This is a genomic window from Amycolatopsis sp. NPDC058340, assembly GCF_042723975.1.
GTDB lineage: Bacteria > Actinomycetota > Actinomycetes > Mycobacteriales > Pseudonocardiaceae > Amycolatopsis.
Window position 1 is genome coordinate 1 of sequence record NZ_JBHXIB010000046.1, and the last position, 55629, is coordinate 55629.

Annotated in this window: 55 protein-coding genes and 1 pseudogene (1 of these 56 only partly in view); 34 read left to right on the plus strand and 22 right to left on the minus strand. The window is 69.3% G+C overall.

Annotated elements, in window-relative coordinates; all coding sequences use genetic code 11:
• Positions 1-169: 169 nt before the first annotated feature.
• The gene (locus ACFWIW_RS33280; RefSeq protein ID WP_378372111.1) at positions 170-1423 is read right to left on the minus strand and encodes a glycosyltransferase family 4 protein; all 1254 of its coding nucleotides are present in this window, start codon (positions 1421-1423) and stop codon (positions 170-172) included.
• Positions 1424-1531: 108 nt separating this feature from the next.
• On the opposite strand from ACFWIW_RS33280, the gene ACFWIW_RS33285 reads away from it, so the two are divergent.
• Complete coding sequence (locus tag ACFWIW_RS33285) at positions 1532-3352, plus strand: glycoside hydrolase family 2 protein (RefSeq protein ID WP_378372112.1); 1821 nt, start codon at positions 1532-1534, stop codon at positions 3350-3352.
• On the opposite strand, the gene ACFWIW_RS33290 is transcribed toward ACFWIW_RS33285, so the two are convergent.
• The 5 genes from ACFWIW_RS33290 to ACFWIW_RS33310 all read right to left on the minus strand — a co-directional run bounded on the left by ACFWIW_RS33290 (position 3286) and on the right by ACFWIW_RS33310 (position 7585).
• Positions 3286-3513: a hypothetical protein gene (locus ACFWIW_RS33290; RefSeq protein WP_378372113.1), complete on the minus strand. Its 228-nt coding sequence runs from the start codon at positions 3511-3513 to the stop codon at positions 3286-3288. The genes ACFWIW_RS33285 and ACFWIW_RS33290 overlap by 67 nt on opposite strands.
• Positions 3513-4574 carry a serine protease gene (locus tag ACFWIW_RS33295; protein ID WP_378372114.1) on the minus strand — a complete coding sequence of 354 codons (1062 nt, stop codon included), beginning with the start codon at positions 4572-4574 and terminating at the stop codon, positions 3513-3515. Before ACFWIW_RS33295 ends, ACFWIW_RS33290 begins: the two co-directional genes overlap by 1 nt.
• Positions 4575-4801: 227 nt before the next feature.
• On the minus strand, positions 4802-5287 hold the full coding sequence (locus ACFWIW_RS33300; protein ID WP_378372115.1) for a glutathione peroxidase: 486 nt from the start codon (positions 5285-5287) through the stop codon (positions 4802-4804).
• Positions 5288-5303: 16 nt separating this feature from the next.
• Positions 5304-6815 (minus strand): 1,4-alpha-glucan branching protein domain-containing protein, encoded by a 1512-nt coding sequence (locus ACFWIW_RS33305; RefSeq protein WP_378372116.1) that lies wholly within the window; start codon positions 6813-6815, stop codon positions 5304-5306.
• Positions 6812-7585, minus strand: a complete 774-nt coding sequence (locus tag ACFWIW_RS33310; protein ID WP_378372117.1) for a class I SAM-dependent methyltransferase — start codon at positions 7583-7585, stop codon at positions 6812-6814. The genes ACFWIW_RS33305 and ACFWIW_RS33310 overlap by 4 nt, the downstream gene beginning before the upstream one ends.
• Before the next feature lie 70 nt (positions 7586-7655).
• On the opposite strand from ACFWIW_RS33310, the gene ACFWIW_RS33315 reads away from it, so the two are divergent.
• Positions 7656-8096 carry a hypothetical protein gene (locus ACFWIW_RS33315; protein ID WP_378372118.1) on the plus strand — a complete coding sequence of 147 codons (441 nt, stop codon included), beginning with the start codon at positions 7656-7658 and terminating at the stop codon, positions 8094-8096.
• On the opposite strand, the gene ACFWIW_RS33320 is transcribed toward ACFWIW_RS33315, so the two are convergent.
• Positions 8077-8928 carry a DegV family protein gene (locus ACFWIW_RS33320; RefSeq protein WP_378372119.1) on the minus strand — a complete coding sequence of 284 codons (852 nt, stop codon included), beginning with the start codon at positions 8926-8928 and terminating at the stop codon, positions 8077-8079. The two genes, ACFWIW_RS33315 and ACFWIW_RS33320, sit on opposite strands and share 20 nt — an antisense overlap.
• Positions 8929-9171: 243 nt before the next feature.
• Here ACFWIW_RS33320 and ACFWIW_RS33325 point away from each other — a divergent pair, with 243 nt between their 5' ends.
• The 4 genes from ACFWIW_RS33325 to ACFWIW_RS33340 all read left to right on the plus strand — a co-directional run bounded on the left by ACFWIW_RS33325 (position 9172) and on the right by ACFWIW_RS33340 (position 12802).
• Complete coding sequence (locus ACFWIW_RS33325; protein ID WP_378372120.1) at positions 9172-9957, plus strand: electron transfer flavoprotein subunit beta/FixA family protein; 786 nt, start codon at positions 9172-9174, stop codon at positions 9955-9957.
• 26 nt (positions 9958-9983) lie between these two features.
• On the plus strand, positions 9984-10943 hold the full coding sequence (locus ACFWIW_RS33330; protein ID WP_378372121.1) for an electron transfer flavoprotein subunit alpha/FixB family protein: 960 nt from the start codon (positions 9984-9986) through the stop codon (positions 10941-10943).
• Between the two features lie 177 nt (positions 10944-11120).
• The gene (locus ACFWIW_RS33335; RefSeq protein ID WP_378372122.1) at positions 11121-11903 is read left to right on the plus strand and encodes a GNAT family N-acetyltransferase; all 783 of its coding nucleotides are present in this window, start codon (positions 11121-11123) and stop codon (positions 11901-11903) included.
• On the plus strand, positions 11900-12802 hold the full coding sequence (locus ACFWIW_RS33340) for a lysophospholipid acyltransferase family protein (protein WP_378372123.1): 903 nt from the start codon (positions 11900-11902) through the stop codon (positions 12800-12802). The genes ACFWIW_RS33335 and ACFWIW_RS33340 overlap by 4 nt, the downstream gene beginning before the upstream one ends.
• A 45-nt stretch (positions 12803-12847) precedes the next feature.
• On the opposite strand, the gene ACFWIW_RS33345 is transcribed toward ACFWIW_RS33340, so the two are convergent.
• Positions 12848-13738: an NADP-dependent oxidoreductase gene (locus ACFWIW_RS33345; protein WP_378372124.1), complete on the minus strand. Its 891-nt coding sequence runs from the start codon at positions 13736-13738 to the stop codon at positions 12848-12850.
• Positions 13739-13871: 133 nt separating this feature from the next.
• Between ACFWIW_RS33345 and ACFWIW_RS33350 the strand changes: the two genes are divergently transcribed.
• The 4 genes from ACFWIW_RS33350 to mnmA are packed head-to-tail and all read left to right on the plus strand — an operon-like array spanning position 13872 to position 18884.
• Positions 13872-15128 carry a LuxR C-terminal-related transcriptional regulator gene (locus tag ACFWIW_RS33350; protein ID WP_378372125.1) on the plus strand — a complete coding sequence of 419 codons (1257 nt, stop codon included), beginning with the start codon at positions 13872-13874 and terminating at the stop codon, positions 15126-15128.
• Positions 15129-15146: 18 nt separating this feature from the next.
• Positions 15147-16541 carry an MFS transporter gene (locus ACFWIW_RS33355; protein ID WP_378372126.1) on the plus strand — a complete coding sequence of 465 codons (1395 nt, stop codon included), beginning with the start codon at positions 15147-15149 and terminating at the stop codon, positions 16539-16541.
• 49 nt (positions 16542-16590) lie between these two features.
• Entirely contained in the window at positions 16591-17787 is a 1197-nt protein-coding gene (locus ACFWIW_RS33360; protein ID WP_378372127.1) for a cysteine desulfurase family protein, read from the plus strand.
• A 5-nt stretch (positions 17788-17792) separates the two neighbouring features.
• Positions 17793-18884 (plus strand): tRNA 2-thiouridine(34) synthase MnmA, encoded by a 1092-nt coding sequence (gene mnmA, locus ACFWIW_RS33365; protein ID WP_378372128.1) that lies wholly within the window; start codon positions 17793-17795, stop codon positions 18882-18884.
• A 60-nt stretch (positions 18885-18944) separates the two neighbouring features.
• On the opposite strand, the gene ACFWIW_RS33370 is transcribed toward mnmA, so the two are convergent.
• The 6 genes from ACFWIW_RS33370 to ACFWIW_RS33395 all read right to left on the minus strand — a co-directional run bounded on the left by ACFWIW_RS33370 (position 18945) and on the right by ACFWIW_RS33395 (position 23027).
• Complete coding sequence (locus ACFWIW_RS33370; protein ID WP_378372129.1) at positions 18945-19379, minus strand: hypothetical protein; 435 nt, start codon at positions 19377-19379, stop codon at positions 18945-18947.
• Positions 19376-19585, minus strand: coding sequence for a hypothetical protein (locus ACFWIW_RS33375; RefSeq protein ID WP_378372130.1), 210 nt, complete (start codon positions 19583-19585; stop codon positions 19376-19378). Before ACFWIW_RS33375 ends, ACFWIW_RS33370 begins: the two co-directional genes overlap by 4 nt.
• 6 nt (positions 19586-19591) lie before the next feature.
• Complete coding sequence (locus tag ACFWIW_RS33380; protein WP_378372131.1) at positions 19592-20269, minus strand: Crp/Fnr family transcriptional regulator; 678 nt, start codon at positions 20267-20269, stop codon at positions 19592-19594.
• Between the two features lie 123 nt (positions 20270-20392).
• Positions 20393-20836: a GNAT family N-acetyltransferase gene (locus ACFWIW_RS33385; RefSeq protein ID WP_378372132.1), complete on the minus strand. Its 444-nt coding sequence runs from the start codon at positions 20834-20836 to the stop codon at positions 20393-20395.
• The gene (locus tag ACFWIW_RS33390; protein ID WP_378372133.1) at positions 20833-21870 is read right to left on the minus strand and encodes an MBL fold metallo-hydrolase; all 1038 of its coding nucleotides are present in this window, start codon (positions 21868-21870) and stop codon (positions 20833-20835) included. The genes ACFWIW_RS33385 and ACFWIW_RS33390 overlap by 4 nt, the downstream gene beginning before the upstream one ends.
• Positions 21871-22217: 347 nt before the next feature.
• A complete protein-coding gene (locus tag ACFWIW_RS33395; RefSeq protein ID WP_378372134.1) occupies positions 22218-23027 on the minus strand; it encodes a phospholipid scramblase-related protein in 810 nt (269 codons plus the stop codon).
• A 121-nt stretch (positions 23028-23148) separates the two neighbouring features.
• Between ACFWIW_RS33395 and ACFWIW_RS33400 the strand changes: the two genes are divergently transcribed.
• Genes ACFWIW_RS33400 through ACFWIW_RS33425 form a run of 6 tightly spaced genes read left to right on the plus strand, consistent with a single transcriptional unit; the run spans position 23149 to position 28200 of the window.
• Positions 23149-24186 (plus strand): methionine synthase, encoded by a 1038-nt coding sequence (locus ACFWIW_RS33400; RefSeq protein WP_378372135.1) that lies wholly within the window; start codon positions 23149-23151, stop codon positions 24184-24186.
• A 22-nt stretch (positions 24187-24208) separates the two neighbouring features.
• The gene (locus ACFWIW_RS33405; RefSeq protein ID WP_378372136.1) at positions 24209-24901 is read left to right on the plus strand and encodes a hypothetical protein; all 693 of its coding nucleotides are present in this window, start codon (positions 24209-24211) and stop codon (positions 24899-24901) included.
• Positions 24902-24911: 10 nt separating this feature from the next.
• Complete coding sequence (gene ligA / locus ACFWIW_RS33410) at positions 24912-27047, plus strand: NAD-dependent DNA ligase LigA (RefSeq protein WP_378372137.1); 2136 nt, start codon at positions 24912-24914, stop codon at positions 27045-27047.
• Positions 27040-27534: a GNAT family N-acetyltransferase gene (locus ACFWIW_RS33415; protein WP_378372138.1), complete on the plus strand. Its 495-nt coding sequence runs from the start codon at positions 27040-27042 to the stop codon at positions 27532-27534. The genes ligA and ACFWIW_RS33415 overlap by 8 nt, the downstream gene beginning before the upstream one ends.
• A gap of 32 nt (positions 27535-27566) precedes the next feature.
• Entirely contained in the window at positions 27567-27788 is a 222-nt protein-coding gene (locus ACFWIW_RS33420; protein ID WP_240600537.1) for a type II toxin-antitoxin system VapB family antitoxin, read from the plus strand.
• Positions 27778-28200, plus strand: a complete 423-nt coding sequence (locus ACFWIW_RS33425; RefSeq protein ID WP_378372139.1) for a PIN domain nuclease — start codon at positions 27778-27780, stop codon at positions 28198-28200. Before ACFWIW_RS33420 ends, ACFWIW_RS33425 begins: the two co-directional genes overlap by 11 nt.
• A 72-nt stretch (positions 28201-28272) precedes the next feature.
• Here ACFWIW_RS33425 and ACFWIW_RS33430 read toward each other — a convergent pair whose 3' ends face one another.
• A complete protein-coding gene (locus ACFWIW_RS33430) occupies positions 28273-28926 on the minus strand; it encodes an amino acid-binding protein (protein ID WP_037341914.1) in 654 nt (217 codons plus the stop codon).
• A gap of 244 nt (positions 28927-29170) precedes the next feature.
• Here ACFWIW_RS33430 and gatC point away from each other — a divergent pair, with 244 nt between their 5' ends.
• From gatC to ACFWIW_RS33460, 6 genes are all read left to right on the plus strand, one after another.
• Entirely contained in the window at positions 29171-29470 is a 300-nt protein-coding gene (gatC, locus tag ACFWIW_RS33435) for an Asp-tRNA(Asn)/Glu-tRNA(Gln) amidotransferase subunit GatC (RefSeq protein WP_005162012.1), read from the plus strand.
• The gene (gene gatA, locus ACFWIW_RS33440; protein ID WP_378372140.1) at positions 29467-30984 is read left to right on the plus strand and encodes an Asp-tRNA(Asn)/Glu-tRNA(Gln) amidotransferase subunit GatA; all 1518 of its coding nucleotides are present in this window, start codon (positions 29467-29469) and stop codon (positions 30982-30984) included. The genes gatC and gatA overlap by 4 nt, the downstream gene beginning before the upstream one ends.
• The gene (gene gatB / locus ACFWIW_RS33445; protein WP_240600545.1) at positions 30981-32486 is read left to right on the plus strand and encodes an Asp-tRNA(Asn)/Glu-tRNA(Gln) amidotransferase subunit GatB; all 1506 of its coding nucleotides are present in this window, start codon (positions 30981-30983) and stop codon (positions 32484-32486) included. The genes gatA and gatB overlap by 4 nt, the downstream gene beginning before the upstream one ends.
• Positions 32479-32997, plus strand: coding sequence for a hypothetical protein (locus tag ACFWIW_RS33450; protein ID WP_378372141.1), 519 nt, complete (start codon positions 32479-32481; stop codon positions 32995-32997). Before gatB ends, ACFWIW_RS33450 begins: the two co-directional genes overlap by 8 nt.
• A gap of 70 nt (positions 32998-33067) precedes the next feature.
• Positions 33068-33763, plus strand: a complete 696-nt coding sequence (locus ACFWIW_RS33455) for a cupin domain-containing protein (protein WP_378372142.1) — start codon at positions 33068-33070, stop codon at positions 33761-33763.
• 26 nt (positions 33764-33789) lie between these two features.
• Complete coding sequence (locus ACFWIW_RS33460) at positions 33790-35187, plus strand: DUF6351 family protein (protein WP_378372143.1); 1398 nt, start codon at positions 33790-33792, stop codon at positions 35185-35187.
• Positions 35188-35194: 7 nt separating this feature from the next.
• Here ACFWIW_RS33460 and ACFWIW_RS33465 read toward each other — a convergent pair whose 3' ends face one another.
• Positions 35195-36418 carry a PQQ-dependent sugar dehydrogenase gene (locus tag ACFWIW_RS33465; protein ID WP_378372144.1) on the minus strand — a complete coding sequence of 408 codons (1224 nt, stop codon included), beginning with the start codon at positions 36416-36418 and terminating at the stop codon, positions 35195-35197.
• 62 nt (positions 36419-36480) lie between these two features.
• On the opposite strand from ACFWIW_RS33465, the gene ACFWIW_RS33470 reads away from it, so the two are divergent.
• The 5 genes and pseudogenes from ACFWIW_RS33470 to ACFWIW_RS33490 all read left to right on the plus strand — a co-directional run bounded on the left by ACFWIW_RS33470 (position 36481) and on the right by ACFWIW_RS33490 (position 40133).
• On the plus strand, positions 36481-37386 hold the full coding sequence (locus ACFWIW_RS33470) for a 2-hydroxyacid dehydrogenase (protein WP_378372145.1): 906 nt from the start codon (positions 36481-36483) through the stop codon (positions 37384-37386).
• Positions 37387-37418: 32 nt separating this feature from the next.
• Entirely contained in the window at positions 37419-38237 is an 819-nt protein-coding gene (locus tag ACFWIW_RS33475; RefSeq protein WP_378372158.1) for a DUF72 domain-containing protein, read from the plus strand.
• A 243-nt stretch (positions 38238-38480) separates the two neighbouring features.
• Positions 38481-39023: a DoxX family protein gene (locus ACFWIW_RS33480; RefSeq protein WP_378372159.1), complete on the plus strand. Its 543-nt coding sequence runs from the start codon at positions 38481-38483 to the stop codon at positions 39021-39023.
• 162 nt (positions 39024-39185) lie between these two features.
• Positions 39186-39383: pseudogene (locus ACFWIW_RS33485) on the plus strand (cold-shock protein); the annotation flags it as partial.
• A gap of 30 nt (positions 39384-39413) precedes the next feature.
• Entirely contained in the window at positions 39414-40133 is a 720-nt protein-coding gene (locus ACFWIW_RS33490; RefSeq protein ID WP_378372160.1) for a cold-shock protein, read from the plus strand.
• Between the two features lie 288 nt (positions 40134-40421).
• Here the strand turns inward: ACFWIW_RS33490 and ilvD are convergent, their stop codons facing one another.
• Entirely contained in the window at positions 40422-42266 is a 1845-nt protein-coding gene (gene ilvD, locus ACFWIW_RS33495; RefSeq protein ID WP_378372146.1) for a dihydroxy-acid dehydratase, read from the minus strand.
• A 63-nt stretch (positions 42267-42329) separates the two neighbouring features.
• The gene (locus tag ACFWIW_RS33500; RefSeq protein WP_378372147.1) at positions 42330-42788 is read right to left on the minus strand and encodes a PH domain-containing protein; all 459 of its coding nucleotides are present in this window, start codon (positions 42786-42788) and stop codon (positions 42330-42332) included.
• Between the two features lie 320 nt (positions 42789-43108).
• On the opposite strand from ACFWIW_RS33500, the gene ACFWIW_RS33505 reads away from it, so the two are divergent.
• The 4 genes from ACFWIW_RS33505 to ACFWIW_RS33520 all read left to right on the plus strand — a co-directional run bounded on the left by ACFWIW_RS33505 (position 43109) and on the right by ACFWIW_RS33520 (position 46876).
• Positions 43109-44977, plus strand: coding sequence for an acetolactate synthase large subunit (locus tag ACFWIW_RS33505; protein WP_378372148.1), 1869 nt, complete (start codon positions 43109-43111; stop codon positions 44975-44977).
• On the plus strand, positions 44974-45480 hold the full coding sequence (gene ilvN / locus ACFWIW_RS33510; protein WP_240600556.1) for an acetolactate synthase small subunit: 507 nt from the start codon (positions 44974-44976) through the stop codon (positions 45478-45480). Before ACFWIW_RS33505 ends, ilvN begins: the two co-directional genes overlap by 4 nt.
• A 43-nt stretch (positions 45481-45523) precedes the next feature.
• The gene (ilvC, locus tag ACFWIW_RS33515) at positions 45524-46537 is read left to right on the plus strand and encodes a ketol-acid reductoisomerase (protein ID WP_016336537.1); all 1014 of its coding nucleotides are present in this window, start codon (positions 45524-45526) and stop codon (positions 46535-46537) included.
• A 75-nt stretch (positions 46538-46612) separates the two neighbouring features.
• Complete coding sequence (locus tag ACFWIW_RS33520) at positions 46613-46876, plus strand: DUF397 domain-containing protein (protein WP_378372149.1); 264 nt, start codon at positions 46613-46615, stop codon at positions 46874-46876.
• A 2-nt stretch (positions 46877-46878) separates the two neighbouring features.
• On the opposite strand, the gene ACFWIW_RS33525 is transcribed toward ACFWIW_RS33520, so the two are convergent.
• From ACFWIW_RS33525 to ACFWIW_RS33540, 4 genes are all read right to left on the minus strand, one after another.
• Complete coding sequence (locus tag ACFWIW_RS33525; protein WP_378372150.1) at positions 46879-47823, minus strand: NADP-dependent oxidoreductase; 945 nt, start codon at positions 47821-47823, stop codon at positions 46879-46881.
• Between the two features lie 104 nt (positions 47824-47927).
• On the minus strand, positions 47928-48890 hold the full coding sequence (locus ACFWIW_RS33530) for an ankyrin repeat domain-containing protein (RefSeq protein ID WP_378372151.1): 963 nt from the start codon (positions 48888-48890) through the stop codon (positions 47928-47930).
• Positions 48874-49710 (minus strand): TIGR03620 family F420-dependent LLM class oxidoreductase, encoded by an 837-nt coding sequence (locus ACFWIW_RS33535; protein ID WP_378372152.1) that lies wholly within the window; start codon positions 49708-49710, stop codon positions 48874-48876. The genes ACFWIW_RS33530 and ACFWIW_RS33535 overlap by 17 nt, the downstream gene beginning before the upstream one ends.
• Positions 49707-50615: a TIGR03620 family F420-dependent LLM class oxidoreductase gene (locus ACFWIW_RS33540; RefSeq protein ID WP_378372153.1), complete on the minus strand. Its 909-nt coding sequence runs from the start codon at positions 50613-50615 to the stop codon at positions 49707-49709. Before ACFWIW_RS33540 ends, ACFWIW_RS33535 begins: the two co-directional genes overlap by 4 nt.
• Before the next feature lie 96 nt (positions 50616-50711).
• Between ACFWIW_RS33540 and ACFWIW_RS33545 the strand changes: the two genes are divergently transcribed.
• From ACFWIW_RS33545 to ACFWIW_RS33555, 3 genes are all read left to right on the plus strand, one after another.
• Positions 50712-51278, plus strand: a complete 567-nt coding sequence (locus tag ACFWIW_RS33545) for a TetR/AcrR family transcriptional regulator (protein WP_378372154.1) — start codon at positions 50712-50714, stop codon at positions 51276-51278.
• A gap of 140 nt (positions 51279-51418) precedes the next feature.
• A complete protein-coding gene (serA, locus tag ACFWIW_RS33550; RefSeq protein ID WP_378372155.1) occupies positions 51419-53017 on the plus strand; it encodes a phosphoglycerate dehydrogenase in 1599 nt (532 codons plus the stop codon).
• 305 nt (positions 53018-53322) lie between these two features.
• Positions 53323-55629, plus strand: partial view of a S8 family serine peptidase gene (locus ACFWIW_RS33555; RefSeq protein WP_378372156.1) — the 5' portion only. It continues 1098 nt past the right edge of the window; the window shows 2307 of its 3405 coding nt (coding positions 1-2307); it begins with the start codon at positions 53323-53325; its stop codon lies beyond the right edge, outside the window.

The following is a 55629-nucleotide window of genomic DNA, read 5'->3' on the forward strand; positions in this document are numbered from 1 at the left end:
TTTCGGGACATCAGACGTCGCGAAAGTGGCTTTCGCGACATGCCCTCGGCGACGGCCCCTGCCGACGTTGCGAAAGCCACTTTCGCAACCTTCAACGTTGCGAACGTGGCTTTCGCAACACGAAAGCCAGCACCCGACCCGCCGCATTCAGAGGACTGAATACGAGCGATCAGGGCTCGAAGGCGTTCCCGGTCGCGATCTTCGGCCGCCCCAGTTCCACCGGTTCCCCGACGCGAGCCCGCCGGTAGACCGCGACGGTCGCTTCGGCGATCCGCCCCCAGTCGAAATCCGCGGCCAGCCGCGATTGCGCGGTCAGCGCCCGCCGGGCGGCGGCGACCTCGTCGTCCAGCACCGCCTCGACGGCGTCCCCGAGCGCCTCGACGTCGCCGGGGCTGAACGCCAGGCCGGTCTCTCCGTCGACGACGACCTCGCCGAGCCCGCCCGCGGTCGAAGCCACCAGCGGCGCCTTCGCGGCGGCGGCCTCCAGCGCGACGATCCCGAACGGTTCGTACCGGCTGGGCAGCACGACGGCGTCGGCCGCGGCCAGCACGGCGCGCAGTTCGCGGTCGGACAGATGCCCGACGAAGTCCACCGCGCGCCGGACCCGCAGCTTGCGGGCCTGGTCGACCAGTTCCTCCAGATGCCTGCCCTTGCCGGCGACGACCAGCCGCGTCCCCGGTTTGGCGCGCCGGATCCGGGGGAGCGCGGCGAGCAGGTCCTGCACGCCCTTCTCCCATTCCAGCCGTCCGAAGTAGAGCAGCAGCGGCGCGCCGGAGGGGCTGTAGACCTCGCGCGCGTGCGCCACCTCCTCCTCGGGCACCTGCCAGGTGCGTTCCTCGATGCCGTTGTGGATCACGGTGACGGCGTCGCCGTCGACCTCGAACAGATGCGCCACCTCGCGGCGCATGGCCTGCGAACAGGTGATCAGCGCGTCCGAGCGGTTCGCGAGCCACCACTCGACCGAGTGCACCTGCTGGTTCAGCGGATGCGAGAGCCAGCCGGAGTGCCGTCCGGCCTCGGTGGCGTGGATCGTGCCGACCAGCGGCACCCGCGCGGCCTCCGCGATCGCGATCGCGGGGTGGGTGACCAACCAGTCGTGCGCGTGGACCACGTCCGGCTGCCAGGTGCGCAGCAGGTCGGTGGCCGCGCGGACCATCGCGTGCCCCATGGCCAGCGTCCACGCGACGAGGTCCCGTTCGAAGGTCACGTGCATCGGGTCTTCGGCGACCCGGATGATCCGGACGCCTTCGACCACTCGATCGGTCCTCGGATGGGTCTCGGCGTCGGTGCCCGCCGTGTGACGGCACAGGACGACCACGTCGTGCCCCTGCCGGGCGAGATGCCGGGCGAGGGCATGGACGTGCCGTGCGAGTCCGCCGACGACCACGGGTGGGTACTCCCACGACAACATCAGCACGCGCATGGGTGGAGGTTACTCGTGAGTCGGTCGGCACCGGGACGGGGCGATCACCCCCGCAGGTGAAGCCGATCGAGGGCGACAGGGGCGGCGATCTTTGCCACCATCGGGTCGATGACCTCCTCGGTGAACGTGGCCGGACCGGCCCTCAAGACCGTCGAACCGGTGCTCTCGACGCCGTGGTCCGCGCAGGTCGGACCGGGCAACGCGCTGCCGGAGTACCCACGTCCCCGGCTGGTCCGCGAGCGCTGGCTGAACCTCAACGGTGTCTGGGAGTACGCGGGCAGCGGCGCGCCACGCCGCGACGGGTACGGCGAGCGGATCCTGGTGCCGTTCCCGCCGGAGTCGGCGCTCTCCGGTATCGGACGGCGGGACGAAACGCTCTGGTACCGCAAGGTTTTCCACGTCCCGTCCGAATGGGACGGTCAGCGGGTGCTGCTCCATTTCGGCGCCGTCGACCAGTCCGCCGAGGTCTGGGTGAACAACCAGAAGGTCGTCGTCCACGAAGGCGGATACACGGCCTTCAGCGCCGACATCACCGACGTCCTGCGCCCGTCGGGCTCGCAGGAACTCACCGTCCGCGCGACGGACCGGACCGACGCCGCGACGCATCCCGTCGGCAAGCAGCGGAACGACCCGGAAGGGATCTTCTACACCGCCGCGTCGGGTATCTGGCAGACCGTCTGGCTGGAGCCGGTGCCGTCCGCGTACATCCGGGAGCTGCCGCTGACCCCGGATCTCGAAGGGGTGACGGTTGTGCCCAAGGTCACAGGCGGAGCCCGGGTGGAGGTGATCGTCAGCGAACCCGATGGCCAGGAAGTGGCACGCGTCTCCGGAGACATCGGACAGCGTTTACGCGCGGAGGTGCCTTCGCCGCGCCTGTGGACGCCGCACGATCCGCATCTCTACGACCTCCAGGTCCGCCTGCTCGACGAGAGCGGCAACGTGCTCGACGTCGTCGAGTCCTACACCGGGCTCCGCACGATCGGGACGGTGGCCGACGCCGAGGGCAGGCCCCGGATCGCGCTCAACGGCCGGATCACCTTCCTCCACGGCCCGCTCGACCAGGGTTACTGGCCGGACGGGATCCACACCGCCCCCACCGACGAAGCGCTGCGGTTCGATCTGGAGAAGACCAAGGAACTCGGCTTCAACTTCGTCCGCAAACACGTCAAGGTCGAGCCGGAACGCTGGTATCACTGGGCGGACCGGCTTGGCCTGCTCGTCTGGCAGGACATGCCGTCGCTCACCGTCTCCTTCGACGGCCCGCCCGGGACCGCGCCCGACCCGGTTCCCGAGGCGCAGGAGCGGTTCGAAGCCGAGCTGACCGAGATGATCGAGCAGCTGCGCGGGGTGACCTCGATCGTCGGCTGGGTGCCGTTCAACGAGGGCTGGGGAGAATTCGACACCGCGCGGATCGCGAAGCTGGTGAAGGACCTCGACCCGACCAGGCTCGTCGTCGCGAACAGCGGGGTGAACTGCTGCTTCTCGCGGCCGGACGAGGGCGCGGGCGACGTCTACGACGACCACACCTACGTCGGGCCGGGGAAACCCGCGGTGAAGGACGGCAGGGTGATCGTCGACGGTGAGTACGGCGGTCTCGGCCTGGTCGTCGACGAGCACCGCTGGCCCGGGGAACCGCAGGCCTATGAGATGACGCTGACCTCGGCAGAGCTGACGAAACGCTATGCCGAGGTCAGCGAGAACCTCGAACGGATCGTCGCCGGAACCGGCCTTTCCAGCGCGATCTACACCCAGACCACCGACGTCGAGAACGAGGTCAACGGCCTGCTCACCTACGACCGGCGGGTGATGAAGGCGGACCCGGCGACCGTCGCCGCCCGCAATCGCGCGGTCATCGAGGCGGGTCAGTCCGGCCGAGCCTCCACCGGACCGCCGGAATCACGGATCCGGACGGGCACTCCGAGCAGCTGAGAAGGCAGCCGCCCGGAGTCGTGACCGGGGGTCATCCACACGTCGATCGTGGGTGCCCCCTCGGCCTCGCCCTGTCCGACCCCGACCACTCCGGGGACGTCGTCGAGCCACCGGGACGCCGCCACGAGGGCGGCGTCGACATCCGGCACGTCTTCGGCCACTACGGGTGCACCTTGATCCCGAGCGCGGCCTCGACCAGCGTGATCCGGTTGATCACGGTGACCACCGGCGAACCGGCGAACAGCAGGCCGACGGCGTTCTCGCTCAGATCCGCCACGATGCTGCCCGAGTCGCCGCCCGCCGACATGTCGGTGGTGAGCAGCTGCTGCGCGAACCGGGCCACCCGGCCGCCGCCGTAGTTCACGTCGACGGTGGCGTTGATGTTCGTGATCCGCCCCGTGGTCCAGTTCGTGGTCCGGCCGGTCTTCTGCACCACCGTGCCGACCGCGGGGGCCACGTTGGTGCCCTTGAGGTCGCCGACCCAGAAGATCCGCCGGTCGAGGTCGTGGAACTGGCCCTCGGCGATGGCGGCGTCGACGAAGTTCAGCGGCACCGGCTGGCCCGCGGCGATGAACTTGATCGGCACGAACCGGCTCAGCCTGGCGATGACGTCGGTGGGGACGACACCGCCGTCGAACGGGCCGGGCTGCAGGATGGGATCGCCGATGGCGGCGGCGTTGGAGTTCGCCAGCACGTGGTTGTTGCTCAGGATGTAATACCTCGGCGGTTTGCCGGGCAGCGCCGTCGCGTCGTAGACGGCGGTGCCGTAGGTGCCGGCGGTGATCTTGAAGTGGCCGACGCTCAGGCCGCCGAACGCCGGGCGGAACCGCTTGGCGAGGGTGAACGGGCCGACCTGCTCACGGGCGAGTTCGTCGGGCCGGGCGAGTGTCGGAGCCTGGGGCTCGTCGAGCATCGTGGCGGCGCCGTTCACCTTCGGCGCGGCGATGCTGCGACCGGCCTGGAGCACGCCGACCTCTTGGACGTCGGTGGGCACCCCGGACAGTGCCGCCGGGACGAGGTCGTCCTCACGCAGCATCTCGTGCGGCATCTTCGTGTCGACGAGGACGGTGATCGCCTTCTCGCCGGTGTCCTGGCCCCCGGACCATTTGGTGCCGAGCGCGACACCCACCACGTTCTGCCGGTTCAGCAACGACTCCTCTTCGGCCGCCTGCACGCTCGCGAGGGAGAGGAAATCGTCCGGGATCATATTGTTCTCGATCATGTCGGCCACACTTTTCCTGTTGTCGGCGTTGACGAAGTGCGGGACTCCCGACGAAAGAGTGTTCCCCTGTCCGCGGGGTGGCGCCATAGTGCAATCGGGTACGGCGCTTCACCCGCGAATGTCAGTATTTTCCTTGTGTGGCAAGGGTTTGTGATCGAGCAACCGGACATCGCGCGAGCTGCCGGGATATTCGGGGACTTTGGTCCCCGAATACCCGGAAAAAGGTGTCAGCCGATCGTGGCGTCGATCGCCTTGGTGATCGCTTCGTCCTCGGGTTCGGTGCGCGGGCGGAACCGTCCCACCACTTCACCGGACGGGGCGACGAGGAACTTCTCGAAATTCCACTGGACGTCGCCGGCGGCGCCCTCCGCGTCGGCCGCCTTGGTCAGTTCGGTGTAGAGCGGGTGACGGCTTTCCCCGTTCACGTCCAGCTTTTCGAACAGCGGGAACGAAACGCCGTACGTCGTCGAGCAGAAGGTCTGGATCTCCTCCGCGGTGCCCGGCTCCTGGCCCGCGAACTGGTTGCACGGGAACCCGACGACGGAGAAACCCTTGTCCGCGTAGCGTTCCTGCAGCTTCTCCAGCCCGGTGTACTGCGGCGTCAGGCCGCATTTCGACGCCACGTTCACCACCAGCAGCGTCTTGCCTTCGAGCGCGCCGAGCGTCGTGTCCTCGCCGGCGAGCGTCTTCAGCGGAATGTCGTGGATCCCCATGGTGGTGCCCCTTTCGTCATTTCCTCAGCAGATCACGCGCGTCGACATGGCCGAACGGCCCGTCGTCGCGCCGGAACGCGGCCGCGGTCTCCCGCGCGCGGTCGAGCGCACCGTTGCGGAGCAGCCCCGCGAGGGTGTCGAACCGTTCGGTGTGCACTTTCGCCCTCCGCCGCGCGTAGTCGGCGGCGGAATCCTTGGTGACCATGAACGCCCAGTCGCTCGAAAGCGCCAGCATCGCTTCGGCGACGGCCTGGTCGCGGACGGCGTCGCGCGTCGTCGTGTCCATTCCGGCGACGAGGTCGAGCATGCGGTCCTGCAACGCGGTGTTGTCCCGCACCATGTCGGCGACCTGCTCGCCGTCCCAGACCCGCCAGTCCTTGCCCGAACCCCACGACGACGCCGGGAGGTCGACCTTCCCGCCGAGGTGGCCGGCTTCGAGCGCGCCCTTGAGCGTCGTCACGCGGACGCCTGCTTCGGGCAGCGCCCGCAGGACGCCTTCGAGCCAGGCCGGGCCCTCGTGCCACCAGTGTCCGAAGAGTTCCGTGTCGTACGCGGCGACGACGAGCGATTCGCGGCCGTGCTCGGCCTTGAGCGAACGCAGCCGGGCGACGACGGTGTCGACGAAGTCCTGGACGTGACCGCCGAGGGTGGCCGTCGCCATCGCCGGGTCGTACGGCGCCTTGTCCGGCGGCTCGACGGTCTTGCCGGTCACCCGCGACGGTTTGAGGCCGACCTCGTGCGCCCAGGTGTGGAAGTCGCGATAGGCGGCATGGCCGGGATATCCGGCCTTCGGCGACCAGACTCGGTACGTGACTTCGAGGTCGCGGCCGAAGCAGACGACGTCGGAGTCGCCGACGGTCCGCGCCGCCGAAGTGTCGCCGTGCAGGGAGGGGCCGTCGACCATGAACCGCTGGACACCCGCGGCGGCGTACCCGGCCTCCATACCGGGCGCGTAACCGCACTCAGGCGCCCAAATGCCTTCGGGACGCCGCCCGATCCGCAGCGCGGTGTCGGCCAGGCCTCCCCGCAGCATGAAGTCGCGGACCGCCGGGTCGAGCAACGGCTGGAACGGATGGGCCAGCGGACCGCCGAGCAGTTCGATCGTCCCGCTGTCCACAAAGGACCGGAGGATCGGCGAGAAGCCGTGGCGCCAGCTGGTTTCGAGCTCTTCCGAGGCCTTGAGCGCCGTCCGGTACTCGCTCGCCGCGAGGTCGCGCAGCAGCGGGTCGCCGCGCCACAGCGTGGAGGCGTGCCAGGAGCGCAGCTGCCAGTGGCCGAGCCAGTCGTGGAAGGCGTCGATGCAGTACGGGTCGTCGAGCTGGGCGGCGAGGATCGGCGTCATCCCGAGGGTGAGGACGTCTTCGCGGCCCTCGTCGGCGAAGCGGCGCAGGAGATCGACCATCGGCAGATAGGAGTGCGCCCACGCCTGGTAGAGCCATTCCTCGCCGACCGGCCAGGATCCGTGATGCGGCAGCCACGGCAGGTGGCTGTGCACGACGAGGCAGAACGTGCCCTCGTACTCACTCATCGGCGCACCGCCACGGCGACCAGGTCGAGGCTGGCGTCGAGGTCTTCACCGTGGATCGCGAAGTCCGCGGCCTGGATGCCTTCGACGTCGGCGAGCAGTTCCGGCGGCCAGGTCGCCTGCCCGGGCAGCTGCCCCATGACGACGTCGAGCTGGGCGTCGATGATCGAACCGCCGTACTTGGCGTCGAGTTTCGCGACGCCCTCGCCGTGGTGGAGGCCGTGCAGGGTCTCGACCTCGAAACCGGCCTCACGCAGCAGACCGTCCAATTCGGACGGTGCGAGCTCCCTGGTGTGGAACGGGTTGAGCGGGGTGTCGCTGTCCGGCGTGAAGGTCAGCCGGTTGGGCGTGGTGACGATCAGCCGTCCGCCGGGGGAGAGCACGCGGCGGCATTCGGCGAGGAAGGCACCCTGGTCCCAAAGGTGCTCGATCACCTGGAAGTTGGCGACGACGTCGACCGAGGCGTCCCGCAGCGGCAGGAACACCAGGTTCGCCCTGGTCACGCCGATGCCGGGGTAGCGGCGGGCGACGTGTTCGGTGGTGGGGACGTCGTAGTCGAGGGCGAGCACCCGCTCGGCGACCGTGGCGATGAGCCCGGCGCCGTAGCCCTCACCACAGCCGGCCTCCAGGACGGTCTTGCCTTCGCACAGCGGCAGGAGCTTTTGATACGCGGCCTCGTGGCGCCGGAACCAGTAGTTCTCCTCGGCGATGCCCGGCACGGTGCGTTCACCGGTGAGGTGCAGCGCTTCGGCCCTGGTGGCTGGGGTGGTCACGCCGCGACCCTACCGGCCGGTCACTTCGACCCGTGTGTCACGTTTCGCGGCGCTGTCCAGTCCAGGAGGTATGCAACGGACATTCACCCGCGTACTGCTCGTCGTCTTCGGCCTCGTCGAACTGCCCGTCGGGCTGTGGCCGCTGGTCAGCCCGGACGGCTTCTACCGGGACTTCCCGGGCTTCCGCACCGGCTGGGTGGCGATGGACGGCCCCTTCAACGAACACCTGATCCGCGACTTCGGCGGCCTCAACCTCGCGCTCGCGGCCATCCTGATCGGCGCCGCCGTGATCGGGACGACCGCCGTGGCCAGGCTCGCCGCGCTCGCGACCTTCCTGTTCGGACTGCCGCATTTCCTTTACCACCTCGGTCACGTCTCGCATTTCGAGCCGGTGGACCAGGTGCTGATCGTCGCGACGACGGCGCTGGGCGCGGTGCTCCCGATCGTGGTGGCGCTGATCCCGTCGCGGGTGTCGATTCCAAAAGAAGGGGCTACACCGGCGACACCGTGATGCCGATGGCGCCGGGCCCGAGGTGGGCGCCGAGGATCATGCTGGCGTCCACCAGGGTGCTGTCGACCATATGCGGCAGCCGCGCCCGCAGCCGCCCGCCGATCTCGAGGTCGCGTTCGTCCGGGCCGAACCGGGTGATGGCGACCTCGACCTCCCGGTCGCCCGCGCATTCCACCGCGAGGTCGACGAGTTTGTTGAGCGCCCGCCGCTGCCCCGGCACCCGGGTCAGCGGGGCGACCTCGCCGTTCTTCAGCGTCAGCAGCGGTTTGATCGAGAACGCCGAGCCGAGGAACGCCTGCGCCGCCCCGATCCGGCCGCCGCGGCGCAGGAACTCCAGCGTGTCGACGTAGAGGATCTCCCGGCTGCCGCGGAACCGGCGTTCGGCCGCGTCGATGACGCGGGTGGCCTGCCCGCCGGCGGCGGCGACCTTGGCCGCCGAGGTCGCCGCGAAACCGAGGCTCATCCCGGTGGTCCCGCTGTCGAGGACGTGCACCGGGACGTTCACCTGCTGGGCGGCCTCGCGGGCGGCGTTCACCGTCTCGGACATCCGTCCCGAGATGTGGACGCTGACGATCGCGGACGCGCCCTTGCTCGCGGCGTCCTGGAACGCCCAGAAGAACGCGGCGACCTCGGGCGGCGCCGTCTTCACCGGTGTCCCGGCCCGCAGATGGCCGATGATTTCCTCGCGGTCGTAGCGGTTCTCCTCGTCGAACTGCTCTCCGACCTGCAGTTGGACCTGAACGACGCCGATTCCCCAGCGTTCGGTGACGGAGGCGGGAAGGCAGGCGGTCGAGTCCGTGATCACGGCGACGGGGCCGGGCATGGAACGCATGGTGGGGCAGGTTATCCCTTCACCACTTCCACCAGTACCCCGGAATACGGCCGTTCGGGTTAGTCGGCCGGTTACACTCACTTCCGGGTGAATTACCTGGACGATGGTCCCACTAAAACGTGCATCCAGGTGAATGAGGTCACCTCGGCGGGCCGCGGCGCTGAAATGGCCCTAATCTACCGGCCAGTAGAGCTGTTGCCCCGTGGCCGACGCCGGCCACTAACGGGAGGTCGAAGTAGACCCATGACGAACATCGTTGTCCTGGTCAAGCAGGTACCGGACACCTACTCGGAGCGGAAGCTCTCCGGTGCCGACAACACTCTTGACCGCGAATCCGCCGACGCCGTGCTCGACGAGATCAACGAGAAGGCCGTCGAAGAAGCCCTGAAGATCAAGGAAGCCGGCGAGGGCGAGGTCACCGTCGTCTCGGTGGGTCCCGACCGCGCGACCGACGCGATCCGCAAGGCGCTGTCCATGGGTGCCGACAAGGCCATCCACGTCTCCGACGAGGCCCTGCACGGCTCCGACGCGATCGCCACCGCCAAGGTGCTGGCCGCCGCGATCTCCAAGGTCGAAGGCTTCGACCTGGTCATCACCGGTAACGAGGCCTCCGACGGCCGCGGTGGCGCCGTGCCTGCGATCATCGCCGAGCTGCTCGGCCTGCCGCAGCTGACCCACGTGAACGAGCTGACCGTCGACGGCACCTCGATCAAGGCCGACCGCTACACCGAGGACGGCGTCACGCACCTCGAGGCGAACCTGCCCGCGGTAGTGAGCGTCGGCGAGAAGATCAACGAGCCGCGCTACCCCTCCTTCAAGGGCATCATGGCCGCCAAGAAGAAGCCGGTCGAGACGCTGACCGTCGCGGACCTGGGTGTCGACGCGAGCGAGGTCGGCCTCGGCAACGCGTGGTCGTCCGTGCTCGAAGCCTCCCCGAAGCCGCCGCGCACCGCCGGTGAGCGCGTCGAGGACGAGGGCGACGGCGGCAGCAAGGTGGCCGCCTACCTGGTCGCGCAGAAGCTCATCTGAGACAGGTTTCGAGGAGGAATAGGGAAATGGCTGAAGTACTCGTCCTCGTCGACCACGTCGACGGTGAAGTCAAGAAGGTCACGCTCGAGCTGCTGACCGCCGCTCGTGAACTGGGTGAGCCGTCCGCGGTCGTCGTCGGCCCGACCGGCACCGCCGCCAAGGCGAAGGAAGCCCTCGCCGCGCACGGCGCCGCCAAGGTGTACGTCGCCGAGGGCGACAACGCCACCGGCTTCTTGGTCACCCCGAAGGTGGACGTCCTCGCCGCGCTGGCGGAGCGGACCTCCCCGGCCGCCGTGCTCGTCGCCGCCAGCGCCGAGGGCAAGGAGGTGGCCGCCCGGGTCGCGGTCCGCCTCGGCTCCGGTCTGCTGTACGACGCCGTCGGCGTGAACAGTGACGGCAGCGTCGACCAGTCCATCTTCGGTGGCGCGTTCTCCGTGAAGTCCAAGTCCACCAAGGGTGCCCCGGTCATCTCGGTCCGCCCGGGCGCGGTCGAGGCCGCCCCGGCCGAGGGTGCGGCCGCCGAGGAGACCGTCGAGGTCCCCGCGGGTGACCCGGCGAAGTCCGCCAGGATCACCGGCGTCGAGCCGATCGTCGGTGGCGACCGGCCGGAGCTGACCGAGGCCTCGGTCGTCGTCTCCGGTGGCCGCGGTGTCGGCTCGGCCGACAAGTTCGACGTCGTCGAGGCGCTCGCCGACTCGCTCGGTGCCGCCGTCGGTGCTTCCCGCGCCGCCGTCGACTCGGGCTACTACCCGGCGCAGTTCCAGGTCGGCCAGACCGGTAAGACGGTCTCGCCGCAGCTGTACATCGCGCTGGGCATCTCCGGTGCGATCCAGCACCGCGCCGGTATGCAGACCTCGAAGACCATCATCGCGGTCAACAAGGACGCCGAGGCGCCGATCTTCGAGATCGCCGACTTCGGTGTGGTGGGCGACCTGTTCAACGTCGCGCCGCAGCTGACCGAAGAGGTCCAGAAGCGCAAGGGCTGAGTCCTTCGTTCGAAGAGGGGCCGTCCGGGGATTTATTTCCCGGACGGCCCCTTTTCCGTGACCGGGAAGTGACTTCTCATCCTGAGAGAAGCCTGAGAACCCGCAATTAACTGAACGTGCACTAATCGGCCATCGGGCGCATTGTCGTTGGTACCCCTCCAGGGGTAGACCTGGGTCATGACGACGTCACAGCTCCTCGTCAGTACTGACCAGGCAGGTGTCGAACTCCCGGCCGACGCGCCGCGTTACTCCCTTCTGGTGGCGAACGGAAACGAAGAAGTCGTCGCCGCGCAACGCCTCCGCCATCAGGTGTTCGCCGAGGAAATGGGAGCGACGCTCAATTCCCCCGAACCCGGCCTCGACGTCGACTACTTCGACGAGTTCTGCGATCACCTCGTGGTGCGGGACGACAACACCGGCGAGATCGTGGGCACGTACCGGATGTTGCCGCCCGATCGGGCCATGCGGGCGGGAAAGCTGTATTCCGACAGCGAATTCGATCTCACCGCGCTCGATTCGCTGCGTCCTTCGCTGGTCGAGACGGGCCGTTCGTGCGTGCACCCCGACCACCGCAGCGGTGCCGTGGTGAGCCTCGTCTGGGCGGGGATCGGCCGCTACATGCTGCTGGCCGGGCACCGGTATCTCGCGGGCTGCGCGTCCGTGCCGCTGACCGACGGCGGGGTCTACGCGGCGGGTGTCTGGGATGTCCTGCGCGCCAAGCACTACGCGGATGAATCCCTTCGGGTGACGCCACTGAACCCGTGGCCGTCCGAAGGCGTCGAGCGGCCCTCCCGCGCGATCCTCCCGCCGCTCATCAAGGGCTACACGCGCCTCGGCGCGAAGATCTACGGCCCGCCCGCGCTCGACGCGGATTTCGGGGTCGCGGACTTCTTCGTCCTGCTGGATCTGCACAACGTCGACGAGCGGTACCTCAAGTTCTTCCTGGGAGTGCAGGGATGACCCACGCCTGGATGCCGAAATCGCCGTGTGGCGACGGCTGCCTGACCGAAGGGGCGCCGACGGTCGCGTTCGGCCGGCGGGTCCTGCGGTTCACCGCGGCGATCGGCGTCGTCTTCGGTGCCTTCCTGAGCGCGCCGCTGGTGCTCGTGCTCCGCGGCATGCCCCGGGAACGGTTGGTGCGCCTGCTTTTCGCCGGGATCCTTCGGTCGTTCGGGGTGAAGCTGCGTGTGCTCGGCGACCAGCGGTTCCGCGCCGTGCCCGGCCGAGGCGCGCTCGTGGTGAACAACCACATCTCGTGGCTGGACATCATCGCGATCAACGCCGTCCAGCCGATGCGGGCGCTCGCGAAAAAGGAGGTCGGCGCCTGGCCGGTGCTCGGCCTGCTGGTGCGCCGCGGCGGCAGCATCTTCCTCGACCGGGAGAACCTGCGGAGCCTCCCCGCGACGATGGACGAACTCGCCGAGGCCATGCGCGGCGGATCACTCGTCAGCGTGACACCGGAAGGCACCACCTGGTGCGGTCTCGGCTCGGGCCGGTTCCGCCCCGCGACCTTCCAGGCCGCGATCGACGGCGGTGTCCCGGTGCGGCCGCTCGCGCTGCGGTTCCGGCTCGCCGACGGGCGGGAGACGACGCAGCCGGCGTTCATCGGGCCGGAGTCGCTGATCGCCTCGCTGCGGCGGGTCGCGGCTCTGCGCGGTCTGGTGCTGGAGGTGCACGTGTGCCCGGAGATCGCGCCGGGCCGCGCCGCGGACCGGCGGGAACTGGCCGCACTGGCGGAATCCGCGGTGCAGGCGGCGCTCGGCCGGGTGCAGATCCCGGTGCAGCGGCGGCGTCGCGCGGCCGCGGCACCGGCAGCGGTTCCGGCGGCTGTGGAGGTCCCGAAAGTGCCCAGCTCGTGAGTGGTAAGGACGGTTAGAACCGTCCTTACCACTCACGAGGCCTGCTCAGCCGAAGGTCAGCGTGATCTTCCCGCCCGCGTGACCGGTAACGCTTTCCCGGTGCGCCGCGGCGGCGTCGGCGAGCGCGTAACTCGACCCGAGCTTCAACTTCAGCCCTCGCGCGACCAGATCCTCAAGAACCGCTTGAGTTTCCGAGCCGCCCGCCGAGAACTTCAGCCCCTGCGCATAAGCCGCGGGGTCCGCGATGGTGATCAGCCGGTCGGGTGAGCCGAGCAGCTCGACGGAATCACCCAGGACACCGAAGCCCGCGGCGTCGAACACCGCGTCGACACCGTCCGGCGCGACCGAGCGGACCCGCGAGACCCAGCCGTCGCCGTACTGGACCGGCACCGCGCCGAGCGCCTTCACCTCGTCCAGCGACGACGCCCCGGCGAGCCCGACGACCGTGGCGCCCAGCGCGACGGCGGCCTGCGTCGCGATCCGGCCGACCTGGCCGCTCGCGCCGTGGATCACCACGGTCTCGCCCGGCTTGACCTCCAGTTCGCCCAGCACGCGCAACGCGGTTTCCCCGGCGATCGGCAGAGAGGCGGCTTCGGCCCACGACAGCCCGGCGGGTTTGCGGATGACCTTGCTCGCCAGCGCGTATTCGGCATACGCGCCGGTGTCCGACCAGCCGAAGACCTCGTCCCCGACGGCGAAATCGGCGCCCTCGCCCACCGCGTCCACCACGCCCGCCAGTTCCAGGCCGAGGATGTGCGGGAATTCGACCGGCCGGACCTCCGCCATGGCACCGGACCGGATCTTCCAGTCGATCGGGTTGACGCCGGCGGCCTTGACCGCCACCCGCACCTGGCCCTGGCCGGGCTCCGGCAGCGGGGCCTCGTCGAGCCGCAGGACGTCGGGTTCGCCGTACTGGGTGATGGTGATCGCTCGCATGTTCACTCCTATCGGATTTCTTCGCTGCGATCAGTCAACCGGCGCCCGGACCCCGCCCGAACCAGCCGGACGAGCAGTGTTCACTAGCCGGGAGAGCAGCGTCCCCGCGCCGGGACGCGCCTACTGTGGAGTCATGGATCCGCTGCAAGTGCTGAGCCAGGTCGAGTACGTGCTCGCCGCTCCGCGCCCCGAACTCCTGCCGCGTTTCTCCGCGACGGCCGCGGCCGTCCTGCCGCATCGCGCCGCCGCCATGGAGACCGGCGACTGCTCGCGCCTGCCGATCAAGGTCCACGGCGACGCGGAGATCACCGGCGCGGTCACGAGCGCCGAGCTTCAGCGGCTCGCCGCGCTCGGCGTCCCGGGCCAGGCCGTGGTGGCCGAAGAGACGCTCGGCGGGAAGCGCCGGAAGCTCGTCGTCCTCACCTCGGCACCGGTGATCGGCAAGGGCGCGATGATCGCGCTCGTCCCCACCGAGGACGAGCCAGCGGACAGCGCACTGGAGTTCGTCGCCAAACTGTGGGACATCGTCAGCGTGAACGCCGCCCAGCGCGCCACCGATCCCGAGCCCGCGGTCCTGGAGAGCAACATCGCGGCGGCGACCGCGCGGGCGCGGGCGATCACCGATCTGGGGCAGACCCACGCGACCACCTTGACCTCGCTGCTTTCGGTGCTGCGGTCCCGCAAGCTCGGCGACGCCGCCGCCCGGCAGACCGCGACCGACCTCGCCGCGACCGCGCTGGTCGAACTGCGCTCGATCGCCGACCGCGACCAGGAACTCTCGGCGGAGCCGGCGTCCGCGGCGTTCGACACCCTCGTCGCGCAGCTGGATCCCTTGGTACGCCATGGCGACGTGACCGTCGACCTCGCCGGTCCGGACGACCAACGGCCGCTCCCACAGGACATCGCGCACACCGCCCGCACGGTTTCGCGCGGTCTGGTGCTCGCCGCGCTGGAGCGGGGCAGCGGCCGGGTCCGGGCGTCCTGGCGTATCGACGGGCAGAACCTCCGCGTCACCGTGCGCGACGACGGCCCGGACGTCGCCCGCGCCGTGCCCGCCACCGGCCTCACCGAGCGGATCACGCCGCTCGGCGGCCGCTGGGAGGTCGACGCCGTGCCGGACTGGGGCGCCACGATCACCGCCGTCCTGCCGCTGGGTGTGCAGGAAACGCCGGAACTGCGCCCGCTCGACCGGCTGAACCCGCGCGAACTCGAAGTCCTCGCCGGGATCGCGCGCGGGAAACGCAACCGGCAGATCGCCGACGAGCTGGCGCTGACCGAGCACACGGTGAAGTTCCACGTGCGGAAGATCCTGGGGAAGCTGGAAGTCAGCTCTCGCGGCGAGGCCGCCGTGCTGGCGCGTGAGCTGCGCCTGGAGTCCGTCGGCGCTTGACCTCCACCGGAGTGGAGGTTGCAGGCTCGTCGTATGACGATCACTGGGGGCAAGGCCAAACCGAAGGGTGTGCTCTGGACACCTGAGCACCGCGTGACCACCATCGGGCTGCTGCTCATGGTCACGCTCATCGCGTTCGAAAGCATGGGCGTCGCCACCGCGATGCCGACGATGGTGGCCGATCTCGACGGTCTCGCGCTGTACGCCTGGCCGTTCACCACCTTCCTGGTGGCCAGCGTGGTCGCGACCGTCCTTTCCGGACGGCTCGGCGACCGCAAGGGCCCGGCTCCCGCGCTGCTCGCCGGCACCGCGCTGTTCGCCGCCGGGCTGCTGGTCGCCGGGCTCGCGCACGACATGCCGCTGCTCCTGCTCGGCAGGGCGTTGCAGGGCTTCGGTTCCGGGCTCCTGCTGGTCTCGGTGTCGCTGCTGATCGCGCTCACCTTCAGCGACCGGGAACGCCCGGTGATCTACGCCGCCAACGCCGCCGCGTGGGTGCTGCCGGCGGTGATCGGGCCGTCGGTCGCGGGCGTGGTGACGGTGAGCGTCGGCTGGCGATGGGTGTTCCTGGGGCTGATCCCGCTGACCGGGATCGGGCTCGCGCTGCTGATCGTCGTCACCCGCAAGCTGCCCCGGCACGAGCCCGCCGAGTCCGCGCGCCGCGCCGGGGTCGTACCCGCGGTGGTCGCTGCGCTCGGTGTCGCCGCGCTCACCTGGGCGGCGCAGCATCCGTCCCTCGCGGCGCTGGCCTACGGCGGCGCCGGCCTGATCGCCCTCGCGTACGCGCTCCGCAAACTCCTGCCCGCCGGGACGTTGTCGTCGCGGCCGGGGTTGCCGACAGTGATCGCCTCACGCGCGCTGATCGCGGGCGCGTACGCCGGGATGGAGGCGTACCTGCCGCTCACGATGACCGAGGTCCACGGCTACAGCCCCGCGCTGGCCGGGCTGCCGCTGACGGTGACCGCGCTGGGCTGGTCTGCGGGGTCGATGCTGCAGGGCCGCATGCTCGACTGGTCGCGCGAGGCGTCCCTGCGGACCGGGTTCGCGCTGGTCGCGGCCGGTCTGGCGATCTTCGTCTTCGTCCCGCTGCCCTCGTTCCCCGGCTGGATGGCGTTCGTGGCGTCGGCGATCGGCGGCTCCGGGATGGGCATCGCGATGCCCGCGATCTCGGTCCTGCTGCTCCGGTACTCGCCGGAGGCGGAACGCGGGTTCAACACCTCGGCGCTGCAGCTCGGCGACTGGGTCGGATCGGCCCTGACCATCGGTTTAGGCGGTGTCCTGCTCGCTTCGCTGGCCTCGGCGAAGGAGCCTTCGGTGGCGATCGTGGTGCTTTCGGTGGTGTTGACCGGCATCGCGTTGCTCGGGGTGCGGGTGACCGGCCGGTGGCCGTCGGATATGAGCGCCGCCACCCGCTGACCAGGGTGGGCTTGGTCACGCCCCGGAACGGGCTACCCTGAAGGATGCGATGACCTATCTCGACCACGCGGCGACCACCCCGATGTTGCCCGAAGCCGTAGCGGCGATGTCCGAGGCGCTGTCCACAGTGGGCAACGCCTCCGCGCTGCATTCCTCGGGACGCCGGGCCCGCCGCCGGGTCGAAGAAGCCCGCGAGGTGATCGCGGAGGCGCTGGGCGCCCGGCCGTCCGAGGTGATCTTCACCGCCGGTGGCACGGAGAGCGACAACCTCGCGGTCAAGGGCATCTTCTGGGCCCGCAACGGCGAGGACCCGAAGCGGAACAGGGTGCTGTGCAGCACCGTCGAGCACCACGCCGTCCTCGAGTCCGTCGAGTGGCTGGAGCAGCACGCGGGCGCCGAGATCGTCTGGGTCGAGGTCGACGAGGTCGGCCGGGTGACCCCGGAGTCGCTGCGCACCGCCATCGGCGAAAGCCCCGAGACGGTCGCGCTGGTCACCGTGATGTGGGCGAACAACGAGGTCGGCACGGTCAATCCGGTCGCCGCGCTCGCCGCCGTCTGCGCCGAACACGAGATCCCGCTGCACACCGACGCCGTCCAGGCCGTCGGCGCGGTGCCCGTCGACTTCGCCGAAAGCGGCGCCGCGGCGCTGACCCTCACCGCGCACAAGCTCGGCGGCCCGTACGGCGTCGGCGCGCTGCTGCTCGGGCGTGACACGGCGTGCGTGCCGGTGCTGCACGGTGGCGGCCAGGAGCGCAGCGTGCGTTCGGGCACGCTCGACGTTCCTGCGGTGATCGCGTTCGCGACGGCGGTGAAGGCCACGGTCGACGGGCGTGAGGAGTACGCGAAACGCGTCGCCGAACTGCGCGACGACCTGATCGAGGCCGTCCGGCGCGAGGTGCCGGACGTGGTGCTCAACGGCGGCGAGGGCGAGCGCCTGCCCACGCACGCCCATTTCACCTTCCCCGGTTGCGCGGGTGACAGCCTGTTGATGCTCTTGGACGCCAAGGGCATCGAATGTTCCACCGGATCGGCGTGCACGGCGGGGGTCGCGCAGCCGAGCCACGTGCTGCTGGCCATGGGTGCCGAACCCGCGGCCGCGCGCGGGTCGCTGCGGTTCTCGTTCGGGCATACCTCGGCGCCGGAAGACGTTGAAGCGGTTTCGAGGGAGATCGCGGGCGTCGTCGACAGGGCGAGGCAGGCGGGACTCGCCGGAATGCGCAAGCAGACGCAGAAGCAAGAGGTGTGAGGAAGATGCGCGTACTGGCCGCGATGAGCGGGGGAGTGGACTCGGCGGTGGCCGCCGCGCGCGCCGTGGACGCCGGGCACGAGGTCGTCGGCGTGCACCTGGCGCTTTCGGCGAAGCCCGGCACGCTGCGCACCGGATCCCGTGGCTGCTGCACGATCGAGGACTCGGGCGACGCGCGACGGGCGGCGGACATCCTCGGCATCCCCTTCTACATCTGGGACTTCGCCGAGCGCTTCACCGAAGAGGTCATCGAGACCTTCGTCGGCGAGTACGCCGCCGGCCGGACGCCGAACCCGTGCGTCACCTGCAATGAGAAGATCAAGTTCGAGGCGTTGCTGGACAAGGCGATGGCACTCGGCTTCGACGCCGTCGCCACCGGGCACTACGCCCGTCTGTCCCTTGTGGACGGTGTACCCGAGCTGCGGCGCAGCGTCGACACCGGCAAGGACCAGTCCTACGTGCTGGCTTCGCTCACCCCGGAGCAGCTGCGGCATTCGCTGTTCCCGCTCGGCGATTCGTGGAAGACCGACGTCCGCGCCGAGGCCGCGAGCCGTGGCCTGTCGGTGGCGAAGAAGCCGGACAGCCACGACATCTGTTTCATCCCGGACGGCGACACGAAGAGCTTCCTGGAGAAGCGGCTCGGGCAGCGTCCCGGACAGCTCGTCGACGCGGAGACCGGCGCCGTGCTCGGCGAGCACACCGGCGTGCACGGTTTCACCGTCGGCCAGCGCAAGGGCCTCGGCATCGAGGCGCCGGCGCCGGACGGGCGGCCGCGCTACGTGCTGTCGCTGGAGCCGGTCTCGGGCACCGTGAAGGTCGGTTCCGCGCGGGATCTCGGCGTGAACGTGATCGAGGCGGACCGCCCGATCTGGCCCAGCGAGCGGCCGCTGGACGGCCCGACCGAATGTGTCGTCCAGGTGCGCGCGCACGGCGGGATCGTCGAGGCCGTCGCGGAGGTTTCCGGCGACTCGGTCACCATTCAGCTGCGCGAGTCGCTGCGCGGAGTCGCGCCGGGGCAGGTCGTCGTGCTGTACCGCACCGATGCCGCTGAAGGCGACCTTGTGCTCGGCAGCGCGAAGATCTCCAGCACTCGCTGACCCCCCGCATTTCGTCCTCTGAATGCGGTCCTTGCGCGTGCAACTACTCCTGTCGGCACGTTATTGACGTAGATAGGATTGAATCCTGGTGATATCTGTCAGATCCTTTTTGCGCAGTAGTTCCTGCTTGTACCTAAGTACGTCACTCAGGCGGGCGAACCGAAGACTCCCGATTACCTCTGCGTTGTCTATCAATTGATTTGCGTCCCAGTGGTTCGTGATCCATCCGGCGGAGAACTGGAGGCGGCCATTGTTCAGGTGCCAAACGGGATCGCCGCTGTATCTGCCTACTCCCAGGGTGCCAGTTTTCCTCGCAAAGTCCATGACAGCGCCGCGGGCGACTATGTCCAGGTCGTGAACGATCGCCCGTAGTCCGTGAGCGAGCAAGGGTGCGCTCCCGAATATGACGAACTGGTCCGGGTCGAGCTCCAGTTCCATGAGCTCGTGAATCAGCTCGTTGTCGCACACCTGTGCTGCCTCGGCGATCGTGGTCACGGCTGTTCCTTGTCGTCGAGTTGTGATGTCGACCTTCGGCCGATCAGGCCACGCATCGCCAGGATGATCTTTGGGCGCTCCGCCGGTTTGCTGTTCTTGATGGCTGCTTTGAACATCATCAACCTGATGAGCTGGTGAACGATCAAACCGATCACGGGGATGATGATGGCCCATGCGTTCGTGGCGTGCTCCAGTATGAACGACACGAGCAATCACCACGATGAGGTGGGATTGCCGTCGGCTATTTTGCGCAGCGCGTCGGCGTCGGTCAAGCGGAGCTGAAATCGTCCGGTGTTGACCAGTCCGCTTTCCTTGAAGACGCGGATGATCTTCTTTGTCGCTTCGATCGAGGCGCCGGTCATCGAAGCTAGGTCCTTCTGGCTCAGGCGAATGGTCGGAACGCTGTCGATGATTTCGCACAGCCCATTCTGGTAAAGCTCGATTATTGCTTTCGCCAGCCGACGTTCCATCATCAGATCGGAATCGGAGATCTTGCGGGTTGCTTCCCCGAGTCGCTTGCGGACTGCCGCGTGCAAGGCTCGCTCCGCCCTGCGGTTCTGATCAAGGAAGGCTCGCAGTTCGTTTGCCGGGACGTGAAGTGCTTCAACCTCGCCCCAGGCGATCACTGTCGCTGACCGTGGCTGATCATCGATCACGCCCAGTTCGCCGATCGTCTCCCCGGGGCCTCGAAGGGCCACGATCCGAGGAGGTTGGCCGGTGGTGACCTTGACGTGCCCCTTCTTGATGAGCAGCAGGAAGTCACTCGCCTCGCCCTCACGCATGAAGACGTGGCCATCGCCGCGCCGCAACGTGCTCCCGATGCGTTCGAGGGTTAGTACCTCTTCGTCGTCGAGGAGCCAGCTACTCTCGCCAAGGTGAGTATCGTCCACACATGAAAGTGTATTCGTACCCTTTGAATGGTGCAATAGGCTGCGCAGAGGTGCGACCTGGCGGGTCGGCAGGTCACCCTGCAAGTGAATCAAGGAAGTTCCGGGGCGCCGAGGTGGAAGAAGTCAGAACTTCAGCTTGAAGCCGGTGTGCGTCGCCTCGAAGCCGAGGCGCTCGTAGAAGCGGTGCGCGTCCTCGCGTTTCACGTCCGACGTCAGCTGCACGAGGGCGCAGCCCCGCCGCCGCGATTCGTCGATGGCCCACGCCATCAGCTCGCCGCCGAGACCGGAACCGCGATGGCTCGCCCGCACCCGGACGGCCTCGATCTGCCCGCGCAGCGCGCCTTTCCTCGCCAGGCCGGGAATGATCGACAGCTGGAGCGTTCCGACGGCCTCCCCGTCGTCGTCGGCGACGATCAGCAGCTGCGCCGGATCGGCGTCGATCTGCTCGAAGGCCTTCAGATACGGCGTGAGGTCGTCGGCCGAATCACGGGTGCTGCCGATCTGGTCGTCGGCGAGCATCCCGACGATCGCCGCGACGTCTTCCCGGCGTGCTTGACGGATGATCATGACGCGTAGTGTCGCACCCCGTCGGTCTCGGTCGCGGTGAGTTTCCCTTGCGCCACCAGCAGGTCCAGATGCGAACCGGTCTCGAGGACGGCGAGCATCTGGTTGAACGGGTCCATGTCGGGCAGCTTGCGCTGTTTGCGCGTCCAGCCCAGCCGCAGCGCGACCTCGTACGCCGTCGTGACGTCCTCGGTGATCTCGGCGCCCATGACTTCGAGCCGGTCGCGGTGGTGCTCCAGCAATTCGTCCACGCGGGCGTGGACGCTGCCGGTGACGGGGCCGTGCGCGGGGAGCATGCGCCGGTCCGGCATCTCGCGGACCAGCCGCAGGGAGTCGAGGTAGTCGCTCAGCGGCAGTTCGGTGGGCACCGGCTGGAAGCCGATGGACGGCGTGATGTGCGGCAGCACGTGGTCGCCGGAGAACACCAGCCCCGCCTCGTCGTCGACGAAGACGACGTGGCCGTCCGTGTGGCCCGGCGTGTGCACGACGTCGAATTCGCGGCCGGGCACGATCGCGCGTTTGCCGGGGACGAGCCACTCGTCGGGCTGCTCCCACAGATGCGCCTCGGTGTGCCGGACGCCGCCGAAGGCCTTGGCGAGCTCCTCGACGACGGGGTCCGCGCCACAACGCTGGAGCAGGCCGACCTGCGCTTCCATCGGGAACCGGTCCGGATCGCCGGAGCGCACCAGCGACGGCTCTTCCCGTTTCCCGAGCCCGAGCTTGCCGCCGAACTCGCGGCGAAGCTCCACGGCGAGGGTGTAGTGATCGCGATGCACGTGGGTGATCAGGAACTCGTCGATGTCGCCGAGATCCGCGCCGAGCGCCTTCAACCCGCGCGAAAGCCGCTCGCGCGCCGACTCCAGCGCCCAGCCCGAGTCCACGAGGACCAGGCGGGTGCCGTCGGTGACGACGTAGACGTTGACCGCGCGCAGTGCGTCCTGCGGCAGGGGCAGCGGGATCCGGTGGATCCCCGGCGAAACCGTGTAGACGCCTGGCTCGGCCCAGTCCCGTTCGCCGTCTTCGGGCAACGGCTCCATGGTGACCTCCGTCCCGGACGCACTCCGCTGTGCCGCCCAGTCCCCCCACTTTGTGCCGCCGGAAGCCGAGTGTCCACTTGAGCGGGGTGAGACCCCGGTCACTACGGAAGGGTGGTTTCGCGTGTCTGGCGGGACGACATGCGTGATCAGATGGACGACACACGTGTCCAGGAGGACGACGCGCGGCGGACCCGGCTGCGGGCACGTGTCGTCCCTCCAGTCACGCGTGTCGTCCGTCTGATCACACGTGCCGTCCAACTCAGACGCGCGAAGCGTCCGGTTCGGTCTGGGGCCTCGTGAGTGGTAGCGACGGTTCTAACCGTCCTTACCACTCACGAGGCGCATCCTCAGCCCTTGTCGTCCTGCTTCAGCGCGGTGTCGATGGTCAGCGCGGAAGCGACCACCATCGACGCCAGCGGATCCCGCAGCGGCCGGTGGATCTCGACGACGTAGTTGTCGGCGGTGGTGAACGCGGCCTTCACGAAACCGCCCCAGGTCTTCGTGATCCGCGCGATCTCGACGTCGGCGTGGTCCTTGATCGCGAAGTTCCACGCCCGCCAGTTCTCCGCGAAGATCCCGCCGACCTTCTGGCCGTTCACCACGAACCCCAGCCGGATCTTGCCGAAGACGTTCTCCTGCACGATCTCCCCGATGGGGGAGTCGTCGGCCTTCGTCACCAGGAACCGGGATTTGAACACCTTCGCGGGCCGCGTCACCTTCAGCACGGTGCTGTGGTTCGCGTCGCGGATTTCGAAGCGGTGGGTCAGGAACTGGTCGTAGTTCGTGAGCAGCCGGATGGCCTTCTTCAACGTGCTCTGCCCGACTTGGACGACGCCGCCGAGCCGGTTGCCGTTCTGGTCGAACACGCCGAACTCGTTCGACATCTCGATGAGTTTCGCGCGCTGGTTGACCACCAGCACGGGTTCGGAGAACAGCGTTCCGCCGCCGACCACCCCGGTGGCCCGGCCTTGGGTGCCCCTCGCCGCCTGCGCCCGGATCTTGTCCGGGTCGGGCGCGCCTTCGATGTCCAGCTCGATCATCTCGGCGTCGTGCGACGGCCGCGTGTTCGCGGTCCAGGCCTGCCCGTCCCACCACCGGTACACCCGGGGGTTCTGCTGGTCGGGATACCAGCCGGCGGGCTGTGGAGAGCTCGTCATGGCAGGTCAGCGTAATGCGCTCAGTGCCGTCGCGGGCTCGTCGACGGCAATTGCGTCGAATGTCCGTGTCCTCGGCGTGCCCCGCCTCCTCACACACTCGGACCAAGGGGAGAATCCGGGTGTGAACGAACGACCTTGGCCCCCTGGCGCGGCCACCGCGATCGGTTCCCTGCCCGGTACCGATCCGGTCGAGGCCGCTTCGATCGTGTTCGGCGAACTGCCCGAATTCCCCTGTATGCCCGAACTTCCCGCCCGCGGCGTCGGTGCCGACATGATCGGCCGCACGGCGGCGCTGCTGGTCGACCTCGCCGTCGAGGTGGTGCCGAGCGGCTATCGGGTCGCCGCCCGTCCTGGGCACGATCACCGTCGGGCCGTCGACCTGATGAACTGGGACCTCGACGCCGTCCAGGAAGCGAGGGAGAAGGCGGGCGCCGCGCCGCCCGCCTTCAAGATCCAGGTGGCCGGCCCGTGGACGCTCGCGGCGAACGTCGAATTGCCGCGCGGGCACCGCGTCCTCACCGACAAGGGCGCGTTGCGTGATTTCGCCGCGTCGCTGCTCGACGGATTGGCCGGGCACGTCGAGGAACTGAAGTCGCGCATCGGCTCGCCCGTCGTGATCCAGTTCGACGAACCGTCGCTGCCCGCGGTCCTCGCCGGTGACCTCCCGACGGCGTCCGGCTACGGCACCGTTCCCGCCGTGCCCGCGCCGGAGGCCCGCGAACTGCTGTCGACGGTGATCTCAGGAGCGGAGCGCATCACCGGTCAGCCGGTCGCGGTGCACTGCTGCGCCGAAAAGCCGCCGATCTCGTTGCTGCGCGCGGCGGGGGCGAAGGCGATCGCGTTCGATTTCGCCTTGCTGAAAGGTGCTTCGCCCGCGCTGCTCGACGAAATCGGCGAGACGCTGGACTCCGGCACGACGCTGATGCTCGGCCTCGTCCCCACCACCGACCCCGGCGTTCCGGTGGAGCTGCGCGACGTGGTCTCGCCCGTGCTCAAACTCGTCGACCGGCTCGGTTTCCGCCGCGAGATCCTCGCGGAGCAGGTCGTGCCGACCTCGGCGTGCGGGCTCGCGAGTGCCACTCCCGAGTGGATGCGCCGCGCGCTCACGCTCAGCCGTGAGGCCGGCAAGGCTTTCACCGAACCGCCTGAAGGCTGGTGAGCGGCGCGGTAGCGTGCCCGTCATGCGTTTGTTCCGCCGTTCCCGCAAATCCGAGGACGTTCCCGACCCCCGCACCGCCTGGCCGGAGCAGCCGGTCCCCGAGGACGCGGCCGCCGCGGCGGCGACGTTCTGGGAGGCGTGGTTCGCGCTCTTGCCTGAGGTCAGCGCCGCCCTCGGCGACCGTGAACCGCATCGAGTGGAACACGACCTCTGCACCATCGTCGAGGCGTTGCACCCGCGGTTGCACTTCTCCCTCGATCGCGGGCACCGGGCGATCTACTCGCTGGTGCTGACCGGCCAGGAGGATCCGGAACTGCGCCCGTACACCGATGCGTGGAAGGCCGCGGCACCGCCGGAGGACGCGATCTGGGAGTACCACGACTCCGTGCCGCCCGTCCCCGATCCGAGTGAAGTCACCGTCAACCTCGGCGAGACCCGGATCGCGCTCGCCGACGTCCGGGTGACCGCGAAGGTCGACGAATCAGCCGGACGGGTGGACGTGACCGTCTTCCATCCGTTGATCGACGAGCTCGCGCCGGAGACCCGGACGACCATGACCTTCCTGCCGCTGGACGCCACGCTGGGTGAGCGTGTCGCGGCCGAGCGGCTGGGCAAGGTCGAGCTGGTGACCGAGGCCCAGGACGGGCAACTGACCCTGCTGGAACTGCGCGAGGTGGTCGGCAGGCTGTCCGGAAATGTCGGTACCCCCGACTAGGGTTACCCCCGTGAGCAGCGAACTTCCCGAAAACCCCGAGCCCGCACAGGACGTCACGGACGTGCCAGCCGACGTCCGCGAAAGGCATGCCCAGCTGGCGGAGGAGATCCGCGGCCACCAGTTCCGGTACTACGTGCTGGATTCACCGATCGTGTCCGACGGCCAGTTCGACGAGCTGCTCAACGAACTCCAGGCCATCGAGGACGAGTATCCGGGGCTGGTGACACCGGAGTCGCCGACGCAGAACGTCGGCGGCACGTTCTCCACCGAGTTCGTCGCACACGACCACCTCGAGCGCATGCTCAGCCTCGACAACGTCTTCGACACCGAAGAGTTCGAGGCCTGGGTCGAGCGGGTCCAGAAGGAGATCGGCGCGACGAAGTACCTCGCCGAACTGAAGATCGACGGGCTCGCGATCAACCTGCTGTACGAGAACGGCCGCCTGACGCGCGCGCTGACCAGGGGCGACGGCCGCACCGGCGAGGACGTCACGCTCAACGTCCGCACGCTGGAGCAGGTGCCGGAGCGGCTGACCGCGACGGACGAGTTCCCGGTGCCCGCCCTGGTCGAGGTCCGCGGCGAGGTGTTCTTCCGCGTCGAGGATTTCCTGGCGCTGAACGCGAAGATGGTCGAGGCGGGCAAGGATCCGTACGCGAACCCGCGCAACACGGCCGCCGGGTCGTTGCGGCAGAAGGATCCCAAGATCACGAAGTCGCGCAACCTGCGGCTGATCTGCCACGGCCTCGGCAAACGCGAGGGTTTCGAGCCGAAGCGCCAGTCCGAGGCGTACGACGCGCTCGCCGCGTGGGGCCTGCCGGTCTCGCCGCACAGCAAGGTGCTGACTTCGGGCAAGGAGCTGCTGGAGCACATCCAGTACTGGGGAGAGCACCGGCACGACGCCGAGCACGAGATCGACGGCGTCGTCATCAAGGTCGACGAGGTCGCGCTGCAGCGCCGTCTCGGCACGACGTCGCGCGCGCCGCGCTGGGCGATCGCCTACAAGTACCCGCCGGAAGAGGCGATCACCACCCTGCTGGACATCCAGGTCAACGTCGGCCGCACCGGGCGGGTCACCCCGTTCGCGGTGATGGAGCCGGTGAAGGTGGCCGGATCCACGGTCGCGATGGCGACGCTGCACAACCAGGAAGAGGTCAAACGCAAGGGCGTGCTGATCGGGGACAAGGTCGTCATCCGCAAGGCGGGCGACGTCATCCCCGAGGTGCTCGGCCCGGTCGCCGACGCGCGCACCGGTGAGGAACGCGAGTTCGTCATGCCGTTGCGCTGCCCCAACTGCGACACCGAGCTGGCGTACCAGAAGGAGGGCGACATCGACATCCGTTGCCCGAACGCCCAGTTCTGTCCCGCGCAGCGGCGGGAGCGGCTGTTCCACCTCGCGAGCCGGAACGTCTTCGACATCGAGGTGGTCGGGTACGAGGCCGCGGTGGCGCTGCTGGACGCCGGTGTCGTGCACGACGAGGGCGACATCTTCGACCTGGACGAGGAGAAGCTGCTCCAGGTCGAGCTGTTCCGCACCAAGGCGGGGGAGCTCTCGGCCAACGGGCGCAAACTGCTGGAGAACCTGGAAACGGTCAAGGATCGTCCACTGTGGAGGGTCATCGTCGGGTTGTCGATCCGGCACGTCGGACCGACGGCCGCGCAGGCGCTCGCGCGGGAATTCGGTTCGCTGGAACGGATCGAGAACGCCTCCGAGGAGGAGCTCGCGGCCGTCGACGGTGTCGGCCCGACGATCGTGCGCGCCGCGAAGGAATGGTTCGAGGTCGATTGGCACCGCGAGATCGTCGAGAAATGGCGTGCGGCGGGCGTGCGGATGGAGGAGGAGCGCGACGAGTCCGTCTCGCGCAACCTCGAAGGCCTGTCCATCGTCGTCACCGGCTCGCTGAACGACTACTCCCGTGACGAGGCCAAGGAGTTCATCATGGCCCGCGGCGGGAAGGCGGCCGGTTCGGTGTCGAAGAAGACGGCGTTCGTCGTCGTCGGCGACGCGCCGGGCACGAAGTACGACAAGGCCGTCCAGCTGAAGGTGCCGGTGCTCGACGAGAACGGCTTCCGTGTGCTGCTGGAAGACGGGCCCGAGGCCGCGGCCGAGCTCGCCCTGCCGACCGGCGAGGAGGAGAGCGGTGAGTGACCTGGAGATCCGGCCCGCGCGGCCGGAGGAGCTGACGGCCGTCGGGGAGCTCACGCTGGCCGCGTACTCCGCGGACCGGAGCCTCGTCGACGGCGTGGGCTACGCCACCGAACTGCTCGACGCCGCCCGGCGGGCGGAGCTGGCCGAGCTGCTGGTCGCGGTGGACGGGGACGGCACGCTCGTCGGCACGGTCACCGTCGCCCACCCGGGAACGCCCTTCGCCGAGCTGTCCCGCGACGGCGAGCTGGAGTTCCGCATGCTCGGGGTGCTGCCCTCGGCGACCGGGCGCGGTATCGGCGAGGCCCTGACCAGGGCGGTCATCGCGCGGGCGCGGGAACTCGCCGCCGCGAGGGTGGTGCTGTGCAGCCTGGTCACGATGGAGCGGGCGCACCGGCTTTACGAGCGGCTCGGCTTCGTGCGGCTGCCCGAGCGGGACTGGGAGCCGCATCCCGGGATCACCCTGATCGCGTACCGCCTGGAGCTCTGAAGTCATACACCAAGTTGGTGTATCGTTGGTGTATGAGCCGGACCAATATCGACATAGATGACGAGCTGGTCGCTGCCGTGATGCATCGCTATGGGTTCAAGACCAAGAAGGACGCGGTGGATTTCGCGTTGCGGAAAGCGGCGCCGGTGATCACCACCGCAGACATCTTGGAGCTGGAAGGGATCGGCTGGGAAGCGGATCTGGACGAGCTACGCGACGACTCCGCGGATCGCAAGTGGCGCGATGCCTCCTGAACAACGCTGCCTGATCGACAGTTCGGTGTGGATCGACTTCCTTCGCAAACGTGCCACCCGGGCGAGGGATCGGGTCGTCGAGCTGGCCGCGCAGCCGAAGATGATCGTGACCTCCGAGCCGATCGTCATGGAATTGCTCGCGGGAGCGAGCGCCGAGGCGCTCCCGCGTCTCGAGAGGACCCTCGCAGGCTTCGTGAACCTGGGCGTCGATCCCGCGATCGACTTCAGGAGCGCGGCAGAGATCTCCCGCGCCGTCCGTGCGGATGGGCACAGGGTCCGTTCCGCGACGGATTGCCTCATCGCGGCGGTGGCGGTACGGCACAAGGCGGTGCTGATCCACAAGGACGTCGACTATGTGCGCATCGCCGAGGTCGTCCCAGGGCTTCGGGCCGAGGCGATCTTCGACTCCTGACCCCCGCGTTTAGTCCTCTGAATGCGGTACTTGCACGCGCAACGACCGCATTCAGAGGACGAAACGCGAAGGTCAGCTGTCCAGCACGACGGCGACGATCCCCGCGAAGTGCGCCAGCCGCGCCACCTCGGCCGCCCGGAAGTTCGGCCCGCCCGGACGGGCGACCAGCAGCGCCTTCCCCGGCTTCCCCAGCGGCGTCGCCGCGAGTTCGGTCCCCAGTTCCTTCCACGTCTCCGGCACCCAGGCCTCCTCGGCGTCGAGGATGGTGGCGCGTTCCAGCGGCAGCCACGGCAGGTCGGTGATGGGTGTTTCGGGCGCGGCGTTGGACGACGCCAGCCGGATCGCGCCGGCCTCGGCGTGTTCGACGACGACGGCCCAGCCCGCCCGGATGATCCGCGGCACACCTTCGGCGAGGATCTCCAGCCCCGAAGCGGGCTTCGCGGCGATCTCCTCGACCAGTTCGAGTTCACGATGGGTGTCCAGCACCCCGGCGTACGGCCGGACGGCGTCGACCTCGACCCCGTCGACGCTTTCGGCGGCGGTGATCAGCGCGTCCGGCAGCCTGCCGGAGGGGATTTCGACGACGAGGTCGTCGATGGCGACACCGCCGCCCCGTTCGACGACGTCCACGCTCAGGATGTCGGCGCCGACGGTGCCGAGCGCGGTGGCGACCGCGCCGAGGGTCCCCGGGGTGTCCGGTAATTGGACCCGGATCAGGAACGACACACGCGCCCCTCTCGCCTCAGGCGTCCCAGCCTCGCCGTGGAACGCGCTACGCCGGGCGCCGATTGTGACAGACCGGACGAGGTAATGGGGCACGACGTCCGGGACGCGGGATAACGAACCAGGCACTCCTTACCCGACATGGGAGCGCAGGCCGCGGCATAACCCAGTCGAGTCCGCCGACGCCGCCACCATAGACTTGCAGCTTCCGACAGAACCCGCACAGCACACCCCGGGAGTCACCCGCGTGCCCAACATTTCCCGCGACGAGGTCGCACACCTCGCCAAGCTGGCCAGGCTTGCCGTCACCGAAGAGGAGCTGGACGTCTTCGCAGGCCAGCTCGACCAGATCCTGGACTCGGTGGCCAAGGTGAGCGAGGTCGCAGGCGAGGATGTCCCGCCCACGTCGCACGCCGTGCCGCTGACCAACGTGTTCCGTGAGGACACGGTCCGACCGGGGCTGACCCAGCAGCAGGCGCTGGCCGGTGCGCCTGCCAGCGAAGAGGGTCGTTTCCGGGTGCCGCGGATTCTGGGAGAAGAACAGTGACCGAACTCATCAAGCTGACCGCCGCCGAGCTGGCGGAGAAGATCCAGTCCCGTGAGGTGTCGGCCGTCGAGGTCGCACAGGCCCACCTGGACCGGATCGCCGAGGTCGACGACCATATCCACGCGTTCCTGCACGTCGACACCGAGGGCGCGCTCGAAGCCGCCCGCGCGGTGGACGCCGACGTCGCCGAGGGCAAGGCGCCGAAGTCGCCGCTCGCCGGTGTCCCGCTGGCGCTCAAGGACGTGCTGACCACCAAGGGCATCCCGACCACGGTCGGTTCGAAGACCCTGGAGAACTGGCTCCCGCCGTACGACGCCACCGTGACGCGCAAACTGCGCGAGGCCGGTGTCGTGGTGCTCGGCAAGACCAACATGGACGAGTTCGCGATGGGCTCCTCCACGGAGAACTCCGCGTTCGGCCCGACCCACAACCCGTGGGACCACGCCCGTATCCCCGGCGGTTCCGGCGGTGGCTCCTCGGCGGCGATCGCGGCGTTCGAGGCCGCGATCGCGATCGGCACCGACACCGGCGGCTCGATCCGCCAGCCCGGAGCGGTCACCGGCACCGTCGGCGTGAAGCCGACGTACGGCGGCGTCTCCCGCTACGGTCTCGTCGCCTTCTCCTCCTCGCTCGACCAGGCCGGTCCCTGCGCGCGGACGGTGCTCGACGCCGCTCTGCTGCACGAGGTCATCGCCGGGTACGACCCGATGGACTCGACCTCGATCGACGCGCCGGTCCCGCCGGTGGTCGCCGCGGCCCGCCAGGGCCTGACCGGTGACCTCAAGGGCGTCCGTGTCGGCGTGGTGAAGGAATTCGCCGGCGACGGCTACCAGCCGGGCGTGTCGCGGTCGTTCGAGGCCGCCGTCGAGCAGCTGCGCGCGCTCGGTGCCGAGGTCGTCGAGGTCTCGTGCCCGAACTTCACCTACGCGCTGCCCGCGTACTACCTGATCGCGCCGAGCGAGTGCTCGTCGAACCTCGCCCGGTTCGACGCCATGCGTTACGGCCTGCGCGTTTCCGACGACGGCGAGCACAGCGCCGAAGAGGTCATGTCGCTGACCCGCGAGAAGGGCTTCGGCCCCGAGGTCAAGCGCCGCATCATGCTCGGCACGTACGCGCTGTCCTCGGGCTACTACGACGCCTACTACGGCTCGGCGCAGAAGGTCCGCACGCTCATCACGCGGGACTTCGAAGCCGCGTACGAAAAGGTGGACGTGCTGGTCTCGCCGACCACGCCGACGACGGCGTTCAAGATCGGCGAGCGCGTCGACGACCCGATGGCGATGTACCTGGCGGACCTCTGCACCATTCCGTCGAACCTCGCCGGCAACGCCGCGATGAGTGTCCCGAGTGGACTGTCGCATGAGGACGGCCTGCCGGTCGGCCTGCAGATCATGGCCCCGGCGATGGCCGACGACCGGCTGTACCGCGTCGGCGCCGCGTACGAGGTCGCGCGCGACGCCGCCAACGGTGGCTCGCTGGTGCACGAGGTTCCGGAGCTGGGAGGAAAGAAGTGACCGCCGTAGTGGAACTCATGGACTACGCCGACGTCATCGAGCGGTTCGACCCGGTGCTGGGCCTCGAGGTGCACGTCGAGCTGAACACGAACACCAAGATGTTCTGCGGTTGCGCCAACGAGTTCGGCGGCGAGCCGAACACCAAGGTGTGCCCGACCTGTCTCGGCCTGCCCGGTTCGCTGCCGGTCGTGAACGGCAAGGCGGTGGAGGGCGCGATCCGCATCGGTCTCGCGCTCAACTGTGAGATCGCCGAGTGGTGCCGGTTCGCCCGGAAGAACTACTTCTACCCGGACATGCCGAAGAACTTCCAGACCTCGCAGTACGACGAGCCGATCGCCTTCAACGGCTACCTCGACGTGACGCTGGACGACGGCGAGGTCGTGCGCGTCGAGATCGAGCGCGCGCACATGGAGGAGGACACCGGCAAGTCGTTGCACGTCGGCGGCGCCACCGGGCGGATCCACGGTGCCGAGCATTCGCTGCTCGACTACAACCGCGCGGGCGTGCCGCTGATCGAGATCGTCACCAAGACGATCGAGCACACCGGCGGCCGTGCCCCCGAGGTCGCCCGCGCGTACGTGAGCGCCCTGCGGGATCTGCTGCGCGCGCTGGACGTCTCCGACGTCCGCATGGACCAGGGTTCCCTGCGCTGCGACGCGAACGTCTCGCTGATGGCCAAGGACGCGACCGAATTCGGCACGCGCACCGAGACCAAGAACGTCAACTCGCTGCGCAGCGTCGAGCGCGCCGTGCGCTACGAGATGACCCGCCAGGCGGCGATCCTCGCCGAGGGCGGCTCCATCAAGCAGGAGACGCGGCACTTCCAGGAGGCCGACGGCACCACGTCGCCGGGCCGCACCAAGGAGACCGCCGAGGACTACCGGTACTTCCCGGAGCCCGACCTGGTCCCGATCGCGCCGTCGCGCGAATGGGTCGAGGAGCTGCGCAAGACGCTGCCGGAGATGCCGTCGGAGCGCCGCAAGCGCATCCAGCGGGAGTGGAACCTGACCGACGAGGCGCTGCGCGACCTGCTCAACGTCGGCGCGGTCGACCTGGTCGCCGCGACCGTCGAGGCGGGCGCCACGCCGGACGAGGCCCGCAGCTGGTGGGTCAACACGCTGGCGCAGGAGGCCAACTCCCGCGAGATCGAGCTGGCGGAGCTGGCGATCACCCCGGCGCAGCTGGCCGAGGTCATCGCGCTGGTCAACGCCGGCGAGCTGACCAACAAGCTCGCGAAGGAGGTCGTGCAGGGCGTTCTCGCCGGCGAGGGTTCGCCGTCCGAGGTCGTCGAGAAGCGCGGCCTGAAGGTCGTCTCCGACGACTCCGCGCTCATCGCGGCGGTCGACGAGGCGCTGGCCGCGCAGCCCGACGTCGCCGAGAAGATCCGCGGCGGCAAGGTGGCCGCGGCCGGGGCGATCGTCGGCGCGGTCATGAAGGCCACCAAGGGCCAGGCCGACGCCAAACGCGTGCGCGAACTGATCGTCGAGCGAGTCGGTGCCTGATCTCGCTGTGCTGTCACTGAAGAAGGCCACCTGGCGTGAGTGGCTCGGCCTCGCGGCCGGGCTGCTCGCGCTGGTGGCCTTGTTCCTTCCGTGGACGACGCTGACCGCCTCGCGCCCGGAGATCGAAGACGTGCTGAGGACGTTGCCCGCCACCGACGTCACACGTGACGCGTGGCGTTCGGGCTTCCTCGCCTGGGCGCCGCTTTTCCTCCTGTTCCTGCCCGGCCTCGCGGTCGTGCTGTTCGGCCGCGTCGACGCCGTCCGCCGGGCGGGTCTGCCGCATCTGTGGCTGATGGCGGCCATCGGCGCGCTGCTGCTGATGGTGCTCGGCTGGACCACCCTCGACTGGCAGTTCGACGCCGACCAGCGCGGGATCCTCTCCGCCGCCGGTATCGAGATCGGGACCGGCCTGGGCCGCTATCTCGGCCTGGTGGCCGCAGTGGTCTCCGTCGTCGTGGCGTTCCTCGACGTCCGCGTGCTCCGCGCCGAAACCCGCACCCGTCGTCCCTGATTCCTCTCCCGCATTTAGTCCTCTAAATGCGACAGGGCAATGAGAAAGCGCTTTCTTTGAGGAGGTCATCGTGTTCCCTCTTCCCGGTGGTATCGGACTTTCCCACCTGTGCGCCTATGAATGGGAAGCCGCGGACGGGGTGTGCGGAGGCAGCCCGCATCTGCATCTCGCCTGTACCGAGGCCTACGTCGTCACCGGCGGACGTGGCGCCGTGCAGACGCTCGACGTCGGCGGCTACCGGGAGACCGAACTCGAATCCGGTGTCGTCGTGTGGTTCGCGCCCGGCACGGTCCACCGGATGGTGCAACGCGACGATCTGCGGATCACCGTGCTCATGCAGAACAGCGGGCTGCCCGAAGCGGGCGACGCGGTCTTCACCTTCCCGCCGCCGGTTCTTGCCGACCCGGACGCGTACGCCGAAGCCGCCGCGATGCCGGCGGACGACGACGCGGCCCGCCGTCGCCGTGATCTCGCGATCGAGGGCTACCTGCCGATCCGGGACGCGCTCGTCGCGGGAGATCCGGGCCCGCTGAGGGATTTCCATCGCGCGGCCGTCGCGTTGGTCGCGCCGAAGGTCGAGACCTGGCTCCCGCGCTGGCGGGCCGGTGCGCTGGCCGCCGCCGAACTGACCGGCGAACACCTGAGGGCGCTCGCGAACGGCGACGCGAGCCATTTGGAGCACTCCGGTGTGCGGATCGCCGGTCCTTCCGAGGAGGACGGCTACGGGATGTGCGGGAGGCGGACGGAGTACCGCATTGACATGTGACCATTTGGTCACCTATTTTGTCCTGCATGACCACTTCACGCAGGACACTCGTCACCGTGCTCGTCGCAATCCTTCTCGGCGCGCTGTTCACCGCCGCCCCGGCGGCCGCCGAAGAGCGCTGGCGCACCCACGAGGGCACCATCGACGGCGCCGACTACCTGGTCAAAGTGCCGAAACGCTGGAACGGCACGCTGGTGCTCTACAGCCACGGCCTCTACGTGGATCCGTGGAAGCCGGCGCAGATCATGCTGGCCACCCGGCCGGAGACCGAAAGATGGTTGCTCGATCAGGGTTACGCGCTGGCCGCGTCGAACTACAAGGGCGTCTTCGGGCACGTGATCGAGGAGGCCTTGACCGATCAGATCGCGCTGCTGGACTGGTTCGAGGCCAACGTGGGCGAGCCGCGGCGGACCATCACGAGCGGAATGTCCATGGGCTCCGTGATCTCCCTGAAGCTGGCCGAGGACAACCCGGGCCGGTTCGACGGCGTCCTGGCGCAATGCGGCGAGTACGACGCGCAGGGCACCTGGAACACCGCGCTGGACGTCCTCTTCGCCCTCAAGACCCTGCTGGCGCCGGACGCGGACATCGACCTGGTCCGGCCTCGTGACCCGGAGGCCTCGAAGGCGGCACTCGAAGCGGCTGTGGCCGAAGCGCAGAAGACCGACGCGGGCAGGGCGCGGATCGCGCTGGCCGGAGCGCTGGGCACCGTCCCGGGCTGGGCGCTCGCACACGAGCCGGAGCCGACGGCACTGGCCGATCGCCTCGCCCAGCAGGCGATGTGGGTCGCCGGCGCCTACCTGTTCGGCTACGGACCGGGCACCCGCCCGGAGATCGAGCACCGGGCAGGCGGGAACCCGTCGTCGAACACCGGCATCGACTACCGGCGTCAGCTCGCCCGGTCCGCAGGTCTCGACCTGGTGCGGCAGGCCTACCGGACGGGCGGCGTCGATCTGGAAGCCGACCTCAACCGGCTCGCCGATGCTCCGCGGATTTCGGCGGATCCGAAGGCGCAGGCCTACATGCAGCGCCACACCGTGGCGCGCGGCACCACGCCGTCGCCCGTGCTGACCACGCACACCACCGGTGACGGCGGCGCCGTCGCGGGACAGGCCCGCTGGTACGGCGACCAGGTCCGGCGCAACGGCGATCCGACGCTGCTGCGGCAGACCTACGTGAGCCGAGGCGGCCACTGCTCGTTCAACGCGGCCGAAGAGATCGTGCTGCTGCGCACCCTGCTGACCCGGGTGGACACCGGCCGCTGGCCGTCCACCGAACCGCACCGGCTCACCGCCGCCGCGAACGCGCTGGGGGACGGTTACCGGCTCGTGCCGGAGCTGTTCGACCCGCAGGCCAAGGAAAAGGCGATGGCGCCGTCGTTCACGCGGTTCACCCCGGCGCCGCATCCGCGGCCGTCCAGGTAAGGACCGCTCAGTCCTTGCCGCCCCCGCCGGAGCTGGCCGACGGCGTGATGATGACGACGCGGTCGTCGCTCGAAACCGGGGAACCGCCGTCCTTGTTGATCGTCCCGGCGAGCGCGATCTGCGGGTTGACCATGCTCATCGCGGACAGCCTGCCGAAGGTCTTCGGCGGCTTGCCGACCTTGCCGTCCATGACGACGTTGGGCTTGCCGGTCACCGCCCCGTCCGGGGTGACCGGCAGGTTCTGCAGGTTGCCCGCGATCGAGGTCGCGATCGAGAGATGACCGGTGGCACCGACGAAATCGGCGCAACCCGCGACACCGGGTTTGTCGGTCCAGCTCCACGCCGGGGTGCTCAGCGGCTGGCCGCCGCGAAGCCGGTACAGGACGTCCTTGTCGGCCAGCCTGTCGGTGAGCCAGACGCGGGAACCGGCCTGGTCGCGGCAGATCCCGCCGGGGGAGTGCACGCCGCTGGCGAAAACCGCCGAACCGGCGGTGGGGTTGCCCGCCGCCGGTTTGCCGGAGGTGTCGATGCGCAGCACCTTCCCGGCCAGCGACGCCGGATCGGCCGCGAGCCCGGGGTTGCCCGCGTCGCCGGTGGCGACCAGGAGCGCGCCCTTGGCGTCGGTGCCGATCGCGCCGCGGTTGCCGGTGGCCCCCTTGGGGATCCCGGTCAGCACCGGTTTCGGCGCCTGGCCCTTCGCCAGGCGGACGACCCGGTTGTCGGTCGGGGTGGTGATGTAGGCGAAGACGAGCTGGTCTTCGGCGAAGCCGGGGGAGAGGGCGAGCGACGTGAGGCCGCCGTCGCCGGAGCCGTCCACGGGAACCGTCGCCCAGTCTGCCGGGTCCTTCTCCGCGGCGGCGAGCAGGATCCGGCCGCTCTTGCGTTCTCCGGCGAGGGCGCTGGGCGCGGTGCCGTCGCCGGGGATCGCGGCCACGGCGGCGACGGTGTCCAGACAGGTCGCGATGACGGCCTTGTCGAAGTCCTTGCAGCCCTGCGGCGGCGGGACGGGCGTCGGTGCCTGATTCGGCCCGTTTCCCCGGCCGGGGCCGGCGTCACCCGCTTCACCGCCCGGCCCGATCTGTGGCGGGACCTCGGGTGACGGCGGGTTGACCGGGGTGAACTTCTGCCCGGCGGCCGTGTTGTCGAATTCGGCGCAACCGGAGAGCATCAGCGCGCCGCAGGCCAGCATGGCCAGCGGCGCGGTCCATTTCCGCCGGTACCGGGTACGCACGGGCCCAGCCTAGGTGGGCGTACGTGAGCCACGGGTAAGAGCCACTGGATACCGTGGTGATCATGACAGTGACCGTTCTCGTGCCCGACGAAGAGGGAGTGGCCGCGCTTTCGGAGATCGAAGGCGTGCGTCCGGTGGTGTACCGCCGCGGCGAGCCGGCGCCCGCCGAAGCCGCCGAGGCCGAGGTCCTCGTGACCGGTGACGGGCCCAGCGACGAACTCTGGCGCGAACTGCCGAACATCAAACTCGTGCAGCTGCTGGCGGCGGGCGCCGAGGACTGGGTCGGCAAGGTGCCGGACGGTGTTCTGCTCTCGACCTGCCGGGGCGCGCACGGCGGAAGCTCGGCCGAGTGGGTCGTCGCGGTCCTCCTGACGATCTACCGGGACCTCGGCGGTTTCGCCGACGGCCATCGGCGGAAGCACTGGGAACGCCGGATCACCGACACCCTGCAGGGCAAACGGGCGCTCATCGTCGGCGCGGGCGACCTCGGCAGGCATCTGCGCCGCCGTCTGGAGACGTTCGACGTGCGCTGCACGATGGTGGGCGCGACGGCCCGCGAGGGCGTCCACGGCAACGACGAACTCCCCGTCCTCCTGCCCGAACACGACATCACCGTCCTGATGGTGCCGCTCACGCCGCATACGCGGGGCATGGCCGACGCGGCGTTCCTGGCCGCGATGCCGGACGACGCGATCCTCGTCAACGTGTCGAGGGGCCCGGTCGTGGACACCGACGCGCTCGTCGCGGAACTCGCGTCGGGACGGCTGCGCGCCGCCCTCGACGTCACCGACCCGGAGCCCCTGCCCGAGGGGCATCCGCTGTGGGACGTGCCGGGATTGCTGCTGACACCGCATGTCGCGGGCGCGGTGAGCGGGCGGCGGCAGCGCGCCTACGCGGTGGTGGTGCGGGAATTGAGCCACTATCTGGGCGGGGAGCTGCCGAAGAACCTGGTTCACGGCGAATACTGAGCATCGTGGCGAATCTTCGTGTCGGGTGCGCGATGTGGACGCACAAGGCGTGGGCGGGCCGGTTCCTGCCGCGGTCGCTGCCCGCCGGGGAGCGCCTGCGGGCCTACGCGGGCTGGTGCACCGCGGTCGAGGGCAACACGACCTTCTACGCGACCCCGGCCAGGGAAACCGTCGAGACGTGGGCGCGGCAGACCGGTCCCGGCTTCCGGTTCGTGGTCAAGCTGCCGAAGGTCGTCACGCACGAGAAACGGCTCGCCGGTGTCGAGACGGAGATGCGGGCTTTCCTGGACGCGATCGAACCGCTCGGCGAACGGGCGGTCCTGTGGACCCAGCTGCCCGCTTCGTTCGGCCCACCGGACGTCGACGCCCTCGGCCGGTTCCTGCGCCGCCTCCCCGTCGGACTCCGGCGCGCCGTCGAGGTGCGTCACCCGGCGTTCTACACCGAAGCGACCTCACTGCTGGAGAGGACTCTCGCCGACGCGGACGCCGAGTGGGTGCCGTTCGACACCGAGGTCTTCTTCGCGAGTCCGCCGGTCAGCGAGGCCGAACAGGACGCCTGGGCGAAGAAACCCCGGCTGCCGCGGCGGACGCGGGCGCTGACCGACCGGCCGATCGTCCGCTATCTGGGCCGTGACGCGGCCGAGGAGACCGTCGCGGGATGGCGGCCGTGGGCCGAGGTGGTCGCCGGCTGGCTGCGCGAGGGCCGGTCGCCGACGGTTTTCGTGCACACCCCCGACAACGACGACGCACCCGCGCTCGCCCGCCGTTTCCACGACGACGTGCGCGCCCTGGTGCCCGCTCTCGACCCGTTGCCCGAGCCCGAACCGATCGAGCCCGCGACCCTGTTCTGAGCCGTCATGGACGACACACGTGTCCAGATGGACGACACGCGTGACTGGACGGACGACACACCTCGAGGCCGGTTCCGTCGCCGTGTCGTCCGTCCAGTCACGCGAGCCGTCCGTTCCGACACGCGTGTCGTCCGTCCGATCACGCGAGCCGTCCGTCCCGACACGGGGACGTCCGGCGGTTCGGTCGCCTGACGAGCCGGTTTCCCCTACCCTTCGCGCGTGAGCGATGACTATCAGACCAGCATGATCTCGGACGTGGCCGACGCCGACAGCGGCCCCGCCCCGGCGGAGACCAGGGGCGGGATCGATCTCGGTCTGCTCGTCCTGCGAGTGGTGCTCGGCGTGACGATGGGCGCGCACGGGCTCCAGCACCTCTTCGGTGCCTTCGGCGGCCCGGGGGTCGGCGGCTTCGCCAGGGCACTCGGCGAATTCGGTTACACCAGCCAGACCACGCTGCTTTCGTGGATCACCGGGATCAGTGAAGTGGTCGGCGGCGCGCTCGTACTGGTGGGCCTGTTCACCCCGATCGGCGCCGCCGCGCTGCTCGGTGTCTGCGCGAACATCGTCTACGTGAAGTTCGGCGGCGGGTTCTTCCAGAAGCAGGGGCAGGGCTTCGAGTTCGAACTCCTGCTCGCCGCGGCTTCGCTGACCGTCCTGCTCGCGGGCTCCGGGCGGATCGCGCTGGACGTCAACACCCCGTGGCGGAAGCGGCCGCTTTCGTTCGGGTTGATCGGGTTGCTGCTGGCCGCGGCCGCCTCGGTCGTGGTGATCGTCCTCTGCCGCTGACCGCTCGCCTTCGGACCTGGTCTCAAAACTCGGCGTGTCGCTAGGTGAACCACAGGCCCGCCCCTGGCTCCGCACCGCCCGCCTGTGGGCCCGGCCCGACGGACCGGAGGTCTGTCAGGGAGACTAGGGGCCAGTGCCCGCCCTCTCGACCTGGAGTTTTTGATGCCGCAAGGGACTGTCCGTTGGTTCGACGCCGAACGGGGTTTCGGCTTCCTCGCGCCCGAGGACGGCTCGCCGGACGTGTTCGTGCACGCCTCCGAGATCGTCGGGGACGGCGGCGCGAAAGTGCTCCGCGAGGGGCAGGCCGTCGTGTTCGAGGTCGGCGAGAACGACCGCGGGCCCCAGGCGCTGCGCGTTCGCGTCACCGCCGATGCGGCCGCTGGCAGCGCCGTGGGCCTGCTCGGCACCATCAACTGGTACGAGCCGGGCAAGGGGTACGGCTTCGCGTCGCCGGACGGCGGCGGCGCCGACATCTTCGTGCACAGCTCCGCCATCGTGACCGGCGGCGTGGTCACCGAGGGGCAGCGGGTGGCCTTCCTGATCGTCGAAGGCGAGCGCGGCCCGCAGGCCGGGCACGTGATCCCGCTGGGAGCAGGGGCCGGCGCACCTGCTGCGGCTGGTGTCGCCGACGGTGCCGACGGCACGGTGGCCTGGTACGACGAGGACAAGGGCTTCGGCTTCATCAACCCCGACTCCGGCGCCGGGGACGTCTTCGTTCACGCCCGGGCCCTGGCCGAGGGGCTGACGTGGCTCGCGGAGGGCGACCGCGTCGCCTACGAGGTGGCTAGTGGGGACAAGGGCCCGCAGGCCCGCGACGTGCACCTGGTCCGGGGCGCCGAGCCCCAGACGGCGCCGCAGCGGACGGCACCTGCCGCGGCCGCGGGGCCGGCGGCGAGGGACGTGCCCGTACGAGGCGGCGAGGGCGTCGTCGCGCGCTACGACGCCGACCGCGGCTTCGGCTTCATCACCCCGGACGCAGGCGGCGACGATCTCTTCGCCCACGCGTCCGTGATCATGGGGTCGGAGCCGCTGCAGAAGGGTGACCGGGTCCGGTACGCGGTGCGTCAGAGCGACCGGGGCCCGCAGGCCGACCGCATCGAACGCCTCTGAAGAGGCGGCCCCATCACTTCCCGACGAGAGTGCTCGTTCGACCGCACCGACACCGCGTCGATGCAGCCTCTGGTCCAGTCGAGCACGAACAAGATCCCCTCTAGCGCGGCACGGTCATCGATCCGGGCCGCCCACCCGGACCGCGCGGCGCTGGTCGGGACGGGATCAGGGGTTGATCACCAGGTCTTAGTCCTCTAAGTGCGGTATTCGCCCATCGGGGCGTGCTGTGAAAGGTCCTTTCCTCGCAGATTTTGCCAGGAAAGGACCTTTCACAGCAGCCGGAGCGACCTACTTGTTCGGGTCGCGGACGGCGCCCGTGTCGGCCGAGGTCGCCATCCGCGCGTAGGCGCGCAGCGCGGCGGTGACCTTCCGGTCCCGCGAGACCGGCTGCCACGGCCGCTCGCTCGCCTCCATCTTCGCGCGCCGCTCGGCGAGCACGTCCTCGTCGACGAGCAGTTCGAGACGGCGCTCGTGGACGTCGAGCAGGATCCGGTCGCCGTTCTGGACCAGGCCGATCGCCCCGCCCGCGGCGGCCTCGGGCGAGATGTGCCCGACCGAGATGCCCGACGAGCCGCCGGAGAACCGGCCGTCGGTGATCAGCGCGCACTTCTTGCCCAGCCCCGAGCCCTTGAGGAACGCCGTCGGGTGCAGCATCTCCTGCATCCCCGGGCCGCCCGCCGGGCCTTCGTAGCGGATCACCAGCACCTCACCCGGCTGGATCTCCTTCTTGAGGATGGCCGAAACCGCCTCCTCCTGGCTCTCCAGCACCCGGGCCGGGCCCTCGAAATGCCACAGCTCCTCGTCGATGCCCGCCGACTTGATGACCGCGCCGTTCTCGGCGAGGTTGCCGCGCAGGATCGCGAGCCCGCCGTCCTTGGTGTACGCGTGCTCGACGTCGTGGATGCAGCCGCCGACGGCATCGGTGTCCAAAGAGGACCAACGGTTCTCGGTGGAGAACGCCTCCGTGGTGCGGACCCCGCCCGGAGCCGCGTGGAACAGCTCGATCGCCCGCTCCGACGGCTTCTCCGCCCGGATGTCCCAAGTGGACAGCCACGACTCCAGATCCGGCGAGTGCACGGAGTGGACGTCGGTGTTCAGCAGCCCGCCGCGGTGCAGTTCGCCGAGGATGGCCGGGATGCCGCCGGCCCGGTGGACGTCCTCCATGTGGTAATCCGAGTTCGGCGCGACCTTCGACAGGCACGGCACGCGGCGGCCGATGGCGTCGATGTCGTCGATGGTGAAGTCGACCTCGCCCTCCTGTGCGGCGGCGAGGATGTGCAGCACCGTGTTGGTCGAGCCGCCCATCGCCATGTCGAGGGCCATCGCGTTCTCGAAGGCCTTCTTCGACGCGATCGAGCGCGGGAGCACGGACTCGTCGTCCTGCTCATACCAGCGTTTGCACAGTTCGACGACCGTGCGCCCGGCGTCTTCGAACAGCGCCTTGCGGGCGGCGTGCGTGGCGAGGGTGGAGCCGTTGCCCGGCAGGGAGAGCCCGAGCGCCTCCGTGAGGCAGTTCATCGAGTTCGCGGTGAACATCCCCGAGCACGAACCACAGGTCGGGCAGGCCGAGCGCTCCACAATGGACAGCCCGTCCTCGTCGACCTCGCTGCTGGCCGACGCGGCGATCGCGGTGATCAGGTCGGTCGGCGCCTGCGCGACCCCGCCCACGACCACCGCCTTCCCGGCCTCCATCGGACCGCCGGAGACGAACACCACCGGGATGTTCAGCCGCATGGCGGCGTTCAGCATGCCCGGGGTGATCTTGTCGCAGTTGGAGATGCAGACCAGGGCGTCGGCCTGGTGCGCGTTCACCATGTACTCGACGGAGTCGGCGATGATCTCGCGCGAAGGCAGCGAGTACAGCATTCCGCTGTGCCCCATGGCGATCCCGTCGTCGACGGCGATCGTGTGGAACTCGCGGGCGACCCCGCCCGCCTCCTTCACCGCACCGGCCACGATCTCGCCGAGATCCTTGAGGTGCACGTGCCCCGGCACGAACTGGGTGTAGGAGTTCGCGATGGCGACGATCGGCTTGCCGAAGTCGCTGTCGGTCATTCCGGTGGCGCGCCAGAGCGAGCGGGCGCCCGCCGCGTTGCGGCCGTGGGTGGTGGTCCGGGAACGGAGTTGAGGCACGGCTGACTCCAAGGTTCGGGATGGGGACCAGGGCGAACGAGCGCCAAACTGGTCCTACCAATCCTACTCCCCGGAATCGTCGCGCTTCTCCGGAGCCTCGGCCAGGTCGTCGGTGAGCCCGGAGGGATCGGCCATCCGGCCCGCGCTGACCAGCGAGATCACCGGAAGATGGCGGGTGCGCACGGCGGGGAGGGCGACCTTGGTCTCGTCCTTCAGTACCGCCTGCACCTTCGCCTTGTCAGTGATGGCGAGGCCCTTGAGGGAGGTCCACGGCAGGTCCTTGCGCCCGAACATCGTCCGCACCTCCAGCCCCTTGGCCGTAGCCGTCGTGCGGGTCCGGATGACGAACACCGCCAGCGCGATCGGGAAGAGGTAGAGCCACTGGAGATACGGCACGTCGCCGAACGCGACAGGCGTCACACAAACGACGAGGAAAGCGATCGCGAGCAATGCCGTGTTCGGAATCTTGAAGACGGCCTTGCGGTCCTCGTTCGCCTGTTCCGACTGCTTTTCTTCTGCCACGTCAAAGATGGTGCACCGCCGCCTTCGCGGCCCCGAACGCGGGTCGCGTCACGCACCGAAGGTGTCCAGCATGCGGAATCGCCGTCCCGCAGAGTTGACACTCTTGACGGCGACCGGCTAGCTTCACTCTCGTGACAACGCAGACCGGCCTCGTACTTCCCAAGCGCGTCGACGCTTAGGGAAGTCTCCGCTGCGTCGACGCGCGACCCTCGTGCGACCACTCCGGTCGGCGGGGGTTTTTTGTTGCCTGGAACAATTTCACTGCCCGACCAGCCAATGAATACCCGAACGAGTGACTAGACAAGACGAGGCAAACAGCGATGACTAGTGCCACCTCGCGAGCAGAAGCGAACACCTCTGGAGCTCGTCCCAAGCCGGCGCCGCCGGCCGGGACCCCGGTGCGGGTCACGGGCGCGCAGTCGCTCGTCCGCTCGCTCGAGGCGGTGGGCGCGGAGGTCGTGTTCGGTATTCCCGGCGGCACCATTCTCCCGGCGTACGACCCGTTGCTCGACTCGACGAAGGTCCGCCACGTCCTGGTCCGTCACGAACAGGGCGCCGGCCACGCCGCCACCGGGTACGCGCAGGCGACCGGCAAGGTCGGTGTGTGCATGGCCACCTCCGGCCCCGGCGCGACCAACCTGGTCACCCCGCTCGCCGACGCGAACATGGACTCGGTGCCGGTCGTCGCCATCACCGGTCAGCAGTCCCGCGCGCTGATCGGCACGGACGCCTTCCAGGAAGCCGACATCTGCGGCATCACGATGCCGATCACCAAGCACAACTTCCTGGTCACCGACCCGGCGGACATCCCGCGCACCATCGCGGAGGCGTTCCACCTCGCCTCGACCGGCCGCCCCGGTCCGGTCCTGGTGGACATCCCCAAGGACGTCCTGCAGGAGATGACCTCCTTCTCCTGGCCGACGGAAATGCGGCTGCCGGGCTACCGGCCCACGCTGCGCCCGCACGGCAAGCAGGTCCGCGAGGCCGCGCGGCTGATCAGCAAGTCGCGGCGCCCCGTCCTCTACGTCGGCGGTGGTGTGGTCAAGGCCGACGCCTCGCGCCAGCTGATGGAACTGGCCGAACTGACCGGGATCCCCGTCGTCACCACGCTGATGGCGCGCGGCGCGTTCCCCGATTCGCATCCGCAGCACCTCGGTATGCCGGGCATGCACGGTTCGGTCGCCGCCGTCGCCGCGATGCAGCGGGCGGATCTGCTGATCGCCCTCGGCGCCCGCTTCGACGACCGCGTCACCGGGCAGCTGTCCTCGTTCGCGCCGGACGCCGCCGTCGTCCACGCCGACATCGACCCGGCCGAGATCTCCAAGAACCGCAAGGCGGACGTGCCGATCGTCGGCGACTGCGCGGAGATCATCACCGAGCTGATCGAGGCCGTCCGCGCCGAGACCGACAAGTCCGCGAAGCCGGATCTGAAGGACTGGTGGACGCAGGCGAGCGCCTGGCGTGACGACTACCCGGCCGGTTACGAATGGCCCGAGGACGGGACGCTTTCGCCGCAGTACGTCATCGAGCGCATCGGTTCGCTCGTCGGCCCGGACGCGGTCTACACCGCGGGCGTCGGCCAGCACCAGATGTGGGCCGCGCAGTTCGTGAAGTACGAGAACCCGCGCACCTGGATCAACTCCGGCGGCCTCGGCACGATGGGCTTCGCCGTCCCCGCCGCGATGGGCGCCAAGTTCGGCGTGCCGGACAAGCAGGTCTGGGCCATCGACGGCGACGGCTGTTTCCAGATGACGAACCAGGAACTGGCCACCTGCGCCATCGAAGGCGCGCCGATCAAGGTCGCCGTCATCAACAACGGCAACCTCGGCATGGTCCGCCAGTGGCAGAACCTCTTCTACTCCGAGCGGTACTCCAACACCGATCTCGGTACTCACAAGCACCGCATCCCCGACTTCACCCTCCTCGCGGAGGCGCTCGGCTGCGCCGGGCTCCGCTGCGAGACCAAGGAGGACGTCGACGCCACCATCCGGCGTGCCATGGAGATCAACGACCGCCCCGTCGTGATCGATTTCGTGGTGGGGAAGGATGCCCAGGTGTGGCCCATGGTGGCCGCGGGCACCGGTAACGACGAAATCATGGCCGTGCGCGGGATCCGCCCGCTCTTCGACGACGACGAAGTCGCCGCCGAGGCGGAGATCAACGCGGCGGCAGAAGGAGACGCCCGATGAGCGTGCACACCCTGAGCGTTCTGGTCGAGAACAAGCCCGGTGTCCTCGCGCGGGTTTCCGGACTGTTCTCCCGGCGTGGTTTCAACATCGAATCCCTCGCCGTCGGGCCCACGGAGAATCCCGAGGTGTCCCGGATGACGATCGTGGTCGCCGTTGAGGAGCTACCGCTCGAACAGGTGACCAAACAGCTCAACAAGCTGGTCAACGTCATCAAGATCGTGGAACTGGAAAAGTCCACAGCCGTGCAGCGTGAACTGCTGCTCGTGAAGGTCCGGGCCGACAACACCGTGCGCAGCCAGGTCCTCGAAACAGTGCAGCTGTTCCGCGCGAAGGTGGTGGACGTGTCGCCCGAGGCGCTCACCATCGAAGCCACCGGGACGTCGGACAAGATCGGTGCCCTGCTGCGGATGCTGGAGCCCTATGGCATCCGCGAACTGGTCCAGTCCGGAATGGTCGCGGTCGGCCGGGGCGCCCGGTCCATCACCGCCACCTCCGCCCGCTGAATCTTCTTAAATTTGTAAGTCAGGAAAGGAAGTAGTACCCCTCATGGCAGTGGAAATCTTTTACGACGACGACGCGGACCTTTCGATCATCCAGGGTCGCAAGGTCGCCGTGATCGGCTACGGCAGCCAGGGCCACGCGCACTCGCTGAGCCTGCGCGACTCCGGCGTCGACGTCCGCATCGGCCTGCCCGAGGGCTCGAAGTCGCGGGCCAAGGCCGAGGAGCAGGGTCTCCGCGTGCTCACCCCGGCCGAGGCCAGCGCCGAAGCCGACCTGATCATGATCCTCGCGCCGGACACGAAGCAGCGCTTCATCTACGAGCAGGACATCGCGCCGAACCTCAAGGACGGCGACGCGCTCTTCTTCGGGCACGGCTTCAACATCCGCTACGACCTGATCAAGCCGCCGTCGAACGTGGACGTCGCCATGGTCGCCCCGAAGGGCCCGGGCCACCTGGTCCGCCGCCAGTTCGTCGACGGCAAGGGCGTCCCGGCGCTCATCGCGGTCGAGCAGGACGCCTCCGGCAACGCGCAGGCGCTCGCGCTCTCCTACGCGGCCGCCATCGGTGGCGCCCGCGCCGGCGTCATCAAGACGACCTTCACCGAGGAGACCGAGACCGACCTCTTCGGTGAGCAGGCCGTGCTCTGCGGTGGCGCCTCCGCGCTGGTGCAGACCGGTTTCGAGGTGCTCACCGAGGCCGGCTACGCCCCGGAGATCGCCTACTTCGAGGTGCTGCACGAGCTGAAGCTGATCGTCGACCTCATGTACGAGGGCGGCATCGCGCGTCAGCGCTACTCGATCTCCGACACCGCCGAGTACGGCGACCTGACCCGCGGCCCGCGGGTCATCTCGCCGGCGGTCAAGGAAGAGATGAAGAAGATCCTCGGCGAGATCCAGGACGGCACCTTCGCCCGCGAATGGGTCGCCGAGGACGAGGCCGGGCGGCCGAACTTCACCAAGCTCGAGGAGCAGGGCAACCAGCACCCGATCGAGGAGACCGGCAAGAAGCTGCGCGACCTGATGTCGTGGGTGGACCGGCCGATCACCGAGACCGCCTAGTTGTCACCACGAAGGGGCCCTTCCGCGCGAAGGGCCCCTTCGTTTTGCGTACCGGAAAGCGATAGCGTTGGCACCATGAGTGAGCAGCCGGTGGACGACAAGGCCCACATCCGGCCCGATCTGGACTTGAGTGACGCGGTGTGGATCAGGGCGGAGCCGGAGGGCGCGAATCTGGCGGACCGTGCCGAGTACGCGCTGGTACCGCATACCGACGGCGTCACCTACACCGCGATGCGCCAGGCCTCGGATCCGGACGGCCACGTCCTCGTGTTCACGCCGGCGGAATGGGACGCCTTCGTGAAAGGCGTGCGGGACGGCGAATTCGACCTGCCGGCCTGAGGTCAACTGGTCGTGACGGACAGCACGACCTTCCCCGTTGTTTTCCCCGCCGCCACGAGTTCTTGGGCTTTCGCGGCCTCTTCCAGCGGGAACACGGTGTCGATGGTCGGCTTGAGGCGTCCGCTGTCGACGAGTCCGGCCAGCGCGAGCAGCCCGGCGCGGTCCGGCTCGGCGAGGGTGAACCCGGCGGTGACCCCGGCGGCCTCGGCCAGCTCCGGCAACCGCTCGTCGTTCGTGCGGGTGAGCTGGACGAGCCTGCCGCCGCGGCGCAGCGTCTTGAGGGACCGGGGCCCGTACTCCAGGCCGATCGTGTCGAGGACGACGTCGACGTCGCGGACCTCCTCGGCGAAGTCCGTCGTGCGGTAGTCGACGAGTTCGTCCGCGCCGAGACGGCGGAGGAACTCGTGTTTGGCCGCGCTGGCCGTCCCGATCACGTACGCGCCGCGAGCCTTGGCGATCTGGACGGCGAGATGTCCCACTCCGCCCGCCGCCGCGTGGATCAGAACCCGTTGCCCGGGCTGGATGTCCGCGGTGTCGACGAGGCTCTGCCAGACGGTCAGCCCCGCGAGCGGGACCGCGGCCGCGTGCACATGGTCCAAAGTGGACGGCTTGCGCGCGAAGTGACGGCTCGGCGCGGCGACGTACTCGGAATACGCGCCCGCCTGGAACGGGAACGACGGCATGCCGAAGACCTCGTCGCCGGGGGAGAACAGGGACGCGCCCGCGCCGACCTCCTCGACCACGCCGGACACGTCCCAGCCGAGGATGAACGGCGGATCACCCATCGGGCCGATGCCGCCGGTCTCGCGGGTCTTCCAGTCGACCGGGTTGACGCCGGCGGCGTGCACCCGGACCAGGATCTGCGTCGGGCCCGGGACGGGTCTTTCGACGTCGACGAGTTCGAGGACTTCGGGGCCGCCCAGGCGGTTCTGGCTGATCGCTCGCATGGGTCCATTGTTCGGCGAGCGTCGTACTTTCGGCGAGGGTCCGGCGGGCCAGCGGTCGTCAGGATCGGGACACGCTTCTGGCCTCGTGAGTGGTAAGGACGGTTCTAACCGTCCTTACCACTCACGAGCGCCGCGATCTCCGTCTGCTCGAAGTGCTCGGCCCACCCCAAGGCCGACGACGAGTACAGCGAATCCTCCAGCGAAGGATCCGCCCCCACCTCGAGCAAGGCCCGCACCGCCTCCACGTGCCCGCCCTGCACCGCCAGGTGCAGCGCCGTGACGCCCTCCCCATGCGAGAGCCCGCCGAAGGTGCCCTGACGGTTCACCGAAGCGCCCAGCTCCGCCAAGGTCCTGATCGCCGAAGCCTTTCCCTGGGCGGCGGCCCACGTCAGCGCCGTGCCCCGGTAGACGTCGGCGTCGACCGAGGCGCCCCGCTCCACGAGGGTGCGCACAGCCGAGGACCGGTCGTTCCGCGCGGCCCACGAAAGTGCCTCGTCGACGATCTCGGCGGGATCGTCGCCCGGCAGCCATTCCGGGAAACCGCTGTGCGGCCGGTGGAATTCGCGATGCGCGCCCGCCGCGGGGGCGAGCGTGCCGTCCGGCGCGAGCAGCTCGTCGAGCAGGTCGGCCCGGCCGAGCCCCGCCGCCACCCGGAGGTTGCCGGGGGAGACGCTGCGCGAAGCCAGCAGCTCCGCGGCCTCGCGATGGCCCCAGAACAGCGCGACCACCAGCGGAGTCCCGCCGTCGCCCCGGGCCGGGACGTCGACCGGGGCACCCGCGTCGAGCAGCATCGTCACGAGCAGCGGCAGCCCGGCATACCCGGCCTGGTGCAGCGCCGTCCAGCCGTGCACGTTGGCGGAAGCCGGATCGGCGCCGTGGTCGAGTAGGATCCGGCACAGCCGCTCGTCGCAGGTCGCGGCGGCCATGCCGAGCAGGTCGTTCCCGTTCTTCCCGTGCGCGTGGACAAGCGTGGGCAGGTCGCCGATCAGGCGCGCGAGCCCGGCCAGGTCTCGCGCGTCGATCAGTTCACGTGCCTTCTCGAAGGCGAGTTCAGCCGGTGACGTCACGCTCCCGCACGCTACCCCCGACCCCCGACAGAACCCGCCATTCGGCCAGCGGGATCCGCTCGTCCCCGGTCAGGACCTGCAGGCAGACGTGGTCGGCCCCGGCGTCGAGATGCGCCTGGACGCGCGCGGAGATCTCGTCCTCCCCGACGGCGACCAGCGCGTCCACGAGCTTGTCGGAGCCGTAGTCCTCCTCGGCGAACCCGAACCGCCGCAGATTCGCCCGATGGTGGGCCGCCAGGTCCAGGTACATCGACACGTGCCGCCGCGCGATCTCCCGGTCCGATCCGACGACGACGGCCTGCTCGACGGCGAGGAAGGCCGAAGGCCCGATGGCCTCCCGCGCCAGCGCCGTGTGCTCGACGGGGACGAAGTACGTATGCGCCCCGTCGGTGCGTTCCGCGGCCAAGGCGAGCATCTTCGGGCCCAAGGCGGCCAGCACGCGACGGCGTGGGGAGTCCGGTGTGGACAGTTCGGTCCCGTCCATTTCGTCGAGATAGCCGCGCATTCCTTCCAGCGGTTTCGCGCCCGGAAGATGCCCGCCCAGTCCGAGGACGAAGCGGCCGGGGTACGCCTCGGCGAGGGTTCGCTCGGCGGCTGCCGCGGCGACGGGGGCCCGGTGGGAGAACCGCGCGATCCCGGTGGCCACGGTCAGCCGTGACGTCGCCGCCAGCAGCAGTCCGGCCTGCGTGAACGCCTCCCGGCCCAGGTACTCCCCGAACCACAGCGTGTCGAAGCCGAGCTCCTCGACTTCCGCGGCCGCTTCCCGGACTTCGCCGATTTCCTTGCCGTCGAAGGAAAACGTCCAGATCCCGACGCTCACCGGGTCACCGCCTTCAGTGCCGGGGCGAGCCGCTCCAGCTGGTCCACGATGGACGCGAGGTCGTCCCCGTCGGGAGTGACGAGCACGGTGTCCGCGCCGGCGTCGACGAGTTCCTTGACCCGCCCCGCGATCTTCTCCTCGTCGCCCCAGGCGGTCAGCCCGTCCACCAGCCGGTCGCTGACGCCGTCGATGTCCGCGTCGGTGTAGCCCAGCCGTTTCCAGCCCTTGAAGTAGTGCTGGACGTCGAACCGCTTCATCATCTCGATGTTCTTCGCCACGTTCGCCCGCGCCTGCGCACGGTCGCCGAGCAGGACCGCGTGAGTGGGAATCAGCAGCTTGTCCCGGCCGAGGATCTCGCGCGAATACGGCGTGTGCTCGAAGGGCTGGGCGAACGGATGCGCGCCGTCCGTCCGGTCCCGCGCGAGTTCGAGCATCTTCGGCCCGACGGCGGCGAGGATCCGCGGGAACGGCACGGGTGCCGGGAACTCGGCCGCCGCCTCGTCCATCTCCGTGAGGTACGCGTGGGTCTGTTCGAGCGGCCGGTAGTCCACGCCGGACTTCGCGGCCTGGAAGGAGTGGCCGATCCCGATGCCCAGCACGAACCGGCCGGGGAAGGCGTGGGCGAGTGTCCGTGCGCCGCTGTACGCGGTGCGTCCCGGCCGCGACCAGATGTTGGCGATCCCGGTGCCGATCACCACCTGTCCGGTGGACGCGAGCGTGATGCCGCTGTGCGCGAACAGCTCGCGACTGCCGGGGCCTTCGCCTGCCCACACAGTGCGGTAGCCCAGCTCCTCCAGGCGGCGTATCGCCGCCAGTTCCTCGCCGGGCGACGGGTGGGTCATGCCGAGCGGCAGCCAGACACCCACCGGGCCCAGCCGCTCCCGGGTTTCTTCGATCAAGGTCATTCTCGTCTCCCCAGCTAACATGAGGCAGCCTCCGCTTACGTCGTCCGACTATACGGAGGCTGCCTCCGATTTGTCGAGACTAGGCTCGGGAGCGCGATGGACACCGAGAAGAAGCCGCTGCGGGCGGACGCCCGGCGCAACTACGAGCGCCTCCTCGAAGAGGCGAGACGCGCTTTCGCCGCGCACGGGGTCGAGGCGTCGCTGGAAGAGATCGCGCGCCGGGCCGGAGTCGGCATCGGAACGCTCTACCGGCACTTCCCGGCGCGGGAAGCACTCGTCGAGACGGTGCTGCGTGAAGGCTTCGACGCGCAGGCCGAGGCGGCTCGCGAGCTGCTGGGCTCTCCGGAGCCGGTGGAGGCGTTGAAGGCCTGGTTCGCCGGGATGGGTGAACAGTCGGCGCGCTACCGGGGGCTGCCCGAGCTGATGGTCGACGTCCTCAACGACGAGACCTCCCCGCTGTACGCCTCCTGCCACGCCATGCGTGACCAGGTGTCCCAACTGGTGGAAAGGGCGAAGGCCTCGGGGGAGCTCCGGGCCGACGTCACAGTGCACGAATTACTGGTGCTGCTGCACGCGCTTTCCTGGGCCAGCGAACACCTTTCGGGTGACAAGGGCCTCGAACGGCTCCTCGATCTCGTTTTCGCGGGATTACGGGCGAGTTAACAATCCCCTGTCACCAGGTCTAAACTGCGGCGCAACCGGGCACAACGGCGTGACCGTCAACCGCTTCGAGGCACTTTCTCCCGTCGAGAAGCCAATCAACCCCGAGTCGCAGGCACAGACCAGATAGTGGGAGCCGTATCGTGACCAAGCCGAACAAGCCCGTCGTCCTCATCGCCGAGAAGCTCGCGCCCTCCGTGCTGAGTGTCTTCTCCGACGAGGTCGAGGTCCAGCATGTGGACGGCACGGACCGCCCCGCGCTGCTCGAAGCCGTGAAGACGGCGGACGCGCTGCTCGTGCGGTCCGCGACGAAGGTCGACGCCGAGGTCCTCGGCGCCACCACCTCGCTCAAGGTCGTCGCCCGCGCCGGCGTCGGGCTGGACAACGTCGAGGTCCCCGCCGCCACCGAACGCGGTGTCCTGGTGGTCAACGCGCCGACGTCGAACATCGTCTCCGCCGCCGAGCACGCCGTGGCGCTCCTGCTCGCCGTCGCCCGCCGGGTCCCGGCCGCGGACCAGAGCCTCCAGGGCGGCGCGTGGAAGCGCAGCGCCTACTCCGGCGTCGAGATCCAGGGCAAGACCATCGGCGTGGTCGGCCTCGGCAAGATCGGCCAGCTGTTCGCGCAGCGGCTCGCCGCGTTCGACACCAAGCTCATCGCGTACGACCCCTACGTCTCGGCCGCCCGCGCCGCGCAGCTCGGCATCGAGCTGGTCACGCTGGACGAGCTGCTGGAGCGCGCCGACGCGATCTCCATCCACCTGCCGAAGACCCCGGAGACCAAGGGCCTCATCGGCGCCGAGGCGCTCAAGAAGACCAAGCAGGGCGTCATCATCGTCAACGCCGCGCGCGGTGGCCTCATCGACGAGCAGGCGCTGGCGGACGCGGTCAGCTCCGGCCACGTCGGCGGTGCCGGTATCGACGTGTTCGTCACCGAGCCCACCACCGAGAGCCCGCTGTTCGGCCTGCCCAACGTCGTCGTCACCCCGCACCTTGGCGCCTCGACCGCCGAAGCGCAGGACCGCGCGGGCACCGACGTCGCGAAGTCCGTGCTGCTCGCGCTGCGCGGCGACTTCGTGCCGGACGCGGTGAACGTCGCGGGCGGCGGCACGGTCGGCGAGCACGTCCGGCCGTACCTCTCGCTCACCCAGAAGCTCGGCACCCTCCTGACCGCGCTGAACCCGAAGGCCCCGGCCTCGGTCACCGTCGTGGTCAAGGGCGAGCTGTCCACCGAGGACGTCAGCGTGCTGCCGCTCGCGGCCGAGCGCGGCGTGTTCTCCGGCGTCGTCGAGGACCAGGTCACCTTCGTGAACGCACCGCGCGTGGCCGAAGAGCTGGGCGTCCAGGTCGAACTGGTCACCGAGACCGAAAGCCCCAAGTTCCGCAGCCTGGTCACCGTCCGCGCGGTCCACGCCGACGGCACGACCCTTTCGGTCTCCGGTTCGGTCACCGGCAAGGACGAGGTCGAGAAGCTCGTCGAGGTCAACGGCCGTCACTTCGACCTGCGCGCCGAGGGCAACGTGCTGCTGCTCGAGTACCCGGACCGCCCGGGCATCATGGGCCGCGTCGGCACGCTGCTCGGCGAGGCGGGCCTCAACATCGAGGCCGCGCAGATCAGCCAGACCACCGACGGCGCGGACGCGGTGATGCTGCTGCGTGTGGACCGTTCCGTCGACTCGCATCTGCTGGAGCCGATCGGCGCCACCGTCGGCGCGCACACGATCCGCGCGGTCAACTTCGGCTGACCTGCGAAGCGCGTGAAGGCCCCCTTCCCTCGGCTGAGTCGAGGGAAGGGGGCCTTCACGCGCATTTCGCGATTAGTCGACTAAATGCGTTCGTTGTGTGTGCAGGGTTCGCGGGATCGCAGAGCAAGATTCAATAACGGTGAAAAATGCCTACTGAAGTCGGGCTGGTCCCCGGATAGGTTCTTCCGGCGAGGCCGAACCATCGCGTCGTCAAGGGCACGGCGCGGCGCCGGGGCTCACCGTCGGGGGTGTGTTGGAGCGGCAGGCAGGTTCCGAGTCAAGGCCTCGAGTGAGGGCACGTACTCATGAACAGATCCCGCGTACCCCGATGGGCGATCCGCTCGTCGGCCGCGGTCTTCGCCGCGTTGCTCGTGACGTCCGTGACCGGGGCGTCCGCTGCCGCGCAGGATGTCCCTCTCGCGGACGGCGTCACGCCGGCGAAGATCGACCGTAACGGATTCCAGGGGAAGGTCGAGCCGAAGCTCAAGGCCGCCCAAGGCAAGATCACCGCCTTCGTCGAGCTGGCCAAGCAGCCCGCCGTCGACGCCTTCAACGCCGAGCAGAACAAGGGTGCAGGCAAGGAAAAGGCGAAGAAAGCCGCGAAGGACGCCAAAGCCGACGCCGCCGCGACGGTGAACTCCGTCGTCGGGCAGCTCAAGGCCGCCGACGCCGGCACCCAGCTGGTCACGCAGACCGCCAACGCGGTCGCCGGCGCGGTCGTCACGGCCGACGCGGCGAAGATCCGCGAGCTGGCGAAGCGGCCGGACGTCGTCTCGGTCAAGAAGGTCGTGCCGAAGACCCGCACCAACTCCAGCGCGGTCCAGCTGACCAACACGCTCGCCTCCTGGCAGCAGACCGGCCGCTACGGCGACGGCATCCGCGTCGGCGTGATCGACGACGGCATCGACTACACCCACGCCACCTTCGGCGGTCCGGGCACGGCCGAGGCGTACAAGGCGATCAACCGCGACCAGGCCACCCCCGCCTTCCCGACCGACAAGGTCGTCGGCGGTATCGACCTGGTCGGCGACGCCTACGACTCGGGCAGCGACGACCCGGCCCTCAACACCCCGAAGCCGGACCCCAACCCGATCTCGTGCGGCCACCACGGCACGCACGTCGCGGGCACGGTCGCCGGATTCGGTGTGGACGAAGCGGGCAAGACCTTCACCGGTGACTACAAGAAGCTGAACAAGAAGAAGATCGAAGCGATGCAGATCGGCCCGGGCACCGCGCCCAAGGCCCTGCTGTACGCCATCAAGGTCTTCGGCTGCGACGGCTCGACCAACGTCACCTCGCAGGCGCTCGACTGGTCGCTCGACCCGGACGGCGACGGCGACTTCACCGACCACCTCGACGTCGTGAACCTGTCGCTGGGCGGCGACTTCGCCACCCCGGACGACCCGGACTCGCTGTTCGTGCGCAAGATCGCCGCGAACAACGTCGTCCCGGTGTTCTCCGCGGGCAACGGCGGCGACCTCAACGACGTCGGCGGCGCGCCGGGCAACACGCCCGAGGCGCTGACCGTCGCCAGCAGCCGTGACGCGTCCGTCCTGCGAGACGCCGTCGAAGCCGTCGCTCCCGACGGCGTGAAGGGCGCGAAGACCGGCCAGTTCAGCCAGAACTACGCGGCCTACGACACGCTCGACGTCACCGCGCCGGTGGTCACGCTGTCGGCCGACAACGCCGCCGGCTGCAAGCCGTACTCCGAGGCCGACAAGGCCAAGGCCGCGGGCAAGATCGTGTTCCTCGAATGGGACGACAACGACGCGACCCGCGCCTGCGGTTCGGGCGCCCGGTCGAACAACGCGCAGGCCGCGGGCGCCAAGGGCGCGCTGTTCTCGTCGACGCTGGAGCACTTCACGGCCGGGATCGCGGGCAACGCGGCCCTGCCGACGTTCCAGCTGACCGGCAGCGCGACCGCCTCGGTCCGTCCCGCGGTCGCCGCGGGCACGCTGCAGGTCCGCATGACCGGCAAGGGCCGTGTGTCCGTGCCGACCACCGATCAGTCCATTGTGGACACCCCGAGCTCGTTCACCTCGCGTGGCGGGCGCGGCCCGGCCGTCAAGCCGGACGTCGCGGCGCCCGGTGACTCGATCGCGTCCGCGCTGAGCGGCAGCGGGGCCGGTCGCCTGGTCATCTCGGGGACGTCGATGGCGGCTCCGCACACCTCGGGTATCACCGCCCTGATCCGTCAGGCGCATCCGGACTGGTCGGTCGAGGAGGTCAAGGCCTCGGTCATCAACACCGCCGGTCACGACATCCGTGACGCTTCGGGCCGGGTCTACGGTCCGCAGCGCGTCGGCAGCGGCCGGATCGACGCGAAGGCCGCGCTGGACAACCAGGTCCTGGCCTACGTCGTCGACAACCCCGGCTTCGTCTCGGTCAACTTCGGCGTCGTCGAAGCGGGCGGCCCGGTCACCCTGACCAAGACGGTCAAGGTGGTCAACAAGGGCATCAAGCCGGTCGAGTACTCGGTGGGCTACGAAGCCGTGAACTCGCTCCCCGGTGTCGAGTACACAGTGGACAAGCCGACGGTGAAGCTGAGCCCGCGCGGTATCGCGCTGGTGAAGGTGACCCTGAAGATCGCCGACCCCAAGGCGCTCCGCAAG

Excerpts from the sequence above, each read along its gene's own strand:
- ACFWIW_RS33280 (WP_378372111.1), bottom strand. The coding sequence starts at position 1,423 with ATGCGCGTGCTGATGTTGTCGTGGGAGTACCCACCCGTGGTCGTCGGC.
- ACFWIW_RS33285 (WP_378372112.1), top strand. The coding sequence starts at position 1,532 with ATGACCTCCTCGGTGAACGTGGCCGGACCGGCCCTCAAGACCGTCGAA.
- ACFWIW_RS33295 (WP_378372114.1), bottom strand. The coding sequence starts at position 4,574 with ATGATCGAGAACAATATGATCCCGGACGATTTCCTCTCCCTCGCGAGC.
- ACFWIW_RS33300 (WP_378372115.1), bottom strand. The coding sequence starts at position 5,287 with ATGGGGATCCACGACATTCCGCTGAAGACGCTCGCCGGCGAGGACACG.
- ACFWIW_RS33305 (WP_378372116.1), bottom strand. The coding sequence starts at position 6,815 with ATGAGTGAGTACGAGGGCACGTTCTGCCTCGTCGTGCACAGCCACCTG.
- ACFWIW_RS33315 (WP_378372118.1), top strand. The coding sequence starts at position 7,656 with ATGCAACGGACATTCACCCGCGTACTGCTCGTCGTCTTCGGCCTCGTC.
- ACFWIW_RS33320 (WP_378372119.1), bottom strand. The coding sequence starts at position 8,928 with ATGCGTTCCATGCCCGGCCCCGTCGCCGTGATCACGGACTCGACCGCC.
- ACFWIW_RS33325 (WP_378372120.1), top strand. The coding sequence starts at position 9,172 with ATGACGAACATCGTTGTCCTGGTCAAGCAGGTACCGGACACCTACTCG.
- ACFWIW_RS33330 (WP_378372121.1), top strand. The coding sequence starts at position 9,984 with ATGGCTGAAGTACTCGTCCTCGTCGACCACGTCGACGGTGAAGTCAAG.
- ACFWIW_RS33335 (WP_378372122.1), top strand. The coding sequence starts at position 11,121 with ATGACGACGTCACAGCTCCTCGTCAGTACTGACCAGGCAGGTGTCGAA.
- ACFWIW_RS33340 (WP_378372123.1), top strand. The coding sequence starts at position 11,900 with ATGACCCACGCCTGGATGCCGAAATCGCCGTGTGGCGACGGCTGCCTG.
- ACFWIW_RS33345 (WP_378372124.1), bottom strand. The coding sequence starts at position 13,738 with ATGCGAGCGATCACCATCACCCAGTACGGCGAACCCGACGTCCTGCGG.
- ACFWIW_RS33350 (WP_378372125.1), top strand. The coding sequence starts at position 13,872 with ATGGATCCGCTGCAAGTGCTGAGCCAGGTCGAGTACGTGCTCGCCGCT.
- ACFWIW_RS33360 (WP_378372127.1), top strand. The coding sequence starts at position 16,591 with ATGACCTATCTCGACCACGCGGCGACCACCCCGATGTTGCCCGAAGCC.
- mnmA (WP_378372128.1), top strand. The coding sequence starts at position 17,793 with ATGCGCGTACTGGCCGCGATGAGCGGGGGAGTGGACTCGGCGGTGGCC.
- ACFWIW_RS33385 (WP_378372132.1), bottom strand. The coding sequence starts at position 20,836 with ATGATCATCCGTCAAGCACGCCGGGAAGACGTCGCGGCGATCGTCGGG.
- ACFWIW_RS33390 (WP_378372133.1), bottom strand. The coding sequence starts at position 21,870 with ATGGAGCCGTTGCCCGAAGACGGCGAACGGGACTGGGCCGAGCCAGGC.
- ACFWIW_RS33395 (WP_378372134.1), bottom strand. The coding sequence starts at position 23,027 with ATGACGAGCTCTCCACAGCCCGCCGGCTGGTATCCCGACCAGCAGAAC.
- ACFWIW_RS33405 (WP_378372136.1), top strand. The coding sequence starts at position 24,209 with ATGCGTTTGTTCCGCCGTTCCCGCAAATCCGAGGACGTTCCCGACCCC.
- ACFWIW_RS33420 (WP_240600537.1), top strand. The coding sequence starts at position 27,567 with ATGAGCCGGACCAATATCGACATAGATGACGAGCTGGTCGCTGCCGTG.
- ACFWIW_RS33425 (WP_378372139.1), top strand. The coding sequence starts at position 27,778 with ATGCCTCCTGAACAACGCTGCCTGATCGACAGTTCGGTGTGGATCGAC.
- ACFWIW_RS33460 (WP_378372143.1), top strand. The coding sequence starts at position 33,790 with ATGACCACTTCACGCAGGACACTCGTCACCGTGCTCGTCGCAATCCTT.
- ACFWIW_RS33470 (WP_378372145.1), top strand. The coding sequence starts at position 36,481 with ATGACAGTGACCGTTCTCGTGCCCGACGAAGAGGGAGTGGCCGCGCTT.
- ACFWIW_RS33475 (WP_378372158.1), top strand. The coding sequence starts at position 37,419 with ATGTGGACGCACAAGGCGTGGGCGGGCCGGTTCCTGCCGCGGTCGCTG.
- ACFWIW_RS33480 (WP_378372159.1), top strand. The coding sequence starts at position 38,481 with ATGATCTCGGACGTGGCCGACGCCGACAGCGGCCCCGCCCCGGCGGAG.
- ACFWIW_RS33505 (WP_378372148.1), top strand. The coding sequence starts at position 43,109 with ATGACTAGTGCCACCTCGCGAGCAGAAGCGAACACCTCTGGAGCTCGT.
- ilvN (WP_240600556.1), top strand. The coding sequence starts at position 44,974 with ATGAGCGTGCACACCCTGAGCGTTCTGGTCGAGAACAAGCCCGGTGTC.
- ilvC (WP_016336537.1), top strand. The coding sequence starts at position 45,524 with ATGGCAGTGGAAATCTTTTACGACGACGACGCGGACCTTTCGATCATC.
- ACFWIW_RS33520 (WP_378372149.1), top strand. The coding sequence starts at position 46,613 with ATGAGTGAGCAGCCGGTGGACGACAAGGCCCACATCCGGCCCGATCTG.
- ACFWIW_RS33525 (WP_378372150.1), bottom strand. The coding sequence starts at position 47,823 with ATGCGAGCGATCAGCCAGAACCGCCTGGGCGGCCCCGAAGTCCTCGAA.
- ACFWIW_RS33540 (WP_378372153.1), bottom strand. The coding sequence starts at position 50,615 with ATGACCTTGATCGAAGAAACCCGGGAGCGGCTGGGCCCGGTGGGTGTC.
- ACFWIW_RS33545 (WP_378372154.1), top strand. The coding sequence starts at position 50,712 with ATGGACACCGAGAAGAAGCCGCTGCGGGCGGACGCCCGGCGCAACTAC.